Below are 57,671 nucleotides of genomic sequence, written 5' to 3' on the forward strand. Positions count from 1 at the left end.
ACGGGGCCGACGGAGCCCAAGGTCCGCAGGGCGTCCAGGGCCCAGCCGGACCGCAAGGCGACACCGGCGCCCAAGGACCACAAGGGACAGACGGAGCGCAAGGCGCCACTGGGCCCCAGGGCGCAGATGGCGCACAAGGGCCGCAAGGCGGTACCGGACCGCAGGGCGCCGAGGGAGCACAGGGCGGCACTGGCGCACAAGGGCCTCAGGGCACGGATGGCGCGCAGGGTCCGGTGGGGCCGCAAGGGGCCGACGGAGCCCAAGGTCCGCAGGGCGTCCAGGGCCCAGCCGGACCGCAAGGCGACACCGGCGCCCAAGGACCACAAGGGACAGACGGAGCCCAGGGTGCCACTGGAGCGCAGGGCGCGGACGGCACGCAAGGCCCAACTGGCCCGCAAGGGGCCGGCGGAACCGACGGAGCCCAAGGTCCGCAGGGTGTCCAGGGCCCAGCCGGACCGCAAGGCCCCCAGGGTGACACCGGACCACAGGGTGCGAGCGGCGCGCAGGGAGCCACTGGCACCCAGGGACCTCAGGGCACCGATGGTGCTCAAGGCGCCACCGGAGCTCAAGGCGCCACCGGAGCTCAGGGGCCGCAGGGCGCGGACGGGGTCCAAGGATCGCAAGGCGCCGACGGTGAGCCAGGTCCAATAGGACCCCAGGGTGCTCAGGGTGCCGATGGAGCCCAGGGGCCGATCGGTCCCCAGGGCCTCACCGGTCCACAAGGACCGCAAGGACCGGCTGGCCCCCAAGGCCCGCAGGGACTCCAAGGTCCGACCGGTACCCAAGGCGCGACGGGCGCGCAGGGAACGGCCGGCGCGACGGGCGCGCAGGGGGCCACGGGAGCGCAGGGGGCTGCCGGCCCACAGGGTACAGATGGTCCCCAAGGCCCGGCCGGCCCGCAGGGCGCCGTCGGTCCGCAAGGTCCGCAGGGCGCCCAGGGTGCACAAGGCGCAACCGCACCGGCGAACGGTGGCTACTTCTACACCTCGGCGACAACTGGCCAGAACGCCAACACCGTCGTCCCGATGACGACGACCGGCTCGACCTACGGCGCCGGCGTCACGCTCAGCGGTGGCGGGGTGAATCTGGCCGCCGGGACGTACGTGGTGAGCTACTCGTGGTCGGGGGATGCGTCCGGCGACGGCACCAACCCCAACTCCGAGGTGGTCTCCGCCTACCTGGTCCTCGGCGGTACCGAAGTCGCCGGCTCCCGGATCCGGTCCACGACAGCAACCCAGGGTGCCGTCGAGAACGAGGTCAGCAACACGATGACGATCACGACGACCGGCGGCCTGCTACAACTCTTCAACGGCAACCGGGCCGTCACCCACGGCACCACCAACCTGAGCGGGTACACCGGCAGCATCAACGTTCAGCAGGTGGCCCCCTAACCAGCTGTCACCTGACGTGATGGTTCATCGGCAGGACGGCCCGCTGGTCAGCAGAGCAGCGGGCCGCCCTGCCGCGGCCCCTCCTTGACGGCGATCAGGTTCGCCGCGACGTAGGAGATGTCGTTGGCTCGGTCGAACTCGGTCGGGTAGTACGTACGCAGGCCACTGACCTGGAAGCGCATCTGTGGCTGCTCCGGGAAGGCGTGGTCGCGCAGCTTCGCCTGGGTCAGGTACCAGAAGCTGTTCTGGTTCCAGTAGGACACGTGGGTGGGGTCCTGGAACGCGCCGCGACCGTCGGTGCTGGGAGTGAGCGTCAGGACCAGTCCTCCGTGGCCCAAGACCCGGTGGCACTCGGCGAAGAGCGCCGCACGGTCCGGGATGCGCTGGAGCAGCTCGGTGGCCACCACCACCCCCACCTCGCCCTCCCCGTAGGGCAGCAACGGGGCATCGGCGTCGACCTCCAGCTCCGTCGCCCCCGGCACCAGCGCCCGGCCCGGTCGTTGCTTGGTACCGACGTCGATCGCCGCGAGCCCACCGCGCCGTGCCCACGCCACCGCGAGACCGGCGATACCCCGGTGGTAACGCTCGACCGTCTCCTCCTGGATGAGCTTGTTGATCCGGCCGTCACGCTGTGTGTTCCCGTCGTGCATCCGCTGCAGGTACAGGCAGGCGTCCACGTGATGGAAGTCGCCCACCTCGTACAGCCGCATCATCAGGTCCTGGTCGTCGAGCACCTCCAGCGCAGCGTCGTAACCCCCCACCCGCTCGTACGCGGACCGGCGGAAGGCACGGACATGGTTCGGCGCGTACCAGACGTAACCGATGTTGTGCGGGCTCGGAGCCAGTGCACGGCAACGGTTCACGAGCATCCCGTTGACGTTCGCGGGCGCGTACTCCCACCCCATCGCGGGGTTGAACGTGTCGAAGTTGGGCGAACCGTCAGCATTGATCTGGGCGAAGTCGGAGTAGACCAGCACCGCGCCGGGATTCTCCTCGAACGCCGCGACCACCCGCTCCAGGCAGCGCGGGGCCAGCACGTCGTCGTGGTCGAGCTCGACGAGGACCTCGCCGCAGGCCAGCTCGCACGCCTCACGCTTGATGGCACCCACGAAGCCGGTCGACCGCCCCGGGACCACCCTGATCCGGGGGTCCAGAACCGGCGGAGCCCACCTGGCGCCCCCGTTGAGCAGAACGATCCACTCCCAGTCCCGGTGGGTCTGCGCGACGATGCTGCGGCAGCACTCGTCGAGATAAGCCGGCGCGTGGCTCGGCGTGAAGACGGACACCTTCACCGTCGGTGATCCTCCCCGCTGGTGGAGGCCCAGCCGGCCTCCGCTCGACCCGGGCCCGGACAGCCTCATTCAACAAGGTCCGGGACGATCCGGCAGCCCAGGACGGCAGCCGGTCAGGTCCTCTCAGGCGGACGGGCTATGTGTGCCGCCCGGCGGGGTTCGACCGGTCTCTGGCTCGTCAGGACGTGTTCCGGGCTGGTGGCAGGGCTGGGGCGCAAGAGCGGGCGGAGGCTGGCCAAAGGTGCCGGGCAGAACTCCGGATGGGAGGCAGCAGCTGCTGCGCGGGGCACTCGAACGTGGACGGGGGTGCAGGGGCAGTGCCCCGGAACCGCGGGACGCACGGAGAACAGCCAGATCGGGTACGTCCCCGGCTCACGCCTGTGCTGGTGCAGCGCCTGTCGCTTCGTGATTCTCAGCCCAGATGCGCGTGCCCACCGCGGAAGCAGTGGCGTGCAACCACGACCAGTGCGGGCGAGTTGCCCTGACATGCACACTTCACCCTTGACGTAATCAGGTACGCCTCGCCTAAGTTAGGCATACCTAATTCCGTGACGGGCGGTGTCCCGGCGTACAAGGGAGTGTCCGGTGTATCACCTGATCAGAGGCGGCCTTGCCCGCGCCGCGATACCGGCAAGCCGGCGATCCTGGCGCGCCTGGGCCGGGTCGTTGGCCGTCATCGCGCTCCTCATCACGGTCGTGGGTGCGTGCGGGGCGCGGCTTCCCCTCGCGAGGCACGCCGACGACGACCGTGCTGTGGTCGGCACACAGCCGCTGGCCGAGCTCGATCCGATCGCGGATCCCCTCTCCTGGACCGGTGAGATCACCGTCGGCACCGCTGAGCGTGCCGTCGACCCGATCACCGCGAGCCCGGCACCGGACCTGCCCGCCACGGTCACTGACGCTCAGGGCACCGAGGTGACCGTCACGGACACCAGCAGGATCCTCGCGCTGGACCTGTACGGCTCGCTCTCGCGGATCGTGTTCGAGCTCGGCCTGGGCGAGAACGTCGTCGGCCGGGACGTCTCGTCGGGGTTCCCCGAGATCGCCGACCGCCCGGTCGTCACGAGCAACGGTCACGAGCTGACCGGCGAGGCGATCCTCGACCTCGCCCCGACCGTCATCCTCACGGACACCACCCTCGGCCCGTGGGACGTCGTGCTGCAGATGCGCGAGGCAGGCATCCCCGTCGTCGTGCTGGACAGCCAGCGCAGCCTGGAGACGTCCGACGACCTGGCCCGAGCCACCGGGGAGGCCCTGGGCCTGCCCGCCGAGGGCGAGGCACTCGCCGAGCGCACCTCGGCCGCCGTGGAGACCACCCTGGAGCACGTGGCAAGCCTGGCGCCGACCGACCCGGCGCTCCGGCCGCGGGTCGTCTTCCTGTACGTGCGCGGGCAGTCCGGCGTCTACTACCTGTTCGGTGACGAGTCCGGCGCCGACTCCCTCATCGAAGGGCTCGGCGCCGTGGACGCCGCCGGAGAGGTCGGCTGGACAGGTATGCGGCCTCTGAACGACGAGGGCCTGGTCGCCATGCGCCCCGACCTGGTCCTGCTGATGACCGGCGGGCTCGAGAGCGTGGGCGGCGTCGACGGCTTGCTCGAACAGGTGCCGGCGCTGGCACAGACCCCGGCGGGCGAGAACCGCCGCTTCGTGGCCATGGACGACACGGAGATCCTGTCGTTCGGTCCGGCGTCGGCCGACGTGCTCGACGCGCTCGCCCGCGCCTTCTACGCGCCGGAAAGCCTCTCGTGAGTCCGTCCCCGGACGCCCCGCCCACGCTGCCGCGTACCCGACCGGGCCGGGCGACGTGCGGCGAGGCCAGCGACAGGATGAGCGGCGGGCCGAGCACATCCGACGGGCCGGGCATGCCAGCGGACGGACCTCCTGACGCCCCGACGGATCAGGCAGGCCGGGCGGGCTGGGCGGCCGGCCGAGGGATCGTCGTCGCCGTCGGGCTGGTCGCCGTGCTCGGTGTGCTCGCCGTGGTGTCGGCCGGCTCGGGACAGCTCCACGTGCCTCCCGCCGAGGTCGTGGGCTCTGTGCTGCACCATGCGGGGCTCGACCTCGGACCGCTGCCCACGCACCCGAACGGGGACGCAGCGCTGTGGACCATCCGGTTCCCGCGCGTCGCCATGGCGGCTCTCGTGGGCGCGGCCCTCGCGACGGCGGGCGCCGTGATGCAGGGTGTGTTCGGCAACCCGCTCGCCGAGCCCGGCGTGGTCGGCGTCTCCTCCGGTGCCGCCGTCGCGGCGTCCGTGACGATCGTGCTGGGACTCACCGCGCTGGGCCCATGGACCACCGCCGTCGCCGCCTTCACGGGCGGTCTCGCGGCGACGTTCCTCGTCTACGGGCTGGCGCGCTCCGCCGGGCGGACCGAGATCGTGACGCTCGTGCTCACCGGCGTCGCCGTGAACGCCGTGTGCGGCGCCGGCCTGGCCCTGACCACGTTCCTCGGCGACACCCAGGCCCGCGAGCAGATCGTGTTCTGGCAGCTCGGCTCGTTCAACGGGACCCGGTGGGCCCATGTCGGCGTGGTCGCACCGCTCGTGCTCCTGGGCATCACCGGCGCGCTGGCCCTGTCGCGACGGCTGGACCTGCTCGCGCTGGGCGAGCGCTCCGCGCGCCACCTCGGCGTCGACGTCGAACGCCTCCGGGTGCTGAGCATCGTGGTGGTCGCGGTGCTCACCGCCGCGGGCGTCGCGTTCTGCGGGATCATCGCGTTCGTCGGCCTTGTCGTACCGCACCTGATCCGCATGGCGGTGGGTCCCGGGCACCGTGTGCTGGTACCGCTCAGCGCGCTGGGCGGGGCGGTGCTGCTGCTGTCCGCCGACCTGGTGGCGCGCACGGCCGTCGGATACGCCGACCTACCCATCGGGATGCTGACCGCGCTGGTCGGCGGGCCGTTCTTCTTCTGGCTCATCCGTCGCACCCGGCGCAGCGCGGGAGGCTGGGCATGAGCCGCGAGCCGGTCCGGTCCGTGCTCCTGCAGCTGACCGGCGTGCGAGTCAGGGCCGGGCACACGGTCCTGCTGGACGACGTCGACCTCGACGTCCGCCAGGGCGAGGTGCTGGTGGTGGTCGGGCCGAACGGCGCAGGGAAGTCGACGCTGGTCTCGGTGCTGGCCGGCGATCGTGCACCCGACGCCGGCGAGGCTGCCTGGACCGGCACGCCGCTGGGCGCCGTCCGGCACGCGGAGCTGGCCCGGCTGCGGGCCGTGCTGCTGCAGGAGAACCAGGTCAGCTTCCCGTTCCGCGTCATCGACGTGGTCCGCATGGGGCGTGCGCCCTGGCAGAGCAGCGCCGGCGCCCTCAGCGCGGCGGACGACGACGCCGTGGTCGCCCGCGCGCTGGAGGCCGCCGACGTCGCCGGCCTGGCCGAGCGGCGCTACCCGAGCCTGTCGGGCGGCGAGAAGGCCCGCACGTCGTTCGCGCGGCTGCTCGCCCAGGACACGCCGGTGCTCCTGCTCGACGAGCCGACGGCGGCGCTCGACGTCCGGCACACCGAGCACGTGCTGCGTCGGGCGAGGCGGCACGCGGAGGGCGGGGGCGCCGTCGTCGTGGTGCTGCACGACCTGGCGCTGGCAGCCGCCTGGGCCGACCGAGTGCTGGTGCTCCACCGCGGCCGGGTCGCGGCACTCGGGACGCCCACCGACGTGCTCACCGCCGACCTGCTCTCGCGGGTCTACGAGCATCCGGTCGACGTGCTGCCGCATCCGGTGACCGGCGGCCTGCTGGTGCTTCCCCGCTACGCCGGGAGCCGGCTGCCCGGTCCGGGTCCAGCTCCAGGTCCAGGTCCAGCTCCAGGTCCGACGCCAGCCGAGGCCCGAACCCTGCCCCACCTCCAGCCCCAGCCACCGACACCGACACCGACACCGACCGAGGAACTCGCATGACATCCCGCCGCCTCCCCCGCCCGGCGCTCCCGCTGATCGCTCTCGTCGTCGTGGTCGCGGTCGCGTGGCTCGGCCCTGCCCTCGCGGCGCACGCCGCCGCGGGCGTCACGGTGTCGGGACAGCCCGACCCGGGTCGGGCGACGACCGTGCGCGTGTCGGGCAGCGGGTTCCAGTCGGTCCCCAAGGCGTTCGGCGGGATCTACGTGTTCTTCGGATGGGTGTCGGACCCGTCGGGCGGGTCGTGGGCGCCGAGCCATGGCGGCGTGTCCGGCGACGACTACCGCTACGTCCCCGACGCGCAGCAGGCGCAGAACGCCGGCTACCAGCGGTTCGTCGCCTTCCCGGGGTCTAGCACGGAGGGTGAGGCGAACGGCGGAACCATCGCCGCCGACGGCACGTGGTCGACCGACCTTGTGATCCCCGGCGCCCGCTTCGAGGCGGCCGACGGCGGAACCGTGGACTGCACGGCGGTGCAGTGCGGGATCATCACGATCGGGGCCCACGGGGTCCGCAACGCGAACAACGAGTCGTTCACGCCCGTGAACTTCCGCGGGGCCGACGACGGCGGTGCGGCGAACGGCCCGGGCGCGGGTACCGACGCCGACGACGGGGCAGGCCCGGGCGAGAGTGCCGACGGGGGCTCCGGCCAGGGGTCGGGAACTGGCTCGGGCGCCGGCTCGGGAACTGGCTCGGACGGCAGCTCGGACAACGGCTCCGGGGGCAACGCCGACGACGGCGGGTCCACGGGTGAGGCGGCCGACGACGCACGGCGCCCGGGCCGCGCCGGTCTCGGGGTGGACCAGGCCACCGCCGTCGTGGGGCGGGTCATGAGCTTCGGGGCGCAGGGCCTAGAGCCCGGCGAGCAGGTGACCGTGACGCTGGACGACGGCCTGGTCGCCGTCGGGCCGCTGGTCGCCGGGAACCACGGGGAGGTCGCCGGCCTCATCGAGCTGCCCGCCGACCTGCGGACCGGCACGCACGTGCTGCGCCTCACCGGGGCCTCGTCCGGGACCGCCGTCGAGACCGAGGTAACGGTCACCCGCGACCCCGCGGAGGTCACGGCGGCCGAGGACGCCGAGAACACCGCCGGTGCGCAGGGCACCGGGACGGACGCCGCAGGGACCTGGCGACCCGAGGAGATCGCAGTGGGCACCGCGGCCCTGTTGCTGCTCGTCGTGATCCTGTCGTCACTGGTCACCGCGCTGAGGCGGCGTGCGGACCGGCGTCGGGCAGCGGATCAGACGGCGGCGCGAAGTGCACCCGACCAGGCCGAGACCAGGACGGCCGCCGACCTGGAAAGACCAGCTGACCCGGAATCCCCGTCCGCCACTGCGTCCGACACGGCCACTGCGCCCGACACCGCCGCTGTGTCGGACATCATCACCGAGCACGAGGTGCGAGCATGAGCCCGGCATCGCGCCGTCGCGCCCGGCCCGTTGCCGTTGCGCTGGCGGTGCTCCTCTCCATGACCACGGTGACGGCACCCGTGCCTGCGACCGCCGACGAGGACCATGGCCCTCTCCTGCTGACCGTGACCGTGCCCGAGGACCAGGAGGAACCGGGCGGCGGTGCACAGGGCCGGCTGACCGACGCCGAGCTGCGGTGGGCGGTGAGCGTCCAGGCCGGTTCGGAGAGCCACCTCGCGGGCCAGTGCAACTTCCTGATGGCGGGTCGTCCCGGCACGAACGGGAACACGGGCGGCGGGCGGCTGTGGACCGAGGCCGACCGCGACCTGTACCACGGGAGGTCGGGCGAGGTGCGTGTGGTGCGCACCGTGGGCCGGGGCGCCGACGCCGTGCAGCGGACCGCCACGTTCGGCACCCGCTGCACATCGCCCGACGGCCGGCCCGTCTCGTACTCGGCGGGCCGGACCACGGGCGCCGAGGTGGTGCTCACGGGCGGGACCGGGTCGCGCGGAGCGGACGGTTCGGTCCGCATCCGGTGGGACGGGACGTTCACCGTGGTCTTCTACGGCGGCCTGGTCTACTGGTGGGTCGCCGACCCGGAGCTGCGCCTGGACCCGAACGGGGACGGTGCGCTCACCGGCACGCTCGGCGGTTACGGCACCGACCAGCAGGACATGACCCGCTGGGAGCCGCTGCCCTCCAGGCGCGTCCAGCTCGTCACCTTCACCGAGCGCCGCCTCGACCCGGCCTCCCGCGGCGGGCACCTCGTGCCGGACTACTGCGGCGAGCGGGTGGACTCCGGCGACCGCGTGCCGCAGCTCCGCCGGGACCCGGAGAGCGGCTGCTGGGGCGCGTTCCCGCAGTCGTTCGTGAACTACCACCAGCTCGTGGGCGAGCCCGAGTTCTGGTACTCCACCGGGACGCGGGACGAGATCAAGGCGCCCGCGAACGTGAGCGTCAGCTTCGACGCCGCCGAGTCGGTCGGCAGCGCCGGCCCGGGCGGCAGCGGGAACGGCGGGTCGAACGGCGAGACCGGCGGAACGGGCACCGGCGGAACCGGCACGGGCGCGGGCGGCGCCGTCGGGCCCGGCGCTCCGGCCGGCACCGGACCCGACCCCGCCCCACCCAGCCCAGCCGGCGCTCCCGCCTCCGGAGGCACCGGCGACCGCCCCAGCACGGACGGCACCTCCGCCGACTCCTTCCTGCCCGTCGACGCCGCCACCCTCGGCGCGGCCGGCGCCGCCCTGATCCCCGACGGCCTGCTCCCCGACGGGGCGACCGGCCGCCGCCTCGCCCTCCTGACCACCGTCCTGCTGGTGGCCGCCGCCGTGGCGATCCTCGGCTTCCGGCAGGGCTGGCTCGTGCTGCCGTTCCGGCGGCGCGACACCTAGACCCCCAGTCCACCATCCCCTGGGACGCCCCCGAGGCCTCCCCATCCCCAGAGAAAGGCAACAACCATGACACGCAGCAGACCGGCTGGCCGCCCGCGGCTCCGCGCCGGGCTCGCCCTGCTCACCCTCGGGCTCGGCACGACGCTGGCCACCGCGCCCGCCGTCGTACTCAGTGCCACCGCGGCCACGACCGAGGCGTCCGAGGTGACCGCCGACAGCGGCAACCTGGCCTGGGGGTTCCGCGAGAGCTTCCGCAACTACGTGGGGCGCCAGACGGCGGCCCTGCCGCCGGTCGGGCCCGTCCCGGTCGGCGAGCGGATCACGCTCGTGGCGCCCGGCCAGTTCGACGAGGCCGGCACACCCGCCGCTAACCTGGACACCACCCCGCCGAACGAGACCCTGCCGTACCTGCTGCCCGTGGCGGGCGGCACGGTGACCGACGCCGACAACCTGACGGTCGACACCACCGGCGGCGCCGTCTACCACTTCCCCTCGCACGCCTTCACTGTGACCGTCGAGAACGTCAGCGTGGTGGTCGACGGCGGCGTGGGCGCCCTCGTGGGTGACCTCGCCGTGGAGATCCCGGAGAACAACCTCGGTTACGAGCCCGGCACCTACGGTGGCGACGACGTGGTGCTCGGTGAGGTCGCGACGACGACCGTGGACGTCTCCGCGGACGCCGTCACCGTGACCGGGACCGGCGTGACGCTGACGGCGCAGGGCGCCACGGCACTGCAGGACTTCCTCGCCGAGGGCGCCACGCTGGACAGCTTCACGGTCAGCGCGGAGCTCACGGCTCCGGCCCAGGAGCCGGAGCCGTGGAACCCGACGGTGACGCTGTCCGCGGCGTCGGACCTCGACCCTGAGGGCGAGACGGTCACGGTCACTGGGTCGGGCTTCGACCCGGCGGCCAACGTGAACACGTCGGGCCGTCCGCCGGTCGCGGCGAACGCGCCCACCGGCGTCTACGTGGTCTTCGGCGCGTTCGGGGACCCGTGGCGCCCGTCCCAGGGAGCCGCCTCCGCCGCGCGGACGGTGCTCGACCAGAAGTGGGCGCTGCCGGAGCCGTCGTACTCGCAGGTGCTGGCGGACTTCCCGACCGTGGCCGGCCAGCTCGTGCTGCTCGCGCCCGACGGTACGTTCACGGCCGAGCTGGACGCGGCGCCGTCGGACACCGCGACCGGCACCTACGGCGTGTACACGTACGCCGCGGGCGGCGCCCCGGCCAACGCGGCCCAGGAGCTCGGCGTCCCGGTGACGTTCGCGGCCCCGGGCGGCAACCCGGGTGGTTCGGACGACATCGACCTTGAGGTCACCGTGCCCGAGGACGACGGCGGGCCGGGTGGGCCCGGCGACCCGGGCGCGTTCACCTGGACCGTCGTGGGCGGGCCGGGCGCCGTGAGCCTCGGCACCGCCGAGGCGGGCGCGGGGGCACTGACCGCGACCGGCGACCTCAAGCAGGTCACGGTCAGCGACACCCGGACCGGCGGCCCGGCCTGGAGCATCAGCGCGACGGCCACGGACTTCGTCGCGACCGGCGCCTCGTCGGGCAGCTCGGCCGGCAGCACCGCGAGCTCGTTCCCGGGCAGCAGCCTCGGCTGGTCGCCGTCCGTCACAGCGAACACCGGCGGGGCCGCCGCCGGGCCCGTGGTGCACGCCGGCACCGGTTCCGGCCTGACTGCGGGCGCCACCCTGGTGTCCGCGCCGACGGGGCACGCGCCGGGCTCGGTGACGGCGGACGCCGCCCTGGACCTGCGCATCCCGCTGGACACGCCACCAGGCGACTACGCGAGCGTGCTCACGCTCACCGCGGTGGGCTGACGGTTCGTGGCTCACCGCTCTCGTCTGCGGCCGCGGCGTGCCTTCGGGCTCGCCGTGGTTGCGGTACTCCTCTGGGCCGTCGGTCTCTCGCCGGCCGCTGGCTCCGCCGCGGCCGGCGACGGCCTCTCCTGGTCCGTGACCCCGGGCGACAACCGTCAGGGTTCCGACCGCGCGAACTACGCCTACGCTGTCGCGCCTGGGGACCGTGTCTCCGACGCCCTGGTGGTGACGAACCGGTCCGCCGCTCCCCTGCGCCTGGCCGTGTATGGCACCGACGCGTTCACCACGCCGAGCGGGCACCTGGACCTGCTGGCCGCCGACGACCCCGCGACCGGCCTCGGCACGTGGCTCACGTTCCGACGGGGCACACTGGAGCTGGAGCCAGGAGAGTCCGCCGAGGTGTCCTTCACCTTGCGCGTCCCGGACGACGCCACCCCCGGCGACCACTCGGGCGGTGTAGTGACCGCCCTCACCCAACGGGTCGGCGACTCCGCTTTGAGCGTGGACCGGCGCCTGGCACTGCGGGTGCACGCCCGGGTCGGCGGAGCGCTCGCGCCAGGCCTCGGGATCAGCGGCCTCACCGTGACAACCGGCGTCTCCGCGAATCCGTTCGGGACTGTCACCTCGACGGTCCGGTATCGGCTGACGAACACGGGCACCGCGCGTCTCGTCCCGACCGAGACTGTCACGGTCGAGGGCCCCGGTGGTGCGGCCGGGACGACGACGTCCGACGAGCTCGGGGAGATCCTTCCCGGCTCGACGGTCGAGCGGGTCATCAAGGTGCCCGGCGTCCGCCCGCTCGTGCGGGCCGAGGCAACAGTGCGGCTGGACGGCCTGGTGGTCGGCGCCGGCGGGGGCGGCGTGACGTCAGCGCACGACACCGCGAGCGGCTGGGCGATGCCATGGGCGCTGCTGAGCCTGGTGCTCCTGGCTGTGGTGGGCTCCGTGGCTCTGCCGCTGCTGCGGGCAAGGACCATGAACCGTCGCTCACCCACCTGGCCAAAGGGGACCGCGCCGATCAGGAATGACCGGCCAATCGATGCGCACCAACAGCCGACGTGATCGTGCAGGCACGACAGCCTTTCCGTCGCCCGTCTACGTCTGCGTCGCGGGCGAGGCGTCGTTCACGCTGGCGGCGCGAGCGCACTGCCTGAGCGTCGGCGTACCCCAGGCGCGGATCGACTTCCGCGCGTACTGGCGCCCGGGCCGGAACCGCTAAGCCGGGGTGGTCGGCGGCGCGGTCGACCTGCACGTCGTGCTCGAACACCGGACTGCCGGCGACGTCGCCGAAGCCGCCCGCCTGAGCATCCACGTCTGAGGCCTCGGCGCGCCCGGTCCGCGGACACGGCCCCGGCCGTCCCGCCGCGCTCACTCTGGGGCCGCCCTCACGGCTACCGCTCCGCTGCGTCCTGTGGTCCGGACAGGATGATCAACACACGTCGTGCCTGTCTCCCGGTCGACGGGCGTGACCCGAGAATGGCCAGGGCCAGCAAGAGAACCGACCAAACCAGCATCCGGCAGATGACCACCGGCCAGGTGACCAGCCGAAGTCCCGGCGGGCGCGCAAGAAGCTCAAGGGTCTTGATCGCTTCCTGCTCGGTCTGGGGGACGAAGCTCAATACCACCAGCAGCAAGCAGGCAGGAATCCAAGCGCTGGGCAACACGACCCAGATCCAGGCGAGCCAAGAGACAGAAGGCAGGCTCTCCAACACATCGACGACATCCATGAACGCGCTCCATGAGCACTGAACCCGCACAGCGCATCAGGGTCGACGTCCATGACGCATAGCGACTTGTCGCAGCCACACGTCGCGCGACCGCGGAGCATTGGGCGAGGCGCTCGAACAGACCTCATCGACCCGCAGCGGGTTGGTGCGGATGTGCTTGCTCAACCGCAGACCCTACCGCAGGCCGTCTGAGTGGATCAGCGAGCGAAGGCGCCTGTGCTGGTCAACATCGTGACGACAGCAGCTTCTCAGTGGAAGGTGGGTGAATGAGGCCGCCTCGTGCGGCGCGCCACGCGCACGATCCGCGACGAACCGGTTCAATCTCCGCATGCTTCTTGTCGCGCTCTCGCCAACCGAAGCAACGGTCATCGCCTCCGGGCGTATCTACGACCCACGCTATCGACCACGACCCGGGTCCACCCTCGACCAAGCCGAGACCGAGGAGGAGATAGAAGAAGCACTTGCTCAAGTGCGCGCCTCCCGCAGGCTGGATATCAACGCTCGGGGTCGCGACTGGCGAGGCATCAGGGAGCGACCAGGCCTCCTGGTCGCCAATTACAACGACATGCCCGTGTTCATCGGCGTTGCCTGGTGCACCTTATTGTCCAGGAGCGGATACGTAGGACTCGCCCGCGTGCGACTCAAGCCATGGCGACCATTCAAGAACCAAGTAGCCGTGAGCACCATCCTCGATGAACTAAACGACGGCCGGACAAGCGCCAACATCACCCGAATCCTCAAGGATTGGGAGACGCGAGAACTACCTCCCGAGGTCAACCGGAGACTTCAGGACGCACTCTTCGACCACGCGGGCAACTTCGATGAGGCTCTCGCTGATGTGTCCGCGAGCGCACAACCAGCACGGGCGCGACGCGCGGTGGACCAATCTGAGCTCCCGGCACTAGACGCTTCCCAATCCGCGCTTCGATTCTTCTCACGGGACTGGCCGCAGTTGACGCCCGTCGACGACCTTGGGCCGCTACCGAGCATCGCGGAGGAGATCGATGCGGCCTTTCGCATGTCTGAGGACGACCACATCGATGACGACGCCAGCGCCTTCCTTGACTGGCAGCAAACGCCCCGAACGGTAGCCGGCTGGTTCGAGTTTCGGGAGGGCGCCCGTCGCCTCCTCGTCAAGAACATCAATGTCTCCACGGCAGAGGCGAGAACGGGCGCAGATCTCGTCTACGTCCGACGGGACCCAGACGCCGTGGTCCTCGTCCAGTACAAGCTGCTTGATCAGGGCACTGGCGATCCTTACTTTCGCGACTCGGGAGGACGACTTGCCAGCCAGGTCGCGAGAATGCAGAAGTACGCAAACCCAGCGACCACCCAAAGCGCGGACGAACCCGACTATCGACTGGGTCGCGACATCGGCTACGTCAAGTTCATCGTGCCTACGACCGCGAGGGCAACCTCGGCGCTGGATCTTCGACCAGAGGGCCGGTACCACCCTGCCGGAAGCGTCGAGCGGCTCCTGCGGACACCAGACAAGGGCCCCAAGGGCGGCAAGGTGTACTACACGCGAAACTGGCGATACATCAACGGGGAGACCTTCGCCCAGCTCGTTCGCGACCGATGGATCGGCACGTGCGAAGACACGACAGATCAACTGCTCGAGGTGATCGGCCTGATCTCCAGCGGGCGCCGCACCTGCGTCGCTGTGGATGTACCCGTCTGATGAGCTTGTCGATTGCTGGACCAAGGCCCGCAACCTCGACGAGAGGCATCACCGAGACCATCGCCCACAACGGGTACTCGACCGTCCTGGACGCCAGCCTCTTCGACCTCAAGGGCCTCATCCCGTAACGACTTAGCACCTGGGGAGCACGCCCCCGGACCCGCCGCAATGGCAGGATGCGCCTAGCCTCCCTTGAGTAGTGTCGGCCAGAGGATGGCTGTTGTGACTGCCACGAGTCCGGTCAAGCCGAAGAGGGCTAGGCCGATGACCCAGACTCGAAATCCGGGCCACATGGGTATCAGGCGTTCGATCATGCTGGCGTCGATGGACTCGCTATCTCTCCTGGCACGCCAGGATCGTCCGTGCTGCTGGTACTGCTCCGGTAGGTGATTCTCGTAGGCCTCCAGCCAGTGCGCGTCGGGCATCTCGGCCTGGCGGTGCCGGGCCATGAGCGTGACGCAGAGTACCGTGATGATCATCGCGAGGGCGCCCGCGATCACCCTGGCAGTCCAGAGTCAGCTGCCAGTGCGATTGTGAAGAGGAACGCCTGCGCGGTGAGGCTCACCAGGATCGATGTTCGCGCATGTCCAAGCGAGCTCGACCTGACACCCCTATCAAATCTCCCTTGAAGAACAACTGCCATCGTCTCAGGTGGAGCCGAACACCGTGGTCTCGACTTAATTCGAGATCGCGGACACAGGATCGATCTGGTGTAGCACGGCTCCACCAGAATGGTCACGGGTGCGCACCGCGCCGGAGGTCCGGGTTCCCGGAACTCCCGTAGTACCACATCCCATCTCATGGATGTGGACACCCCGCTTGGCACCCTATTTATGTTCCGCGGATCGAGCCGTCGGTCGATCGTTTATGGTGGGTACCGAGCAGTGGGCATGACCATGCCGAGTGAATTTCCGGGTTTACTACCCACAGACGGCTTCTTCCTCTTCAGGAAGCGGCCGTTCGTGCGTACCTGCAACTCACCAGGCGACTCAGGCACGGAGATTCGCAACACTCGCACGGAGCGTGTGTTGGCTGCGCCTGTCGGGTGCCGGAAATCGCACGATGCTGGCGTTAGTAAAACGACTCCCAGGGCGCTCGAACGCAATACGAGTCAGCAGCGCTCCCGCGGTACACAGGGGGCGCGAATGCGATCTCTCGTGCCTCAGCCCCGAATGGGGGGCACACCTTGGTATCGGGTTTGAGGTTACCCGCTGACCGGGCAGGCTGCTCACTGCCTGAGGCCCCCTGTCTCCTGTCCGTGCAGCGGGCCCGTGCACCAACATCAGACGGGTGGGACCGAGATTACTTGGTGCGGCTCGACACCGAAAATGCCCACTCGCGACTAGCTGTTCGAGGGAGACGTTGCCTCGTTGGACTCCGCACCCGCATCCGGGAAGACCTTCGGCAACCGCGCATGCCACGCTCTCTCATCACGTCGAAACCTTGTTGACGAATCAACGGCTGCGGCCAAAGTCTCAGCCTGGACGCCGGCTTCCAAGAGCAAACGTAGCAAGATAGCCCAGCGCAGTGACAGAACTTGGGCATGCATCTTCCGAATTGCATCATCGGTGGACCCGGACTTTCCATCAAGCGCGTGTGCAAGGCCTATGCGGAGGCTTGCGATCTCCTGCTTCCACTTGTTCGGCCTCCCGACACAGCGAGGAGCGACCTCAACCAGCGAATCCGCCAAGCGTCGCATACGGGTTGGGTAACTGTCCTCGTAGAAGTAGATCTTCAATGCGTCAGTCAATGCGTCCGATACCTCAATCGGAACGTCGGAGTTCTTGAGCGCTTGGATACTCTTGGAGACCTGGTCCTCGTCGAACCTACGTGCGTTCGGGTAGAGAACTCGGTCCATGCCTTCGGCAGTCGTCGTCAGCGCAAGCGCTTCTGCTTCGAGCGTCGCGAAGTCGCCGGAAACCGCCGAGCTGATCACCTGAGGTGTTGGCCTGAGCCGGTTCGCCATCTCACACCACGCTGCGACCTTGTCCAACGGCATCGCGTCGCTGTCGAGCAGCAAGTTCTCGCTGTCCGGCCGGGTCGCAGCTGGACGCACCTTGTGGCCGTACACAGCGCACCAACGGCCGTCGATCTCGAGTTCGAGATGGGTCACTGAACACTCCTCACCAGCGAGCAGCGTCAGCAAGACCTGAACCGGCCCGATGAATCTCGTGAGAGCTTCGTCAAGCGTCCAGCCGGAGATCTGATCCAGCTGAAGCCAGTTGTAGGTGCTTATCTGCACTCCCCACGGCCCCGGTGAGCCCATGACCCCGACGCTAGACACGCGGAGGCTCGCGTCTTCGCCGAAAGCGCCGAACGGTGTCTCGACCGCATCGCCGGGCTCAAGAGTCGCCGTGGTTTGGCGAGGGGGCGCTGTCCGGTGCGCGATCTGCAGTGCACCGGTCCTGGCCCAGAGTTCGAGGTGCGTAAACCGCGCCCGGACACCGGTGAATCGTGTCTCCGGCCCATCGATATGTACCCCGGTGATGCACCAGTCCGCCCGCAGTCTATGAAGCTCGGCAGCGTCGCCGCCGAGCGGTGTGAGAAGCCCCGACCGCTTGACGGTCCGCGCACCGAGCAAGGTGACCGGTCCGGGCTGCACTGGAAGCGACCCGTGTACAACCAAGTCAGTCTCTTCGGTTCTTGGAACCAGAACGCTTGGGGTCCCCGCGACCGGCACCATCCACTCGGTCAACGGGGCGACGACCTCGATGTGTATGTCGCCATCTTTGACTCGACATATCCCGTCGGATCCACCCGCATCAGGCTCGGCGCCGGCGAGCCAGAACCGGCCCATGCTCTGGGATTGGTCGATAGGGAATTTTACTACAGGCATCGAGCGAGTATCCGTCGGGCATCGGGATTCGCCCAGACCCCCGCACCGTCCTGGAGACAAAGGGGACACAAGATCACCCCCTAGTTGCTGCCTTCGCTCCGTCGCGAGTAGGGCGGGCAGCGATGCTCCCGGGCGGATCAGCGTGCCCTAGCGCTCCGCGCCCAAGACGCGCGATCGCACGCCTGCGGGGCATCCGGCGCTGCTGAGCAGATCCGCCCAGCACGCAAGCAAGCACCGCTCGTGCGCGCTGCGATATTGATCTGTGAGCGAACCCGACGATGCGATCGACCGAACGCAGCCTTCAGGTGCCTTCTTCTTGCCGCCTTGCCTCTGCCCCGTCTGCGTCGGCCAGGCCGCTCGGCTCGGGACGGACCTCAGCGTCGAGCACTTCTCGGTAGAGCTTGTAAATGTGCTCCACCGTGTGCTTGTCGATGCGGTACTTGTCCAGGACGTCGGCCATAGCCGCGTCAGCAGCATACTCCCCGATCCCTTCCTGTACTGCGCTGATCGGGTCATACTCAACCGCGTAGGCATCCCAGATGAGTTCCTTCTGGGCGAACTCGCCCGACTCACGCACGTGCTTGATTGTAGTGTGAAGCCAAGCAAGGTCGTTCATCAACTGAGTTGTCGACTTCTTGATCTCTTTATATGTCTCAAGAACGGAGTCCTGGGCACTCTTGAGTGCCCAGCCACTCTCGGCGCGCTTCGGCCCAAGGGCCATCTCTTGCACCGATGAGCCGAGTGCTTCGGCGATGGCATAGGCCTCTTCCAGCCGGACCGGGCGCTCGCCGCTCTCGATCTTCGCGATGGTCTGTTGATGGAACGCGTATCCCGCCCGGCGAAGGGTGCCGGCCAGAGCGGTCTGCGAGACGTCTTGCGCGGCCCGCAGCGCAGTCATCGACGCACGGAAGTCTGCTTCTTGGTCAGCCGCCGCCTTGGAGTAGCCCATGCGGCGAGGCTACAACAAATTGCATGGTTGACATGCGCACGTTCTGGTGTAGCGTCACGTACACCGCTCCATGAGGGAGCAGCGCACCATTTTGTTGTAGAGCCCGAGATGACCGGAGGGACTAGTCGAGCTGACCAGCCAGCGAAACAGAGCGGGCCGCTGCCAACGCCGCCCGCCGACCGATGCCCGCAAGCCACGAGCCGGACGTCGAAGCTCCGGATGGGTTCCAGAGTTCTCCCGGCAGCCCTGAAGAGCGGTTTCGTCCGCGCGCGTGAGAAACGAGCTATGTGTCCGAGTCGGCGCGACTGCAGCGGTTCCACGAAGCACCTCGGCGTGCCACCAGCACCATGACGCACCTCACAGCGGTACACAATCTGGTGCACACGGTGGTTGACGGAGCCCCAGGTACCGGTCCGTCGTGGCCCAAGGAACTGAGGTGCCACGAGCGCATCCAGCGTGCCGCGCCGGGCGCGAGCGGTAGACGACCTGGTTCACGAGCGGTACACAGCCGCCAACCTGGCACACAACTGGTCGAGACAAGGCCGATGGATTGTGGCAACGTTCCGTTACCGGCCGCGATCGGCCAACACAGCAAGACGGCAGGCCCCTAATCCCGCCAAGAACCCAGGGCCTGCCGTCTCCGATCCCCCTACACGGGCGCCATTGGCGTACCCAGTTCAGGAGACTCATGGTGACACTCTCACAACATCAGCCTGCCGACCAGTCGCAGCTGGCTGGCCTCTCGTCCCGCCACGTCCCGCAGGCCCCCGCGGCCGTCCAGTTCGATGCGTCGCCGCGGATGCTGAACCGGCGGGTGGTGCTGGCCGGAAAGAACCGGGCCAACCACGCCACGTTCAGGCGGCTCAGGACCATGCTCGAAGGTCTCGATGCCCGTCCAACGCCCCTTCTGATACCGGATGGTGCGGCATGAGCATCGATTGGGACGAGGTTGCGAAGGAAGCGGATCTGCTTCGCGGCGCGATCATCACTGGCACGCTCAAGGCGCAGCATGTCGAGTTCGGGACAGAGAGCTCGCGCATCGGGGACACGGCCGACCAGCAGGCCGCGCACCAGAGGCAGGCCGGCCAGCGGGCACTGATCCGCAGCGATCGCAGCAAGAACACGCGCGCGCTGGACCGCCAGCTCGGAATCGCGTCGCCTTACCCGGACGTCCATGAGACCTACTGCACCGGTGAAATCTGGGCGCATCAACTCACCGAGGCCCAGATCCGTGACGCCGCCAGCGTTCTAGAAGCCCGAGGCTGGCCGAAGGATGTCGTTGCACGGCTCTTGCCCGTCATCGCCCGCACCTGACGTCCCTGGTTTGGGGGTACTCGGAATCCGAGTACCCCCAAACCGCAATACGAAGGAATGCCACGACGACATCGCTCACAGGGGACGCTACGGACTACTGCGGTGACATCCAATGCAGCGCCGGTATCGCTGCGATCTCTCGTGCCTCAGCACCCAATGGAAAGCACACCCTGCTGGATCGCGATTGGTCCTAGCGTCACGCACGCAGAACCGCAGGCCGGAGCGTGCCACAACCAGGTGCACGTCACCATCGCATCGGCGACGCTCGGCCCGACGCGTCGGGTGTCATCTTTCCGTACAGCAGTCCCAAGCAAGAACTGGCGGGCCTCGTGCCGGCGGCCGCTCGAGAACCGCAGTGACAGGCAGACTGGGCGCCGGTGCCGGTGCCCCTAGTGCGTCATCGACCCATCGGTAGCACGCCGCAGACGGGATAGCCTGCGGCGGGCAGCCGACTGCCTGGTGGGAGCCACCGCAGTGATGCGCAACAAGAAACTGACGAGACCTGTCCAGCGGCTAGGACCCACCATGCCATGCGCACCCTGGACAATGATCAAGCGACCACGTCTGCCGGGCTTGTATTCGATGACACAGACACCAACAACGACAGGTTCGCCGTTCGTGCTCGGTGCGGTCAGAAGTTCCAGAGACGAACCTGTCGACCTGCGTGTACGAATGAGCCTGTTCTCATGGGTGCGCACCCAAGTCCGACCCCCAGCATCGTCGAACTCGAACACCCCCAGCGCGTCCCACTCCTCAGCAGAATGGGGCGCCACGACGACTTGTTCATCAGGCCGAGGTCGCGGACGCCACAAGGCGGCACGCTGGACCCGCGCGATTGGCAGATCTGAGTCATTCCGCAATGTTGCAATCAGACCACCCCCGCGCCATTCGGTCACGACATTCACGTGGTCTGCTTGTACCCGCTCTTGCTGTTCTCGCTGGGCACGCTGGTCACGTGCAGCCTGTGCCGCCAGCCCTACGGCTGCGAACGTCGCGACTGTCGTAGCGAACGCGCCAATCCATGTTCCGATAACGTCCCAAACCGCCAACGGGACGCTGGCGATCGAGCCTGGTAGGTCCATATCTACTCGCTACCAAGCCTTCTGGTGCCAGGGAGTGCCACGCTGAACGTGCGATCGGCATGAATCTCCACAACATTTCGCACAGGGGAGGAACACCTCTACACCCTGGGCAAGCCGCGACGGGCGACTCTGCGCCTCGACCCACCCCAGCAATTCGGCGACATCGGCCGAAGCGGACCTCACCTGGCCATGCATTCGTGTCGACCCCCTGCCCGAGACGAACCTCATCCAACTTGCCCAAGGCTCTCACACGCCATCCCACCGCAGACACCCCAATAATCACCTCAAGCGCCCGCGGCCGACATCGGACAGGATCACGGCACCATGCGTGGATCCTCACGTCCAGTGACCTGTGGTTCGTCTTCGACCTTGAGCGGCTGGGACTCTCCCGGGACATGGGACCGGTTCAGGCCCTCGACGTTGCCGACCGGCTGACGCGCGGCACGTACCCGGGTGGAACTCCTGGGCTCCGCTGCGAGTACCGGATCGCACTCTGCATTGGACGGCCGTCGACACCCGCAGCTCAGCAGAAACCATGCACCTGGAGCAGGGTCAAGGTGGGGTCCGTCGCCACCGGCGACGCCGCCCGCAGTGGTCGAGATCGCAAGAGCCCCGTTCGGGAGCGATCGGTTCGGTGCACTGCCGGTCGAAACACAGGTCGGGCTCGGCGCCCATGGTCGGCGGCCTCCGCCCAAGCCCGCTGGTCGGCGCGGCCTGACGGCTTCCTGCCCTGGTCCAATGGGCGTCACCGGACCGGGGCAGGAAGCGGACTTCCGACACGACGTGGTGCCGGGAGTCGCGGCCGCGGTCACCCAGCCGGTCGGGCGTCCCGCGACAGGTCCTGTGTCTTGGCGACGAGTCCCTCCGGGTCGGCCTCACGGCGCTCGCCATGGATCCTCAGGTCGGCCATGGAGAAGATCACGTGCGTCGGCTGGTCGGCCTGCAGCTTCAGGTATCGGAACTCCTGGTCGCGGGCATTCGCCCGGACCGGGATCGTCTCCATCGCGGTGTCGCTGCCCTCTGTCGCGTGCTCGGTCAGCAGGGTCCAGGTGCTCCCGTCGTTCGAGCCGTAGGCGTTCGCCCCGTGGGAGCGGTCGGGAAAGGTGTCGCGGGCGAGCCAGCCGAAGGCATCCGCCCGGAAGCGGTATCCGGCACCGAAGTCGAGCAGCACGCTCGGGCGGGAGAGGTCACCCCAGAACGTCTGGTTGTCCCCGTCGACGATCGCGGCGAGGGCCGTCGAGGACAGGTCCGCGGACGTCACGATCCGCGAGTAGTCGAGTGTCCCGTCCGCCAGGCGCGGGTTGAGGAGCTCCAACCCGGCCACGGCGACCCGCAGGTCTTCCAGCAGTATGCCGAACGCGGCAGAGTCGGTGCCGCCAATGCCTTCCCTGGCCGCGGCCAGGGCCTCGGCAACCGGCTGCCAGGTCGTCGCGGTGTACGCGTCACGCTCCTGGAGGTCGTCGGTCAGCGCGTCGATCGCACCCGTGCGGTCGCGGGCGACGGTGACGGTCACCGGCAGGGTGGTGTCGGCCTCGTCGTCGGACGCCACGACGAGGAACCGGGAGGTCGTGTCTTTCTGGCTCTCGGCGCTCGGGAGCCAGGTCATCGTTCCGTCGTCGGCGAGCCGCACCCCGTCAGGCGCCCCTTGGAGCGAGAGCTCGTAGGCGCCGTCGGGGTCGCTGGCCCCGATCCGGCGGGTGTACGGCTCGCCCGCCACGGCGACGACGTCGAGCGTGGGCGCGTCCTCCAGAACCGGGGGGCTGAGGGTGGCGTTGGCGTCGGCGAGCACCGACGCGACGTCGACGTGCGCGCGTGAACCGGTGGCCGTGAGGTAGACGATGTTGTCGCCGATCCGCGGTACGTGCGCGGTGGAGACGTCCATCCACACGTAGCGCCACGCTCCGTGCGTGTCTGGTACCTCGATGGTGTCGAAGGGGTCGGCGTCCAGGGTGCGTGCCGCGTGCACCGTGGCGGTTCCGTCGGTGCGGATCTTCAGGCCGACGAGCGCGGTCCGCGAGCGGTCGGGCCAGACGGTCCGGCGCACCGCGACCGTGGCGTCGGGCTTGTGGGTCTTGAGCCGGGTGAACGAGGTCCCGTCCTGGTCGGTGAGCTGCTTGGCGCCCTTGCCGAGCGGGTGACCGAACTGGTGGAGGCTCAGCTCGGGAGAGGTGGCGACCGGGACGGCGACGTCCTCCTCGGCCAGCTCGGGCGGGAACGCCACCCAGTACTCCGCGCCGGTGAAGTCCGAGCCGGCCTCGTTCCAGAAGTTGGTCGGCCTGGTCCCCGAGTAGTACAGCGGGCCGTCGCGGTGGGCATACATCTCCGCGACGTACGGGGCCTCGTGCTCGACGTCGACGTCGGCCACGTACTTGTACTGCAGGTAGATCTCGGCCAGCGGCTCGCGCACCCGCCCGCGGTACGCCTGGGAGAGCTTGCCCTGACCACCGGACGTGTCGACCCAGGGCAGGTCTTTCCCCATCATGAACGCGTAGAACGTGTCGCCGCCGGACAGGATGCGGTTGCCGAGGAACTCGTACGGGCTCACCGCGTCCGCACCGGTGGACACCGTCCCGTGGACGGGGTCGAGCCGGGTGCCTTGGTTGTTCACCACGCGGGCGATCGACGTCATCAGGTCGACGTCGCCCTCGGCGTGGGCCTGGTCCCGGCCCATCTCCATCACCTGGACGAAGTCTCGGCCCGTGGTGTTGGCGGGATGGTCGGCGTCGATGACGCGCACCAGGTCGGCGACCGAGCCGCTCACGTCGCCGCCGTTGATGGGGATCTGCGGGGTGTAGGTGGAGTTGACCGTGAACCACTCCACGCGTTCGGCGTAGAGGTCGGCGTCGTCGGTGAAGATGGCGGCGGCGACCATGCCGATCACGCCGTACAGGTGCTGGTTCCACAGGCGGTTCTGCGAGAACAGGAACGTGTCGAGCACGGGGTCGATCAGGTTGTCCGTGATCCGTTGGGTGTCGCGCTCGGTCCACCGCAGGTCGTACCCGTCGAGGGAGTCGTGCACCGGCTCGGTCGAGCGGAGGATCTCGGCCGCGACCAGTGTCTGGTAGAGCGGCACGCCGGTGTGGATGTGGGAGTCGCCGAAGTACCGGTAGCGCGCCGGGTCCAGGCTGCTCCAGGTGCGGATCACGCGCAGGGCGTTGGCGCGGTAGACCTCGTCGCCCGTGACGACGTAGAGGAGCGCCTGGGTCATCGCGCCGATGCTGTCCGTGTGCTGCCGTGAGCGCATGCTGGCGTTGTCGTAGGCGGTGGCGGTGGGTGTCTCGTCGGTGGGCCCCTGGATGGAGGCCCGGAAGTCGGTCGCGGCGTACCGGGTCTGGCTCATCGCCTCGTAGTAGCTCGCCCACGGTTCGACGCCGGCGAGTACCTGGGTGCGCATGTTCTCGAGGTTGTCGGCGGTCAGGCCGACCCCGGGGTGGCTGAAGCCGGCCTCGCTGGTGGTGCGGTGGATCTCGACGTGGTCCGTGGCGGGCGCCGCGGTGATGGTTCCCTCGGCGGTGGCGGACGACGGCGTCGTCAGCCCGCCGAGCAGCACGGCCACGGCGGTCGCGACGGCGAACCCGGTCCTTCTTCTGATCTGGCTCATCACACAGTCCTTCTCTCGACAACGGTGTCGGACGTCCTGTCGTGCTGGGTCACTGGTGCGGTCAGTGCCGCTCGCTGCTGGTCGGTCGGTCACCTCCTGCTGGTCGGTCGTTCACGCGCAGGCGCAGGAGCCGGGCGGACACCGGGGCGGGGAGCTTGACCTCGAGGGTGGTCCCGCCGTCCATGAGGGTCGCCGCCTGACTGTCCCAGGACGGGAAGAGGACCTCGACGGCACCGGTGGCGACCAGGCCCGGGAGGGGGACCCGGAGCGTCTCGGTCCCCGCGTCCGGGGTGCCGGGGCGGCGCCACACGGCGAGGTACAGGTCCACGCCGTCGCGGGCGCCCTGGACGATCCAGGGGTCCCGCCAGCCGGGCAGGCCGGTCGGCCAGACCGGGGTCGCTCGCGCGATGGCCTCCCGCAGCCCCCGGTAGGCCGCGAGCCCCTCGCGGACGACGTCGCGCTGCCCGGCGTCGAGCAGGTCGATCCGGCCCGCGAGGTGGACCCGCGACAGGGCGGCGGTGACCAGCGAGAACGCGATCTCCTCCGCGTTCATCGACCGGTCGACCGAAGCCCACACGCCGGCCTGCTCGGGCGGGATCGCGAGTGGTGCGGCCACCGCGATCGGCGGGGTGAGGCGGTAGTCCTGCTGGTCGGTGAGCGACTGGACGGTGAACACTGCGCCGCCGGCAGCGTCGGTGCGTGAGCCGCCGGCTGCGCATCCCTCCACGACGAGGCCTGGATGTCGGTCCATCACCTGCGCGACCCAGGCGAGCATGGCCCGCCCGTGCCCCAGCAGCCCGTGGCCGGTCGGCTCGCCGCGTCCGGCGTCGGTGCCCGGGCCGATGTCGATGTTGTGGTCGAACTTGAGGTAGCCCAGCCCGTAGTCGTGCACGAGCCGGTCCACGACGGTGTCCAGGTGGGCCCGGGCGGCGGGATGGCGCAGGTCGAGCTGGTGGCGGCCCCACTCGGTCAGGCGGTGGCCTTCGCGTTGGAAGAAGGCTTCGGGGGGCAGCGTGCGGGCGACGGGGCTGCGCACGCCGACGACCTCCGGCTCGAGCCACAGCCCCGGCCGCATCCCGAGCTCGCGGATGCGGTCCATGACGACGCCGAGCCCGCCGGGGAACCGATGGGTGGAGGCCTCCCAGGCGCCCACCGAGTCCCACCAGCCGCCGAGCTCGTCGTCGTACCACCCGGCGTCCATCACGTAGTACTCGGCGCCCAGGTCGGCGGCGGCCTCGACCAGGGGCAGGACGCGCTCGGTGCTCGGGTCGGACATGAGGCCGTTGAGGAAGTCGTTGTAGACCACCGGCAGGCTCTCGTGGTCGGGATGCGGCCTGCGGGTACGACGGCGGTGCGTCGTCAGTGCGGCCGCGAGGTCGCCGAGCGTCGAGTCCGTCCCGGCCGGGTGGCCGGGCACGACCGCGAGGCTGACCGGGACGGTGTCGAACCAGGTGCCGGGAGCGACGTACCCCGCCCACTGGTGCTCGGCGGACGTCGGTCCGGTGGCGACGAGGTACACGTCCCCGTACCGGTCGCCGAGCTCTGCGTGCCAGGCACCGTTGGTCTCGACCTGCCAGGCGAGCATCCGCCCGTCCCGGGTGTCCTCGACGATGCCCATGGGCAGGTGCTCGGAGGTGGACCAGGCGCCCGTGGACGTCCACGCGATCCGGTTCTTGGACCCGACCTGGCCGTAGCGGGTCATCCCGACGTCGACCAGCCCGTGCCGGGCCGGTGTGGCCCGCTGCCAGCGGAACTCGCCGCTCCACGGGTTGGCGGCGTGCCAGACGGCCAGGTCGTCCTCCCACCGGGTGCCATGACCCAGGCCGGCCAGCGCTCCCGTGGTGGCGTGCTCCAGCACGGCCGCGCGGGTGGCCGTGACCCGGGCCCAGGACCGCACGACCGGGACGCCGTCGGCCACCTCGTAGACGACGGTCGCCCGCAGCCCGGCCTGGTCCTCCGCGACGTCGAGCTCCAGGCGCGTGACCGCACCGGTGCGCTCTTCGCGGGAGCCGGTCAGCCGCAGCCGCTGCGCGGCGGCGCCGTCGACATGGCGCTTGCCGGCGGTCCCGGCGCGTCCTTCGCCGCGGAGCGCGACCTCCAGGACGGGCAGAGCCGACGGGCGCAGGCCTGCCACGTCGGGCCGTGCCTCGGCCGCGTGCCACAGCGCTACGAGCCGCGGGGCGGCGTCGGACGCGTGGGACACCGCCAGGCGGACCACGTCGTTGCCCCACTCGAGGTGGCGCTCCTCGGTCCCGGGCAGGCCGGGCAGGGTGACGGTCATGCGATCTCCCCGGTCACCGGGTCGAGCGTCCATCGGTCGCGCCACACCAGCTCCGCCCGGCCGTCCTGGACCTGCACCGGCAGCCACACGGGTGCGGAGTGGTACAGGTCGCGGGAGTCCCACCGGTCCCCGGCGTACACGTAGCTGGTGGTCTCGCTGCCCCGGACCGGCACCACCACGGAGACCTGCGAGTCGTAGGTCGCGGACCCCGGCGGCGCGACGTCGCGCCACTGGCTCCACGGCCCGGACGGTGACGTAGCGGTCGCGTACTGGTTGTCGTTGGTGGACCAGCCGGTCAGGTCGGACCCGAACAGGTAGTAGAGCCCGTCGGCCTTGATCATGGTGGGCGACTCGTAGCCGTGCGGGCCGACGGGATGGTCGCCGGGTCGGGTGAGCGTGGTGGAGACGATCTCCTCGACCGCGAGGTAGTCGGGGGACAGCCGGTAGACGTGCAGGCCGTGGTCGCGGTCCTCGCTGAGCAGGTAGCCCGTGCCGTCGTCGTCGTCGAACACGCCGATGTCCCGGCTGAGGTTGCCCAGCGGCCGCTCGGAGCGCACGTAGGTGTAGGGCCCCTGCGGCCGGTCGGCGACGGCCCAGCCGACGCGCGCGAGCGAGTAGTCCGCGGACTCGACGTGCAGCAGCATCACATAGGTCCCCGCCGGGTTGCGCAGCACCTTGGGCCGCTCCACGACCCGTCCGGGTGCGAGGTCGGGGACCGTCTCGTCGACCGCCAGCGCGTGCCCGTGGGACGTCCACGTCGCCAGGTCCGGTGACGAGTAGCAGGCCACGCCGCCGAACGTCCCGCCGTGGGTCTTGTCCTCGCCCCAGGCCCAGAAGACGCCGTCGTACCGCTGGATGCCGACACCGTGCAGCTGGGCGACGGCGCCGTGCTGGTCGACGAAGAGCCGACCGGGCTCGACGACTCCGCGTGGGGCGTGCGAGGGCAGGGTCAAGGGAGTCCTCCTGGAGATGCGTAGGGGTGACGGACGAGGTGTCACTTGAGGGAGCCGATGGTCACGCCCGAGCGCCAGAACCGCTGCATCGAGATCATGAGGAGCACCATCGGGACGGTGGCGACGAGCGAGCCGGTCAGGACGAGGGCGGTCAGGTCGTACTGGGTGTCGACCCCCCGGCGCAGCCAGGAGTAGAGCCCGAGCATCACGGGCCACTTGTCGACGCCCTTGAGGAACACCAGGGGCCACATGAACGTGTTCCACGTCGCGACGAAGTGCAGCAGGAAGATCGTCGCGCCGGCGGTGGACATCAGCCGTGTGCCCATGGAGAAGAAGATCCGGTACTCCCCCGCCCCGTCGATCCGGGCTGCCTCCATGAGCTCGCTCGGGACAGCGCCCTCGGCGTAGACCTTCGCGAGGTAGACCGAGAAGGAGCCGAACATGCCCGGCAGGATCATCGCCCAGATCGTGTCGTAGAAGCCGATCCGGGTGAACAGGATGAAGGTCGGGACGATCAGGAGGCTGCCGGGGATCAGGAACGAGCCGATGACGAGACCCATCGTGGTCCCGCGTCCGCGGTAGCGGTACTTGGCGAGCCCGTACCCGGCAGCGAGCGCGACGGCGGTCAGCCCGATCGAGCCCAGGCCTGCGTAGACGACGGTGTTCCACAGCCACCGGACGAAGATGCCGTCCTGGTAGGTGAACAGGGCGTACAGGTTGTCGAAGAGGTGGAACTCGGTGAACCACAGGCCGTTGCTGCGATACAGGTCGCTGCGGCTTTTGGTGGCCGACACGAACAGCCACCACAGCGGTGCGACGGAGTAGGCGGCCAGGAGCACCAGGACCCCGAGCACGACCCACCGGGAGGTGCCGCGAGCCTCCGCGGCGGACCTGTCGGCGCGTTCGCGGCGGCGCCTCGTGGGTGTGCCGCCGACGGGCAGGGTGGGCGTGTCGGGCAGGGTCGCGCCGCTCATGCTTGCTCCTTGTTCATCACGCGGTAGATCACGGCCGACGCGGCTCCGACGACCAGGGCGAGGATGACCGACAAGGCGGTGGCGTAGTTGAGGTCGCCGACCTGGAACGCCTGGTTGTAGATCATCATCGCGGGGGTCAGGTCCTTGGTGATCGCCTCCGGCGCGACCGCGCGGAAGAGCAGCGGTTCGTTGAACAGCTGCAGGGTCGCGATGATCGACAGCAGCGAGGTCAGGACGAGCGACCCGCGCACGAAGGGCACCTTGATCGACACGGCGAGCCGGAGCTCGGACGCGCCGTCCAGCCGCGCGGCCTCGAAGATCTCGTGCGGGACGGACTGCAGCGACCCGTAGAGGATCAGCATGTTGAATCCGAGCGCTCCCCACAGGGTGAGGTTGCCGATCGATACCCAGAACAGGTCGGCGGAGTAGAAGTTCGGGTGGACGCCGAACAGCTCGAAGAACTGGGTCAGCGGCCCGACGGCAGGGCTGTACTGGTAGATCCAGACCACGGTCGCGATGATCCCGGGGACCATGTAGGGCAGCAGGAGCACGACACGGAACCGGGCCGCCGTCCGCCTCCGTGCGGCGTCGAGCAGCAGTGCGGCACCCAGGCTGAGCATCTGCGTGACCGGCACGAGGACCAGCGCGTAGACGAACACCCGCAGCATGCCGGTCCAGAACACCGGGTCCTGGAAGCCGGCCACGAAGTTGTCCAGCCCGACGAAGGAGACGGTCTGTCCCCCGAAGCCCAGGCCCGACGACTTGGCGGCGAAGACGCTCTCGCGCAGTGCCATGACCACGGGTACCAGGACGAAGAGTGTGAATCCGGCGAGGAACGGGAACGTCAGCGACGCTCCCTTCCACGCCTGCACGGTGCGCCAGCCCAGGCGCGGCCGACGAGGGGAGGCACCAGGCCCGCCCCCGCCGCGGGTGCCGTTCCCGGGCGCGGTCCGCTCGGTGGTGACGGTCATCAGCATCCTCCCCTCGTTATCGCGGTCAGCCGACCGTGTGGTCGATGCCCTTGGCGTCCAGGTCGGCGGCCACGAAGTCCTGGACCGCCTGGAGCGCCTCCTCGACGGTGATCTCACCGGCCACCGCCTTGCCCCACTGGTCCTGCATCTCGGGGAACCAGGCGTCGTAGTTCGGGCCGAGCTCGAACTTTCCGATCACCCGGGACTGCGCCTCGACGATGACGTCACCCGCCTCCTCGTCATCGACGAAGAAGCCCTCGGGGATGATGTCCTCGACGTACGGCGCGGGGTCCGCGATCTGCGTGGGGAAGTTCACCGCGCCGGTCTGCGGGTTGCGGCCCGCCTCGATCCCGTCGGGCGACGCCGTCCAGGCCATGTAGGCCATCACGGCGTCGGGGTTCTCGCAGCCGACCGGCACGAACCACGGTTCGGTACGGCCGGGCGCGACCGGCTCGTCGGCGCCCTCGAACTGCGGGATCGTGGTCGCCACCCAGTCCCCCGCCGACTCGGTGAGGTTGGTCCTGAGGCCGGTCAGGGACCACCACTGCGTCGGCGTGGAAGCCATGTCGCCGGAGTCGAAGTGCGCGTACAGGGCCGGGCGGTCCTGGTACGTCTGGTTCGACACGAGGTCGTCGTCGATGAGCTGCTGGATGATGTCCGCGGCCTGGAGCGTCTCCTCGCCCAGGAAGTTCACGATCCACCGGTCACCATCGATGGTGAACCACTCCGCGCCCGCCATCTGGGAGAGGTTGATGAGCGTGGTCGGGTCCTCGCCGGCGAGGTTGGTCATGTCGACGCCCTCGGCCCGCAGCTGACGGCCCACCTCGACGAACTCCTCCCACGTCGTGGGCACCGACACACCGGCCGCCTCGAAGGTGCGCTCGTTGTAGATCAGGAACTGGCCGTCCGAACCGGTCGGGACACCGTAGTAGCGGCCGTCGACCGTGGCCGACGCGAGCGCGCCCTCGCTGAAGACGTCCTCCAGCGGCGTGACGGCGTCGGTGATGTCCTGTGCCCAGCCGTTGACGACCGCCGTGGTCAGCGGCCCGAACCCCTCGACGAGACACGGGAGCTCCTCGCCGGCCTCGAAGGCGTTGCGGAAGTTCGTCTGGGTCGCGATGTTGTCGGCCTGCAGCACGTAGGTGGCCTCCACCTCGTCCTGGGCCTCGTTGAACGCCTCGACCGTCTGCTCGCCGGTATCAGGGTCCCAGCCCCAGATCTCGATGGGCACAGGGCCGTCCGCCGCGGGACCAGCGGCCGAGCCGCCGGCGGAACAGGCGGCCAGGCTCAGCGTGGCCGCCGCGGCGACCCCCGTCGTGACCCAGTGGGTGCGGTTCTTCCTCATCAGCTCTCTCCTTCGAGATGTCCGTGCGCGTCCCCGTCACTCCGTCGGACGGGGCCTTGTCCGCACCGGCAAGAAACCTCCGCCGGCACCGCCGACAGGGTCGTTCCGAGACCCGAACACACCGTTCTCCACCGAACGCCGGCCGGGATATCGTTATCCTACACAGGTCGGCCCGAAGGTCAAGAGCCCGTCACCGACCCTCGATCGTCGGGTGGTTCAGCTACTGGTGGACGGCTTTCCTGCAGCGGTTCTGCGGCCGGCCACCCGTGGCACGACACCCCGCAGGGCCTAGGAGAACGATGTGCCCGGCCACCTCCCCTATCCTCGATCCATGAAGACCCAGAAGGGCTACCGGGCGCCGGTGCTCGCCGACGTCGCCCGCGAGGCCGGGGTGTCCGTGCCGACGGTCTCGCGCGTCCTCAACGGATCGAAGTACGTGGCCCCCGAGCTCGCCGAGCGCGTCCACCGCGCGGTGGCGACGCTCGGCTACCGCCCGAACGAGGCCGCCCGCTCGATGCGCTCCGGCCGGCGCACGCTGGTGTCCGTGCTGGCCGGCGCCACGGCCAACTACGGGTACGCACGCACGATCCAGGGCATCGAGATCGCCGCACGGCATGCCGGGATGTCCGTCACGATCACCGTCGTGGAACACGGCGACGACGACCTCAAGCGCTCCGTCGACCTCGCGCTGGCCCAACCCATCGCCGGGGCGATCGTGCTCGAGTTCGACCGGGCCGGCATCAACGCCCGCCACCTGCTGCCCGAAGGCCTCCCTGTCGTGGTGGCCGGCGGCGGGTCGCGCAGGACCGGCGGGGTCCCCGCCGCGCTGATCGACGAACGGACCGCCGCCCGCGAAGCCACTGCCTACCTGCTGCGCCTCGGCCATCGCACCGTCCACCACATCGCCGGCCCGACGTCCGGCAAGCACTCGGGCCGCACCGACGGCTGGCGCGCGGCCCTGACGGCCGCAGGCACCGACGTCCCACCCGTGATGAACGCCGACTGGGACGCGACGTCCGGCTACCGCTGGGGCGAGCGCATCGCGGGACGCGACGACGTGACCGCGGTCCTGTGCGGCAACGACGAGATCGCCATCGGGCTCATGCGAGCCCTGACCGACCGCGGCGTGCGTGTCCCGGAGGACGTCTCCGTCATCGGCTTCGACGACCAGCCGCTGGTCACCATGTGGCAGCCGTCGCTCACCACGGTCGACCAGGACTTCGAGGACCTCGGCCAGCGGGCGTTCGGCCTGCTGGCCGGGCTCATCGACGGCGACAACGAGGTGACGTCCAGCGTCGTCGTACCCCAGCTCGTCGTCCGCGAGTCGACCGCCTCGCCCCGGGCCTGACCCACCGGGCGGACCGACCGGACGACACCACCCTCCCTCGACACCGTAGGATAACGTTATCTCCTGATGATTCCCAGGAACTTGGAGCTTCCAATGACGGACCGGCTGCACGTGTCGCTGGCGATGCGCCCCGCCTCGCTCGCCGACCACCTCTTCGACGACACCCTGCGCCGCCGGATGCAGACCGTGGCGAACGTCCGGCCGGAGGTCCTCGAGGACTTCGAGAACCCGGCATCGCGGGAGGCGCTCGCCGCGACCGACGTGCTCGTCGCCGGCTGGGGCGCACCGCCCCTGCCCGAGGACGAGCGCGCGGCACCCCGGCTGCGGGCCGTGCTCTCGGCGTCGGGCAACGCCGGCGGCATGCTGGGCCCGCTGGCCCGGACACGGGGGCTGCGGCTGACCAACGCGCGGACGGCCAACTCCCGCCCGGTCGCCGAGTTCGCCGTGGCAGCGATCCTGCTCGCCGGCAAGCGTGCCCTGCCCGCCGCGCGCCTCTACGGCCGGCTGCGGGGCGCCGTCGACCGCGAGACGCACCTGGCTACGGCGGGCAACCACGGCGCCCGGATCGGCATCGTCGGCGCCTCGACGACGGGACGGCTGACCATCGAGCTGCTGCGCCCCTTCGACCTGCACGTCGTGGTCCACGACCCGTACCTGGACGAAGCAGGAGCCCGGTCCCTCGGGGTCGAGCTCGCGAGCCTGGACGAGCTGGTGCGGACCTGTTCGGTCGTGTCCGTCCAGGCGCCCGAGCTGCCGGAGACCCGCGGCATGATTGGTGCCGCACAGCTCTCTGCCATGCCCGACGGCGCGACCTTGATCAACACCGCGCGCGGGTCGCTGATCGACACCCACGCCCTTGTCGCCGAGCTGCGCACCGGTCGCATCGACGCGGTCCTCGACGTCACCGACCCCGAGCCGCTGCCGCCCGACCACCCCCTGTGGGACCTGCCCAACGTGCTGCTCACCCCCCACGTCGCCGGCTCGCTCGGCAACGAGCTCCTGCGGCTCGGCGAACGCGTCGTCGAGGAGCTGGAACAGCTGGCCCAAGGCCTCCCGGCCCTCGACCCAGAGAGCTGACCGACCAGCTACGGGACCGAACGGTGCGGGGCACGGTTCTTGGCCGGCGAAGCCGAGGCGGAGCGTCTTGTACAGCGATGACTTGCGTTCGCCCACCCCTCGGCTCCTGTGTCTGACCACCCGCGACGTGCAGCCGAGTTGCCGGGCTGTGCGCACTCGAGCGCCAGCAGTGCGGCCTGAAGGCACTGATGTGCGCGCGAGAGCACGGAACCGGCGAACACTGGCCGATGCCGTCGCGCACGGTCAGACTGCCGGTGCCTACCGGCTCGCTACTGAGTCAGACGTCGCACGGACCCCGGTGGCCATGACCGGTCACAGTCCGTGCAGCAGTCCCGTCCAGTAACGCGTCCGGTATCACCTCTCGTGAAGCATTCCCTAGAACTTCTGGCCGCCGCCGGGCACTTGCCGCGCCCGCAGGTGCGCCACGGCATCAGCGGTGGTGAGCGCCATCGCGAGGGCTCCGTCCACGACTGCGTGATCGGCGGCAGGGCCGATCGCATCGCCGGTGAACTCGGGGGTGTGCGGTGCCGAGCTGCACCCCTGGACTGCGATGAGCGGATGGATTGAGGGAACGGCCCGGGAGACGTTGCCCATGTCCGTCGAGCCGCCTGGTGGTCCCGTATGGGGTTGTGGTGAACGCCCGAGGGCGGAGAGGTTGCGGTCCCACGCATGGGCGAGCACGGGGTTCTGCACGACGTCGGCATACGTGGGCTCGGCCTGTTCCCAGCTCCACGAGCAACCGGTCGAGATCGCACCGCCCTCGAAGCAGGCGAGGACGCGGCGCCGCGCGTGGTCCACGGCTTCGAGCGTGTCGGCGCGCACCTCGACACGTACCCGGGTCGAGGACGGGATGATGTTCGTCGCCTCGCCTCCCTCGGCGACGAAGGCGTTGGCCCGGACGCCGTCGGGGAGGTGCTGGCGCAGGAGCCCCAGCGCGACGAGCCCGACCGTCGCCGCGTTCGCCGCGTTGAGTGCCTCCGGGCTGGGACCGCCCGCATGACCGGGGAGCCCGTGGAAGGACACGTCGAACCGCGCCACGGCCTGCGTGCGCACGTCCGCGCAGCGAAGGTCCGGGCCGGGCCCGCCGTGCACCATGAGGGAGAAGTCGACGTCGTCCCAGGCCCCCGCTTCGAGCATGAGGATCTTGCCACCGCCATGCTCCTCCGCCGGAGTTCCCAGCAGTTTCACCCGGATGCCCAGCGTCTCGGCGACGCCAGCCAGTGCGATCACCGCACCGACGCCGGCCGCTGCGATGATGTTGTGTCCGCATGCGTGGCCGATACCGGGGAGCGCGTCGTACTCGGCACAGATCGCGACGGTGATGTCCCCCTTCCCGAAGGTGGCGTCGACCGCGGTGTCGAGCCCGAAGGCTCCCACGCGCACCGTGAATCCTGCGTCGTGCAGCACCGCGGCCACGCGGGCGGCCGCACGGTGCTCGGTGAACGCAAGTTCGGGATCGCGGTGAATCTCGCCGCTCAGGGCGACGACCTGATCTCTCCAACCCGCAGGCGAAGCGAGCAGGACGTCGCGGACCTCGTCTGTCGCAGTGTGGGAAGGCTGGGGTGAGGCAAGGGTCATCGTTCCTCGATCGATTCGGTGGCGGGTCGGTCAGGAGACCTCGTGCAACGGTGCAGCTGGTGCGCAGCCCCATGCTCACGCAGCACGGCGACCCCACCACCTAGAATGAAGGTTCATGACCACTGACGATGCCTCGACGCAGATTGCGAGCCTCGACGAAACCGACAAGCGACTGATCCAGGCGCTCCAGATCAACCCGCGAGCCCGCTGGGCTGCTCTCGCGCCGATCATCGGCGTCGATTCGGTCACCCTCGCCCGCCGCTGGGAGCGACTGTCAGGGAACGGCCTGGCATGGGTGGCAGGCCACCCCGGCCCCGAGGCGCGCGGCCCGTCAGCCATCCTCGAGATCGAGGCCGAACCCGGCACCACGCTGGAGATCGCCAACGCGCTCGCCGCCGACCCCGAGGCGTTCACGATCGATCACACCGCCGGAGGCCGCGATCTGCTGGTGATCGTCGGCGCGACCGACCTAGAGGCACTGAGCGAGTACGTCATGGGCAGGATGCGCCGGCTCGATGGCGTGCGGGCGACGCGCACGCTCCTGCTCAGCTCTCCGTTCACCGACGCCGGCCAGTGGCGCCTGCGTTCACTGTCGGCGGACGAGGTGGCATCGGTCGAGCGCACGATCACCACACCGTCGGCTGGGCGCGGACAGGTCGAGCGGCAGCTGGCGCACGACCTGCTGCAGATCCTCGGCCACGACGGGCGCGCCACCGTGACCACCATCGCCAGAGAGCTGGGCACGGGGCCGCGCCGGATCCGAGAGGCGTTCGCGACACTCAGCACCCAGGGACGCCTGGTCGTGCGCACCGAGGTCGCACGCGCCCACTCGGGGTGGCCGGTGCACGCCTGGTACTTCCTGCGAGTGCCGGCAGCCATGGCCGAACGAGTCGGCGCCGCCATCACCCGGCTCAACGAGGTGCGCATGGCCGCGTCGACGATCGGCCCGTACAACCTCGTGCTGTCGGTGTGGATGAGAACGCTCGCCGACGTACAGCGGCTCGAAGCGGCTATCGACGAGCGCATCCCCGGTGTCTCCATCGCCGATCGATCAGTGGTGTTGCGCAGCCTGAAGAAGGAGGGGCGCTACCTGAACGCGGGAGGACTGGCAACCGGCGTCACCGTCCCGCTCCAGGACTCATTACTGCATCGTGCGTAGTCTTGCGGCGTTGAACCGGCGAACAGCCGATCTATGCGGCCTCGGGGCCTATCGTGACGCCGCATGGGACATGTGCAGCCGACCGTCGGGGTCTTCGATCTGTTCACGGTCGGGATCGGCCCCTCCAGCTCTCACACCGTCGGACCGATGAAGGCCGCAGCCGCGTTTGCCGCCTCGCTCGACGAGCACGGCGTCATCAACCGTGTGGCGAAGGTGCGCGTCGAGATCTTCGGGTCCCTCGCCGCGACGGGTGCGGGGCACGGCACTTTCACAGCCGTGCTGCTCGGACTGACCGGAGCACGCTCGGACGAGATCACCCCTGACGAGTACACGGCGCGGCTCGACGAGATCACCCGCACGGGGGCTGTCGAGCTCGACGGACGGCACCCCGTCCCATGCCGGATCGAAGACTTCGTCCTGCGCCCGCTGACCGTGCACCCGCGACACCCCAACGCCCTCTCGTTCACCGCCGTCGATGCCGCCGGCGACGACCTCTCGACACAGACGTACTTCTCGGTCGGGGGCGGGTTCATCGTGCGCGAGGGTGAGGACCCCTCCCCTGCGTCCGCGAGGCCACAGACCTCACCTCTTCCGTTCCGTTCAGGTGCAGAGCTCCTCGCCGTGTGCGACGAGACCGGACTCACGGTGAGCGAGGTGATGCGAGAGAACGAGCGCGCCTTCCGCCCGGACGACGAGATCCGGGCTGGCCTGCACCGCATCTGGGACGTGATGGAGTCGAGCGTGCGCTCCTCCGTCGAACGGGCGGGCGTGCTGCCCGGCGGGCTGGGCGTACGACGTCGCGCCGGCGAGTGGGCGACGCGACTGGATGTCGAGGACCCCGACCACGACGGTGAGCACTGGCAGCAGCGGGTGAACCTCATCGCCCTCGCCGTCAACGAGGAGAACGCGAGCGGCGGGCGCGTCGTGACGGCCCCGACGAACGGAGCAGCCGGCATCGTCCCCGCGGTGCTGTACTACGCGCTGCACTACACGCCCGCGGCTCGATCGGGCGGCAAAGGCGTGCGCGAGGACATCGTCGAGAGGTTCCTCCTGGCCGCGGCAGCGATCGGCACCCTCTACAAGGCAAACGCCTCGATCTCGGGCGCCGAGGTGGGATGCCAGGGCGAGGTCGGATCGGCGTCGTCCATGGCCGCAGCAGGGCTCGCCGAGATCCTCGGGGGCAGCCCGCGCCAGGTCGAGAACGCCGCCGAGATCGCGATGGAGCACAACCTGGGTCTCACCTGCGACCCGATCGGCGGGCTGGTGCAGGTTCCGTGCATCGAGCGCAATGCGATCGCGGCGGCGAAGGCCATCAACGCCGCGCAGATGGCGCTCTGGGGTAACGGCGAGCACCGTGTCTCGCTCGATCAGGTGATCGCGACGATGCGCGATACCGGCGCCGACATGAGCAACAAGTACAAGGAGACGGCGCTGGGCGGGCTCGCCGTCAACGTGGTGGAGTGTTGAGGCGATGACGAGGCCCGATGACGAGGCCCAAGGCGGGGCGACGCCCACACGGCGCCGCCCCGTCTTCAGCACGCTTCGAGGAACGTGACGATCGCCGCCGCCGCACGGGCCGGCCGCTCGTTCTCCCACGTGTGACCGCTCCCGGCGAGCACCAGCACATCGGCACGCGGGATCTCGCCCGCCATCGACAGTGCGTCCGTCACAGGCACCATGGTGTCGTCGCGCCCGTGCATGACGAGCGTTGGGGCGGCGATCGCGCCGAGGAGCCCGCGCGTGTCGAACGAGCGCGTGGCGGCAAAACGCCGCATGAGCGCGTCGTTGCGGTCGAGCGGCGCCACCATGCCGGTCGCCGTCAGGGCGGATGCCGTGGACGGTGCCATCCGCGCGAGGAGAGCCCTGGCGCGCTCCTCGTCACCGTTCTCGAGCGCACCCAGGAGCTCTGCCACAGCGACCGGCATCCGCTCGGCACGGAACGGGGCCTGGGATGTCGCACCAAGCACCAGGCCGTCCAGGAGGTCGGCGTGGCGCAAAGCGAAAGCCTGTGCCACCATCCCCCCGAACGACGTGCCGAGCACATGCGCACGGGAAAAGCCGAGCGCCTCGACCAGCGCGGCGAGGTCGTCCGCTAGATCGTCCGTCGTGTACGCCGATGGGTCGAACAAGGTCGCCCCGCGATCGCGCTGGTCGTAGGTGATCACGGTGAACGTTGCCTGGAGGTACCTGCGGAGCTCGTCGAAGAGCTCCTGCCCGACCTGCAGCCCGTGGACGAGGACGAGGGGAGGCCCGGCGCCCTCGGCGCGGAACGAGGTGAGGCCCGCGCCGGTGGGAACGAGCGACGCCGCGCTTCCCGTCATCCGCGTCACCAGACCTTGCGCCCGCGAGCGTCGGCGACCAGCTCGGGGTCGGGAATGAGCGCCTTCGAGGCCACGGTCGCCAGCGACTGCTGCGAGAAGTGGAAGCCGAAGTCCTCCGTGACGAGCTTGCGCCAGGGGCGGTTGAGGATGCTGTGCGTCGCCCACCGGGCGAACCTCGGTCGCTTCATGATGGTGCGAGCGAGGTCCCAGGCCTTCGGCACGAGCTCCTCGCGAGGCAGCACGTCACTGACGAGGCCGTACTCGAGGGCCTTCCGGGCGGGGATGCTGGTCCCGCCGTAGATGGCGTATGCGGCGCGCTTGGTGCCCATCAGATGCTGCAAGGCGAGCGAGAGACCGTCACCGGGCGCCGTGCCCACCATGAAGTGCGGGTCCATGAAGTCGGCGTCCTCCGCGGCGAGGGTCACGTCGCACATCAGCGCGAACTCCGTGTGGATCCCCGGACCGTTCACCGCCGCGATGGTGGGGACGTCGATGTTGTTCACGAAGTTCTCGATCAGCTTCCAGGCGTCGATCGTCTGCTGGAAGATGTAGTCCGGCGACTCCTCGACGAGCGGCTTCGGCCAGGTCTGACGCGGGTCGCCGCGGAACCAGGTGTCCCCGGTTCCCGTGATGATCAGCACGTGGTTCTCGGGGTCGTTGCCGACGTCCTGCCACACGCGGTTCCACGCGTTGTGCGCGGCCCAGTTGTGCACGTACGGGCCGCCGTCCGTGTGCAGGCGCAGTTCGAGGATGCCGCCCTCCCGGCGCATCTCGAAGAAGTCGGCGTAGCGCTTCGAATACTCCTCCAGCGGCGTGGGCGCAACGTGGCCGTCCCATCCGAAGCTCGACGTGTCCACCATGGTGAGTCCCTTCATCGGAGCGAGCCGTTCCCGCCCACTAATGAGACACGCTATCTCGTTAAGAATGGAGATGGTCGCCCTGGTGAGGGACCGCAGGAAACACGCATCCGTCAGCCTGCCGACGAAGTTTCCGAGATCTAGTCGGTGCGATTCCGCCACAGTCCAGCGACTACGAGCTCCACGATCTCGCGCGCATCGCTCAGGGCAAGGGGCCGCTCCCGACGCAGGACGAACCACTGCACCGGGCCTGCCAGCATCATGTTGACGAAGGACGCGTCCACCGGAGGCAGCTGTCCTGCCTCGGCAGCCTGGTCGAGGCGGCACTGCAGATCGCCGGTGCGGCGATCCAGCAGGTCCAGCGCCGTGCGGTGCAGCCCATCCGCGCCGTCATCGCGACGCAGGAGGATCTGCAGCACCGCACGACCGGTCGGGGTGGCGGACGCCGCGCCGAACGAGTGCAGGAATGCCGTGAGATCGCGGACGACGTCGCCGGTGTCGTCGATCGGCACCGACGTCTCGGCAAATCGCGCGAGCACGTCACGAAGGAGGTCGTCGCGACTCGGCCACCGTCGGTAGACCGTGGCGCGACCGACCTGCGCGCGGGAGGCGAGCTCCTCGTACTGCAGGCCGTCAACACCCTTCTCGGAGAGGATCTCGAGCGCCGCCGTCCACAGCCGCTCCGTGACCTGGCGCGTGCGCCCACCAGGGCGACGTGCGCGCGATGCAGGGTTCACCGTCATGCGCCCTGGCCTCCCATCAGTGTCGCCCGACCTCTGCCATTGCACGACGGCGGCGAGCCGAGGCCACTGACCTTGGCCGTTTCGCTCGCTCACCCCGGAACGAGTGACGTTTGCTGCATCAAGAGTGTTCTCCACGCGCGTTTCCGGCATCTTCGAGGGGCTGCAACGTCGTCCCCCAAGAATGCCCGGAATCTTCGACGCAGAAGGCGTCGTCCTGGACTTCCGGAAGTGAATCATGACCCAGAGCCCTGTGAGCCCTCACCGACCTGCGGCACGAGAATACGACGGTTGGCGCGCTCAACTCGTCTGGTGGGTCGCGATCCTTATCGTCGCGAACACCCTCGTCGACACCGTCGTCGTCGCTCCCCTGCTCGTGCTGCCGCAGATGGCCGAGTTCTTCGGCACAGACCAGAGTGCATGGCTCAACGCCAGCGCCATCCTTTCCGGCGCGATGTGGGCGCCGTTGCTGGGCAAGAGCGCGGACGTCTGCGGCAAGCGCCGCATCCTCGTGCTCGCACTGCTCGTGGGCGGCACCGGCGCGCTCATCTGCCTCATCGCCCCCAACATCGGCGTCTTCCTGCTCGGCCGGGTCATCCAGGGTGCCGCCGTGGGCTCAGTCTTCATCACCGTGGTCTACATCCGGCAGGTGTTTCCCGCCGGCGTGGGGATGACCGCCGTCGGCATCGTCACCTCGGGCTCCGCGATCCTCGGCATCGTGTCGCCGTTCCTCTTCGAAGCGGTCATCGACGCGTTCGGTTTCCGCGCCGTCTTCGTGGTGTCTGCCGCACTCGCTCTTGCTGCCGCGACCGCGGTACGCATGTTCCTGCCCGAATCGCCCGTACTTGCACACGGCCGCGTCGACGTCGCCGGCGCTCTTCTTCTCGGGCTCGGGCTCGCCGGCGCGCTCTCCTACATCAGCCTTGCGCCCACCGCGGGCTGGACGGACTTCGGGCTGCTCGGCCTTCTCCTGATTGGCTTCGTGCTGCTGGCGGCGTGGGTGGTCACGGCATTACGGACAGCCGAGCCCGTGGTCGATCTGAGCATTTTGACGCGCCCTGTGATCGCGACCCTGCTGGTGGTCGTCCTCGGCGTCGGTGCCTATCAGGCTCTCCTGCAGCTGATCGGCATCATTGGGCAGACCGCTCCGGAGGAGGGACTGGGATACGGGCTCGCGGGAGGTTCCGGCTCGCTCGGACTCATGTTCGCACTGTCGGCGCTCGGCGCCGCTACGGGCGGGGTCCTCGCGGGATGGCTCGGCGGTCGCGTCGACCCCGCGCGCACGCTTGCGGGTGGCGTACTCATCGGCACCGTCTCGGCAATCGGCCTCATGGTGTCGACCGCGTCGTTCCTCCCTGCCGTGATCTGCGTGGGCTTCCTCGGGCTGACCGCGGGCGCGGTGGTCACCTCGGGCTTCAACCTTTCGACGACACTGGTGACCGAGGAGAAGCAGGGTGTGGTCGCCGCGCTCGTACAGGTGATGCTCGGCGTCGGCGCCGTGGTGCTGAACATCGTGGGAGGAAGTGTCTTGAGTGCGACGACGGCCCCCGGCAGCTCGACGCCCTCCGCACAGGGCGTCGACCTCTACATCGTCGTGATGCTGACCGCGTTCGCCTCCGCCACCGTCATCGCCGCATGGATCCCGCGCCGCGCTCATCGCGCGCCCGCGGCATGAGACCGGCGCTGATGAGCTCGCTCAGTACCGCGGATCGGACAGACCAATCACGCATCGACGTCCGGGATCCTCCGACGGTGAGCTCAGTCAACTAGCCGCCTGGCCGCCGTCCGCGACCAGAACGGTACGAGGCTGTGGTCTCGTCGCGGCACCGCCCAGGCATCGACCCACCATCGGCGTGGTTTCGGTACCCACGGCGCCCCCGGCTTGAACTCGTTTCCTTACATGTGTAAGGTATTTACATGCGTAAAGGACGAGAGCCTTCTGTCCGGGGCAGCCGCTCTCGAGACGCCCTGCGGAACGCAGCGACAGCTCTCCTCGACCAAAGGGACGCATCAAACATCTCGATCACTGACGTGGTCAGAGCGGCAAACGTGACCCGCCCTACCTTCTACCAGGCGTTCGATGGCCTGTCGGACATCTTCACGGCTGCGGCCTTGAGCCGCCTGCAGACCGCCTTCGAACGGATCAACCTCGATGAGGTGTACCCGGCGGACGATCTGCGCGGGGCCATGGGTGATGCATTCACGATTGTCGTGCGAGCCCTTGCCGAGCACGAACGCTTCTACCTGAGAGTGCTTGAGGGGCCCGGCGGCAGCGCGGTGGTCGCCGCGGTCACAGATGCGGTGAGCACCCGATTGAAGATGGCGTCGCCGGTTGCCGTGCTACTGGAGGGCGGTGTGATGCCGGCCGACTCGGCACGTTCTGCTCTTGCCGCTGGTGCGGTGTCGCTGATCATCGACTGGCTTGGCACGCCTGCGGACCGGCGCCCGTCGATCGAGACGATAGCTACGCTCGCCCGTGACTTCGTCTACGGGAGCGTTATTGGTGGACTCGCCGCTACGTCCGCGCCCTCGGAACTGGCTGCTACCAGTGGGACCGGCGCCGGACGTAGCCCTTCCTAGCACTGGAAACATGGAGAAACACTGTGTCGAATCCTGGACGGCAGCACCGCCACCGGCCCGATCTGAGCGGGATCGGCGCCGCCGGGCGAATCCTCTCGGGCATGGGCCTTGCCCTCGTCGTCGGTTCCGTCGTCGTGGGTGCCATCTCCACGAGCTCGGTGACACTCACCCTTGCGCTGACCGTCGTTGTGCTCCTGGTCTGGGGGGCCGCGAGCGACGCTGCGCGTCGCCGGCGAACCGGGGCTCTCGGTCTTGTCGCTGTCCCGGCTGCCGCTGTTGCTCTGGCGTCGTCCACAGCGGGGGTTCCGGCGTGGTCGGGTGTCGTGGCTGCCTCCTTGGGTGCGGGTGCAGGTGCCCTCGCCGTACCGGCGTTGACTGCGCTCGTGACCAGCGGTGCAGAGGTTCGCGCCCCCGCTACGCCGAGAATGAGGTTCGTCCTCGGGGTCGGCAGCCCGTGGCCCGCATCCGCGCGGCGAGCGGGGCGGGTGCTGATCCCGCTCTCGGCCGGCCTCGCCTCGGTGACGATGGCGATCGCGAGCTCTCCTGGCGAGAGGATGGCCGCGGTGTCGATACCCGCTCTGGTCGTCACGGCCGTTCTTCTCGCGGTAACGGTGGCAAGGCTCAGCAGGGCGGCGGGCCCGGACCGGGCCGCTGAGGCGGCAGCCCGTGGCCTCATGGCGACGGCGATCGGTGCGCTCTTGGGCGCGGTGCTCGCCTCGGCCCTGCCGGGCGCAGCCACCGTACTGACGCTCGCTCTCCTTACTTGCGTTCTGGTGGCAGCCATCGCATGGCGCCCCAGGAGAAAGACAGGCCGCCGCCTTCGTCCGGGTACGGCGGCCTACCGGCGTGCGATCCGCACCTTCGAGCGGTCTGCGCGTCCACGCCCGGATGTCGCCTACACAGCCGCAAGCCTCGGCGACGTTCAGTCGGCCATCGCCGATGCCGCCTCGGCCGGTCGGGGCGTGATCGCCATCTCAACCGGCCATGCGGCGGCATCCCTGCCTGATCTCTCCGGCCTCGCTGTGATCCGGATGCGGCTTGACGAGCCGGTCACAGTCGACACTGCCGCACGTACCGTCCGCATCCCGGCAGGAACCGCCTGGGGTGAGGTCGTCCAGGCGCTCGCACCGACGGGACTCATGGCTCCTCACGGGTCCTCACCGCTTGTCGGGGCCATGGGTTACCTGCTCCGTGGCGGGCTGAGCTTCTACGGTCGCACATCCGGAGTAGCCGCCAACTCCATCGAGTCGATCGAGATCGTCACCGCTGACGGTGCCCAGCGCATCGTGGACCGCGCTCATGACTCGCAACTGTTCTGGGCGCTGCGTGGTGGAGGGGGAGGTTTCGGCGTCGTCACGGCGATCACAGTGCGCCTCTTCCCGGTCACCGCTCTCATCACGGGCACGGCCTTCTGGAAGGTCGAGCACGCGCCAGATCTCCTCGCAGCCTGGTCGGCCTGGCATCGCGAAGCCCCCCGCGAAGCCGCCACGGCATTTCGGATCATGCGGCTTCCTCGATTGCCGGGCATCCCGTCGGCCATCGCCGGACGCACGGTCGTGAACGTCGACGGCGTCATCCACGCGCGAGGCCTCGATGACCCGGACAGTCGTGTCGCGGACGTCGCCGAGGACCTGCTTGCTCCGCTGCGGACGGTAGGGGCCCCTCTGATCGACACCTGGCGCCCCGGCAGCGTGCTCGATGTGCCGTGGACCCATATGGATCCAGCGCTACCCCTGCCCACGACCGCGGACCACCAGCTCATCGATCACCTCGACGACGCCGGACAACGAGCATTCCTGAACATAGCCGTCCGGCCCCGCTCTCCGCTCGCGACCGTCGAGCTCCGCCAGCTGGGCGGCGCGTTTGGCGAAGCACCACCCGACGGCGGTGCTCTCGATCATCTCCGCGGGGCTACGTCACTGTTCGCCACCGGGATAGCACCCACGCCGGCTCGGGCGGAGCGGGCGGAACGCGAGCTCGACGAGCTGCGCGTGTCCATGGCGCCGTGGGCGGCCGGCTACACCTCGCCCAACTACGCCGAGGACCGCCGCCGCCCGCAACGGTCGTTCCCAACCTCGATCGCCCAGGACGTCGATGCGGTGCGCAGGAGAGTCGACCCGGGAGGACTGTTCGCTCAGGACGTCTCGATCGGCGCCCTTCAACATCGGCGTGAGTCGCCGGTGGAATAGGGTGGTGGCCGTGCGCCCAGTGAGTCAGACCTCGAGCAGGCGAGGGCGGGGCCGCCCTCGAGTTCCGCTGGAACGGATAGCGCGCACGGCGTTGGAGCTGGTGGACGAGGGTGGGCCCCAGGCGTTGACGATGCGGGCGCTGGCTGCCCGGCTCAACAGCGGAGTCGCGGTGTTGTACCGGGCGGTGGCGGGGCGCTCGGACCTCATCGCTGTGGTGACTGACCAGGTGCTGGGTGATGCTGACTTCTCGGCCTTGGGAGCTGGAGACGGAGATGCCTCCCGGCCGGCCGACTGGGAGGCGGTGTGCCGAGCGACGGCCGTCACGCTGTTCGAAACCCTTGCCGCGCACCCAGGTGTGGCCTCGCTGCTGGTCGAGCACGTCCCGACCGGTCCGAACGCTCTGGCCCTGCGGGAGCGGGTGCTGTCCCTGCTCATGGCGAACGGGTTCTCCGCTCATGATGCGGCCCGTACCTACGCGACCTTGTCCCGGTTGGTGATCGGGTTCGCGGCGCAGCTGCAGGCGGAGTCGGAGACCGACCATGAGCAGATCAGAGCGGTGTTCAGCAACCTGGACGCGGAGGCCTTTCCCGCCACGGTTGCCGCCGCGGATGTCCTGCCCTATCAGCACCTGGTCGACGAATTCCGCACAGCGCTGGACTGGTTGATCATCGGGCTGAGCGTGGAGCGGGGCAGAGCGGCCTGATCGGACTGCGGCTCGGACTCGCTCTATCTCCGGCGGTGCGATGTGCGGCTGACGGGTGTGCCGAGCTGTTTGCGCATCCGGTGGCCCGCGATGCGGTCCACGGCCTGCTGCCGTGCCCGGGCGAGCAGGTCAGGGCTCTCGAACTTCTCGATGATGCGGTTGCCCGACTCCGTGAGCGCGTCCAGTACGTGGGGTAGATCGGTCCGGATCAGGGCGTGGTCCTGCTTGCGCCATCGGCCGGCGACCATCACCGCCTCGATAGCCCCGGGGTGCGCGTTCAGGGCCGCGGCGATGCAGTCGTGGGCGGGCCACATGGTGATCGTACGAGGGTCAAGGACGACGAGGTCGGCCTGCATCCCGGGTTCGATCCGGCCGACGCGGTCGGCAAGACCCAGTGTGCGGGCGCCCTCGATGGTCGCCCATTCCAGGGCCTGGCGACTCGTAACCGGAGTCGTGGGAGAGAAGATCCCGACTTCCTGGCGGTGCTTGTTGTGACCGGTCCCTCGTTGGTACGCCAGCGCGATCCGTGCAGAGGTATGTAGATCACCGTTGGTGACGCAGTCCGTGTCGGTACCCAGGGATGGTGCGGCGCCAAGGGGTAGCAGCTGGGCGGTGACCGGGTCGGAGTGACCTTGACCGAGCTCGTTCTCCGGCGTGCTGGTGAATGTGACGCCCGCGTCGACGAGGATCTCCACCCACTCGTCGCTGAGGCCGGCACCGTGGGCGATGTTCACGTTCGGGCCGAACAGGCCCCGTTCGTACACCTGCGCCCAGGCAGGTTTCATCACGCCACCGGTCTGGTGCATCGATGCGATGATGCCGCGCTCCCGTGCAGTGCGGAGGTCGTCGATGGCGCGTCCTGCGGAGGAGAGCTGGGGGCCGCGGATCGCCATGCCGATAGTGAGCAGGTCGTGTCGTCGGCCGGGTCCGTTCAGCAGTCGGTCGATCTCGCGGGCGGAGTCGGCGGCGATCCTCGTGTAGGGGGCGCCGTGCAGAAAGACAGCACGGACGCCGGATTCCACCAGGCCCTCGATGGCGGCATCGGAATGGGCGGGGGAAGGGTTGTTGTGGCACCAGTCGCCGATGGTCGTGATGCCGCAGTCGATCTGCCCCAGACCGCCGGCGAGAGCGGCGATGCGCATATCCTCGGGCCGGTAGTAGTGGGCGATCGTGCCGTGCGTGTTGGCGAGGTACTGGGCCAGGGTCCAATCCGTGCCGATCGTCCGCAGCCCGGTCTGCCAGGTATGCAGGTGCGCGTTGACCAGGCCCGGATGAATGATCCGACCGTCAAGGTCGATGATGTCCGCACCCGTGCTGTCGAGGCTGGGACCAACCTCGAGGATCGTGTCTGACTCGATGAGGATGTCCGCGTGCTCCCAGTCGGGGCGGTGTTGACCCAGGGTGATGATCCGCGCTCCACGCAGGAGGGTGCGCGTCATGGGCAGGCCCGCTTCGCGGAAGGGACCCGCACGGGGCTGTAGTGGTTGTCGCTCATCTACGTGGCAGCCGCCCTATTCGTGGGTCTGCAGAGAGGGGTGCAGGGGCGCGGTCGCCGCGGTGAGGGCAGCCGCAGTGGTGCGATCGATGATCGCGGCGAGGTATCCGTCTGGTCGGACCAACAGGAGCGTCCCGGGGTCCGGCCGGTACACGTCGGCGAACTCTCCGAGGGTGTCGACGAGGTGGAGAACCGCGGGATCCCCGAGATGGGTGGAAGCCTCGGCGGTGATGACGATCCGCGTCAGGCCGGCACCAGCATCAGGCCATACCACGTCAGAGACATCGGTGCTGGTGGCCGCGCCGAAGCCGATGAGTGTGAACTGCGGCCCGTGAAAGACGTCGAACAGGCGTCGTGGTGTGCCGGAAGCCGTGGTCAGGCGCGCGTCGGGCGCCCGGTCGCCGACCTGCAGCCGGCCTGTCTGACCGGCCGGACCGGTCAGCGGGCTGTGGCGGTAGTTGACTCCGAGCTGTTGCTCGGCGTCACCGCGGGTGATGCTGGACAGATCCAGGGTGCCGAGCCCCTCGTACTTCTTGGTGGACAGCCCCAGGACCGCTGCGGCGATCGGCCTGCGTTCGGCTTCGTAGGAGTCCAGGAGCGCGTCGGGCGCTCCTGCCATGACCTGGGAGAGCTTCCACCCGAGGTTGTAGCTGTCCTGGATCCCCGTGTTCAGACCCTGGGCGCCCGCGGGCGTATGCACATGAGCAGCGTCTCCCGTGATGAACACACGTCCTTGCCGGTAGGAGCCAGCGAGCCTGATGTTCGGACGGAACACCGATGTCCAGGAGATCTCGCCCAGCGAGACCCTTGAGCCGATCCGGTCCGCGATGCGCCGACGGATCGCATCGTGACCAAGGTCGGGGGTCTCCTCCGGGCTGATCCGGATCATCCACTGGAACGCCTCGGAGTGGGGCAGCGGGCAGGCACCGACGAACGTCCTCCCCAGGCCTGGCCAGACGTGCCAGCGGTTGCGGGAGAGTCCCGAGGTCTCCGCATCAGCGATGATGACCCGGTCAGCGTCGTCGGTGCTGCCGGCGAACTCGATGCCCAGGGCCTTGCGCACGCGACTGGACGCCCCGTCGGCCCCGACCAGATACCGGGCTGCGACCTGCTCGGGCTCGCCGGCGGGTCCGTCGGACTGCTGGATCGTCGCCGTGACGACTTCATCGTCCTGGGTGAGTGCTGTCAGGGTCTTTCCGAACTCTGCAACAAGCCCGAGGCGACCAAGGCTCGCGTGCAGGGCGGCGTTGGTGCGGTCCTGCGGGATGAGCCACGTGTTCGGGTAGGGGACCCCGGGCCGAGGTCGGCGGGTCTTGTTCATCGACCACGGGGCGGTCAGCGGGCCGAAGTGGATTCCCATCAGCGGGTAGGTGCTGCCTCCGGCGAGCACGTCGTTGATCGTGTCCAGGTCCTCGAGCACTTCCAGAGTGCGGGGCTGGACGCCCTTGGCGCGTGATCCGTCGAACGCGCCCCTCGATGCGTCGATGATCCGCACGGTGTGACCGCGACGGCGCAGATCGATCGCCAGGGTGGCTCCTGCCGGGCCTGCGCCTACGACCAGCACGTCGATCGGGTGGTTGCTCATGGTTGTGCTCCCTGATGGGTGGTGGCGAATTCGGTGAAGAGCTGTGCCGTCAGATCCGGACGCTCGAACGAGACCATGTGCCCCGTCTGCCTGACGAGCTCGGCCTGGGTCGGGGCCAGCAGCTCCATCGCTTCGTCCCAGCGGGCTGCCGGGGTCACCTGGTCCTCGTCGCCCCACAGCAACATGGTCGGCAGCCCGGAGTTCCGCACGGCGCGGTAGAGGTCCTGGCGGCCCGCCAGTGCGAAGTCGGCGAGGGTGGCGCACAACGCGTAGATCGAGCCTTCGACCTGGTAGCACGGTCGGACCAGCGCAGCGAGCCGTTCGACCTGGGCGGGGTCGCGCAGGTTGTGGCTGAGATGCCCCTCCAGCAGCGTGTGACCCAGCGCGGAGCCGAGCAGCCGATTCACGACCGGGATCCGCAGCAGCGCGGCGATCGGGGGCTTGCGGGCGAGCAGGCCGGCCGGCCCTACGATCATCAGGCAGGACACCGTCGACCGAGCCTGGAGGACGTACAGCATGCCGATGACCGCGCCCATGGAGCTGCCGATGACGTGCCGTGGCGCCACTCCCAACCCGTGGACGAGGTCCTGGATCTGGCGCACGAACAGCGACTCGTCGTACGACGCGGTGACCCGGTCGGAATAGCCGCGCCCGTATCCGCTGTAGGTGAGGGTGCGGTAGCCGCGCTCGTGCAGCTCGGTGACCACTGGGTCCCAGTAGTCCAGCGGGATGGTCAGACCCGGGACCAGCAGCACCAGCTGTCCCTCTGCGGGCCCGGTCAGCTCGTACTGGGTGAGTCCGTCCCTGCACCGCATGAAGTCACCGCGGACCTGGGCGCGCAGGGCGTCGTCCAGTGCGACGGTCTCACCGCGGGCGGTGAAGTACGGCAATGTCATCGCGATCCGTCCTTGAGGTCGAGGGAATCGAGGAAGCGCTCGATCGCCGAGGCGACCCAGTCGGGATCCTCGTCGGGCAGCAGGTGGCCGCCGGTGGGATGGACCAGCTCGCTAGCCTGCGGCAGGTCACGGGCGAAGTACTGCCCGTCCATGCCATGGCTGCTGATCACGAGTGTCGGCGCTGTGATCCTGGGGATCAGTGCGGAGCGGTCCTGCTGAGTGGTCCTGGCAAAATCAATGAACGCCTCCTGGTTTCCCGGCCGGTTCAGCATCGCGTGTACCCGGTCGACCAGAGCGGGCGTCACGGAATCACGCGAGCCAGGCCCGACGCTGGTGCGCAGATTGCGTTCCACTGCGGCGCGACCGCTGCTCAGTCGGATGACCGCTCGACCCACCGGGCTGCGGGCCAACCGCATCGCCAGGGGTGGCTTCTTGCCGGGGTAGCCGGTTGCATTGATCAGCACCAAGGCGTCGACCAGGGTGGGCGCGTCCAGGGCCAGGTTCCAGGCGATGTTGCCGCCCAGTGAGTTCCCGGCAACGACCGCACGGGAGATGCCCAGTTCTTCCAGGGTGCGTCGCACCGTGCCTGCGGTGGTGCTGATGCGGTAGTCGCGATCGGGTCGGGGACCCGTGAGTCCGAACCCGGGCAGGTCCAGCCGCAGCACGTCTGCTCGCGGTGCCAGGCGCTCCGCTATGGGATCGAAGGTGTCCAGTGACGACCCTGAGCCGTGCAGGAGCAGGAGGGTCGGACCACCTCCGACACGCTTGTAGTGCACCCGCAGTCCGTCGGTCTCAACGAAGCGCGAGCACGAGCCGTCCGTCGCAGCGTCCATACATTTAACGGTAACAGTGTCGCCGAAATTCGTCCATCGCGTCCTCGTCGACCCCGAGACGGCGCCAGAAGCAGCCTGAAGTGCGCTGCGGTGCCCGACGACGCCCCGGACGCCCCCGAATCACGGCAGCGGGCCCGTGCACGCACCAGCACGTGGAACGATGAGCGGCCGCCACAGGCCGAAGGAGCGCTCCGAGCGTCGTCCGGCGTCTGATGCCTGGTTGCCTTGCCACCTCGCTGCTCGGTGAGGCGGGGGCGGCCGGCCACGTGGGCTTCCCCTTGATCGTGGACCTGGCAGTTGTCGGGTGGCGGCGGAGTCCTGGGTCGTGAAACCGCAACGACGCTCAGACCGCCTTGGCAGAATCTCTCTGTCGCGCCCCGGGTTTGATGGAGACATCGAAGACCCGGAGGGTTGGGAGTTATGTCGGCACCACGGAAGTACCCCGACGAGTTGCCCGGCCCCGGTGGTGAGCTCGCTCCGCCGCGTGCGCCGTTGGCCGGGATCTTGTGGGCGCGGACCGGACCGCAGGTGCAGTTGTCGAGCTGATGGGGCAACCGGTGGCTGGGTGTGCATCCACAAAGCGACGGACGAAGACGTCCAGATCGGCCGGGGCGGGGAAGGGCGTGTCCCGCCCTTCCCCGCCCTGGCACATCGTGTCAGCGGCCGTGCCGCACCCCGAAGGCCCGGTCCACCGTCTGGTCGACCGTGTGCCCGTTCGTATCCGTCGCGACCGTACGGAGGCTGACGTATCGTGCCTTGGTTCCGCGCGGCAGCGGCAACCGCGCGGTCCTCACGCTCGGCTCGCCGGTCACGGTCAGCCGTAGCTCCCGCCAGGTCCTGCCGTCGTCGAACGACGCCCAGGTCCGCACCTCGGTGACCTCCGGGCCGCCGTCCCGCCACGGCGTCGCCGTCACGGTCAGCGTCTGCGGGCGATCCGCCGCGACCTGGTTGTCGAGCCCGACGCCGGCGTCGTAGGAGACCTGCGGCATCGAGATCGGGTGCGCTCCCCACGCGGCCTCGCCGCCCGCGCGGAAGGTCCACCGTGTGATCGTGTGCGGGGCATACTCCCAGCCGGCCACGTCACGCCGCGCGTCCATGACGGCTTCGTACCCGGCTACGCCGTCGGTGATCGGGAAGGTTCCGGTTGCGAACCCGGACCGCCCCACCTGCACACCGTCCTTGAACAGCGTCACAGACACCGCGTCCGCCAAGGCGGCGAGGGAGGTCCCGTGCGCCGGGTCGCCGTCGGGGAAGGCGGTCGCACCCAGGGAGAGCTGCGGCGTGGTGTAGCGCAGCTCGGCGAACGCCGAGGAGATGCGCGGGTTGATCCGGGAGTTGTTGACCGCCGCGAACCACTCGCCGGTCTCTCGGGCACCGGGTTCGTAAGAGTGCCAGGCCGGCTCGAAGTAGGCCAGACCAGTAGCACCGAGCGCGACGCCGTTCTGGTACTGGGTGCGCGGGTCGGCGCTCAGCACCCACTCCTGGACCGTACCGAGGCGGACGGGAACCTCCGTCGGGACGTAGGAGCTGTTCCCGGTCCGGCGGCTGCTCACCAGCGCGGACCCGTCGGTCGTACCTCGGGCGTAGGTTCGCGACGTGACGACGGCGGCTCCGTCCAGCGGCAGGTGGCTCACGTCGGCCGGGACCGCACCGCGGAACGGCGTGACGAGGCCGTAGACATACGGGCTGTAGGGCGTCCCGCTGAGCGTGACCCGAACCCGCTCGTCCCGTGCGGCCAGGTCCCTCAGGAGCTGCCCGTCGGCGCCGCGCAGGGCGAACGCAGGCACGGCCGTCGAGCCTGCCTCGGCGACCAGGCGCCCCGGGGTGTCGTTGCTCAGCGCAACGGCGGCCGCTCCCCGTGCCGCGGCGGTCTCGATGACCTGGGCCGGGCTCACACCGTCAGCCACCGTGGCGAGCACGAGCCGGTCGCGAGCATCCTTGCCGCGGTACCCCGCCGCAGTTCCGTCGCCCACCTCGAGCAGTCGCAACGCATCCTTGCCTTCGTACGGCCTGGCACCGTCCAGCGGAGTCGGGTCCAGGGCCGTTCGCCCGACCGCGACCGTCAGGTCCGGAGCCGTCAGCGTCGAGTGGACCGTTACGTCCCGGGTGCCCACGGACGGTGCCGACGCGGGGAAGATACCGAACCGCTTGAAGTCCGCCGGCACGAGCAGCGTCGTGTCGTGGTAGCTGCCGGGGGTGGTCTCGCGACGGAACGACACGGCGCCGCCCTGGAGCTCGGTGGCGCGCTCACCGGTGTCGAAGCCGAGACCGCTCGCCTCACGAGCGTCCAGCGTCCACGCGACGTCCCTCGTGGTCGCGTCGACCTCGGACCGGACGTCGACGGCGAGGTCCTGCGCCCACTCGCCGCCGGCGTCCGCCGTGACCAGGACGGACTCCACCGAGTAGGTACCGGGCTTGACGCGCACACTGGCGACGCCGTCGTAGAAGATCGCCTGGTAGCGCGCACCGCTGTTCTCGTCGTACACGTACGCGAAGCTCGACCCGGCGACCGGCATACCGTCGGTGCCGAGCGCGGTCACCGTGATCTCGTACAGCAGGGGCTCGACATAGACCGACAGGGGCACGCGGACGACGGCCGAGGAGTCCGTGGCCACGGCGACCAGGACGCCGCTGTAGAGCGTCGCGCGCGTCAGGAGGTTCGGGTCGACAGTGACGGGGATCGGCACGCTGCCCCCGGCAGGAACCGTGACCTCGGAGACCTCCAGCTGCACCGCGCCCTCGGGCACGGCGGCGCCGGACGCCGAGGACACGGCCGCGGTCACCGTGAACGTCCGCTCGTGCTCGGCGTCGTTGTGCAGCACGGTCTCGCCCGCGACAGGCTCGTAGGAGCCGGCCTGCGCGTAGCGCACGTTGCCGAGACTCAGCGTCGCGGGCTGCGCGTACGCGTCCTGGTCCACGGCGTGCTCGATGTCGAGCCTGCCTGAGCCGCCCTTCTCCACGCGATAGGAGCCTTCCGTGGCCGAGCCCACGAGCCCGGCCTTGAGCTGCTCGTCCGTCCAGTCCGGGTTGGCCTGCTGGAGCAGGGCCGCCGCACCGGCGACGTGCGGGGTGGCCATGGAGGTACCGCTCGCCGTGGTGTACAGGTCGTCCGCCGGGGTACCCATGGTGGTACCTGCCGCGCGCGCCGCCAGGACGTCGACGCCAGGGGCCGAGATCTCGGGCTTGACGGCGCTGTCGCCGACCCGCGGGCCGGTGCTGGAGAAGCCCGCCAGCGTGTCCGCCTTGTCGACGGCTCCGACCGTGAGCGCCAGGCTCGCCGAGGCCGGGGTGCCGATGGTGTTGGGCCCGGAGTTCCCCGCGGCGACCACGAACAGCGATCCGTACTGCTCGGTGAGGGTGTCCACGGCAGCGCTCAGCGGTCCGCGCCCGTCGTCGGGCACCTTGGTGCCGAGGCTCATGTTGATGACGTCGGCCCCGCTGGACGCCGCCCACTCCATGCCCTCGAGGATGGAGGTGATGGTTCCGTTGCCGTCGTCGTCCAGCACCTTGCCGCTGACGAGGGTCGTGCCCGGGGCGACGCCCGGGGCGCCGTTGCCCGTGCCGCTGCCACCGATGGTGGCCGCGACGTGGGTGCCATGCCCGAAGTGGTCGGTGGCGTCGACCTCGTCGGTGAAGTTCCGCTCCTCGGAGATGCGCCCGGCCAGGTCGGGGTGGGAGGCGTCGACGCCCGTGTCGAGTACTGCGACGGTGACCCCCTGCCCGTCGAAGCCCATGTCCCACACCTGCGGCGCGCGGACCTGCGGCACCGAGTCGGCCAGGTCGACGCTCACGGGGGCGTCGAGCCAGATCTTGCCGGTACGGGCCCTGGCGCGCTCGGCTGTGGTGTCGTGGCCGGTCCAGAACATCTCGGCGTGGGCCTTGTCGAGCGCGACGCCGAGCGCGTCGATGCTCTCGTGCCGGGACTCGACGGCCGCCTGCGTCGTGGCCGGAGTCTTCGGGAACGACCCCGCCTCGTGGTTCTCCAGGACAAGCGGGAGCTCGTCGGTCGCGGCGTCGTCGTAGCCTGCCTCGATCAGGGTGTCGATGTCGAACAGGGCCGGGTCGACGGCGTCGTGGGCGAGGGCCTCCTGGGCTGCCTGAGGGACGACGGACGTGCCGTCCTGCGTGTGCTCGATCATGGCCAGGCCGTGCGAGGGCCCGCTCGGGTCGATGCTGATGGCGGGGTGGTCCGCGTCGCCCGGCAGAGTGCGGACGGTGACGACGTCGCCGGTGACGAGCGTGAGGGTGCGCGTCTCGGCTGCCTGGACGACCGCCTCACCCTCGACCGTAGCGCGTGCTCCGGCCGCAGCCGCGGCCGCGCCTGGCGTCGTCCCGACGGCGAGCACCGCTACCGCGGCGATCAGCACCGGACCGGTGCGGGGTCTCCTGTGGGTTGTCATGGTGATCTCCTCGTGCGGGTGGCTCAGGGCCCTGGGGTGGTCGAGCCCTGAGACTTCCTGAACACCGGGTAACGAGTACAGGAGAATGGGGTTCACTTTGCGGACATCGTCCGGTTCAGGACCGGACGAGGAAGGAGGCCGCATGTCGTCTCAGGAGCCCCTGGCACGAGGGCTGGGGATGCCGGACGGGGCGGCCGATGTCTATGCCGTACTGCTCGACGGTGCCGCAACGACCATCCCGGAGATCGCGGAGGCAACCGGCCTGGACTCGAGATGTGTCGTCCCGCTGGTGGAGTGGCTGCGGGACCACGGCCTGGCGCTGCGGGCAAAGGGTCTGGAGATGACCGATCCCTCACCACGCTGGGCAGCGGCGGAACCCGATCACGCCGTGCGGGAGCTGGTCGCCGAGCGGGAGCGTGCCCTGCACGAGGTCCGTGCGGCCCTGCCGGACCTGCAGTACCGGTTCCGCACGGCGCAGCAGGGCGACGGCGGCACGGCGATCGAGCACATCGAGGGCTGGCAGAACATCGGCAACCGGTATCACCAGATCCTGCGGGAGGCCTCGACCGAGGTCGCCGTCTGGGAGCACGAGCCGTACATGCCCGGCCACGCACCCGTCGAGGAGTCGATCCTGGAGCGCGGCGTCCGGTTCCGCGTGCTGTGCGACCCTGTCGACTTCCCCGACCAGCTTGCCCAGGAGTTCCTCGCCCTGCGCGGGCTAGAAGCCCGGCTCGGGGCAGGCGTCGCCTTCCGCGGGGTGCTGGTGGACCGGCGGACGGCCTTGGTGACCATGGACCGGGAGGCTCAGAACCATGCGGCGGTGGTGGTTCACCCGTCACCGCTCCTGGATGGCCTGGCCTTCCTCTTCGACGCCGCGTGGAGCCAGGCGGTCCCGCTCGGCAACGAGGGCATCTCCCTGCCTGCCTCCGAGCGCCAGGTGCTCACGCTCCTGGCAGCGGGTCTCAAGGACGAGGCGATCGCACGCCAGCAGAGCACGACGACGCGCACGGTGCGCCGCCGCGTGCAGGCGGTGCTGACCGCGCTCGGGGCGCGGAGCCGGTTCCATGCCGGAGTCGAGGCGAACCGACGAGGGTGGGTCTAGGGTGCGGCGTGGCACGGCCAGGCCGTCAGGCCCGACCGGGGCCGGCCCTCCTGGTCTTGCCCGCGTCGTCACGCACCGGCCGGTCCGTGACCCGCACGCGGGCCGGCCTACGGGCACGGTCCAACCGCTCCGCGGCGAACCGACGCAGCTGCTCGCCGTCTACCGGAGCGTCGGCAACGTCGGCGACCGCCTCGACACGCTGGCCCAGCTCCGCGTCGGGGACGCCGAACGCGACGGCGCTCCGCACTGCCGGGTGCTCCTCCAGGACCCGCTCGATCTCGACGGGGTAGATCTTCTCGCCGCCGCGCACGATGACGTCGTCGGCCCGGTCGGTGACCCAGAGCCACCCGTCGGCGTCGAGATGGCCCAGGTCGCCGAGCGTGTCCCACCCGTCGGCCCGACGGCGACCGGGTGCGCCCAAGTACCGGTACGCCGGGTCTGGGCCGCGGTGCAGCCACACCTGGCCGGTCTCGCCCGGCGCGGCGTCGGAGCCGTCGTCGCGCAGCACCCGCACCCGGGTGCCGCCCACCGGGCGGCCCACGCTCCCGGGCCGCCGGAGCCACTCGTCGCCGCGGATCATCGTCAGCCCGTTGGACTCGCTCCCGGCGTAGACCTCCACGACCCGCTCCGGGCCCAGCCAGTCCAGCACCGCCCGCTTGAGCGCGGGCGCGCACGGCGACCCCAGGTGCAGCACGGTCTCGAGCGTCCGCAGCCGGGCAGGGTCACGCTCGGCGGCGGGCAGCCGCAGCAGGCGGTGCAGCATCGTAGGAACCAGCAGCGCCCAGGTGACGCCGTGCCGCTCGATCGCGTCGAGCACGGCCCGCTCCTCGAACCGCGGCAGGATCACCAGCCGGTGGCCGGTGAGCAGCCCGCGAAAGGCGTACGTGAACGTCGCCGAGTGCGTGAGCGGGCCGGCGACGAGCTGCGTCGCACGCAGCGGGAGGAACTCCGCCACAGGCCGCTCCGGGTCCATGCGGGCGGGCGCGGTGGACAGCACCACCTTGGGTCGGCCGGTGCTGCCCGACGACGTCGGCGCCTTCCAGGACCGCGCCCAGGTGTCGGGCAGCGCAGGCTCGTCGGCGCGGCGCCGCCCGGGGCCGGACCACGCCGGACCGGACCCGCCCGGGACGCCGGGCCCCTCCGGCGGGCCGAGGCCCTCCGGCAGACCGAAGCCCTCGGGCAGGCCGGGGACGCCGTCGGCGTCGAACCCGATCACCAGCGCGGGCCGGGCCGCGGCCACCACGGCGGCTCGCTCCCCCGGCGTCAGCCCGCGGGAGACGGGCTGCGGCGTCGCGCCCGCCCGCCAGATCCCGGCGCACGCCACGAGCATCTCCAGCCCGTTGGGCAGCGCGACCGTGACCAGGTCGTCGCGACGCACGCCGCGGCGGAGCAGCTCCCGCGCGTAGCGGTCGGCGGCGGCATCGAGCCCGGCGGTGGTGAGCCGCAGGTCACCGTCCGCGCCAGAAGTTCCGTCCGCTCGGGGTGCGTCGTCCGTACCCGGCGCGCCGACGGCGACCGCCACGACCCGGTCGGGGTCAGCCTCGGCGAGCCGGCTGATGATCCGCGAGATCGAGCTCGTGGCCACCGTCGCCCCCTTCGCGCACCACCCGCTCGTAGAAGCGCTCGTGGGCCGCCGCGGCCCCGGCCCAGCTGTGCCGGGCCGCCAGCGCCCGCCCCGCCGCGGCGTCCACGGGCAGCGTCCCGTCCGCCGCCGCCGCGAGCGTCGCGGCGATCCCGGGCACGTCGGTGGCGTAGGCGACGGCGGGCCCGAACACCTCGCGGGTGACGGGCAGGTCGCGGGCCACGACGGGGACTCCGGCCGCGAGGGCCTCCATGGCGGCCAGCCCGAAGCCCTCCTTGGTGGAGACGAAGCCGAGGGCGGTAGCGGCGGCCACGAGGGTGGG

Annotated in this window: 42 protein-coding genes (1 of these 42 only partly in view); 20 read left to right on the forward strand and 22 right to left on the reverse strand. The window is 69.8% G+C overall.

All coding sequences use genetic code 11. The features are described 5' to 3' along the window. The first annotated feature begins 1,025 nt into the window (after positions 1-1,025). A complete protein-coding gene (locus tag ACIG47_RS19115; RefSeq protein WP_397432628.1) occupies positions 1,026-1,391 on the forward strand; it encodes a hypothetical protein in 366 nt (121 codons plus the stop codon). A 47-nt stretch (positions 1,392-1,438) separates the two neighbouring features. Here ACIG47_RS19115 and ACIG47_RS19120 read toward each other — a convergent pair whose 3' ends face one another. Further along, entirely contained in the window at positions 1,439-2,683 is a 1,245-nt protein-coding gene (locus ACIG47_RS19120) for a glycosyltransferase (RefSeq protein ID WP_397432630.1), read from the reverse strand. A gap of 753 nt (positions 2,684-3,436) precedes the next feature. Here ACIG47_RS19120 and ACIG47_RS19125 point away from each other — a divergent pair. The 7 genes from ACIG47_RS19125 to ACIG47_RS19155 all read left to right on the forward strand — a co-directional run bounded on the left by ACIG47_RS19125 (position 3,437) and on the right by ACIG47_RS19155 (position 12,252). Beyond that, entirely contained in the window at positions 3,437-4,432 is a 996-nt protein-coding gene (locus ACIG47_RS19125; RefSeq protein WP_397432631.1) for a hemin ABC transporter substrate-binding protein, read from the forward strand. 113 nt (positions 4,433-4,545) lie between these two features. Continuing rightward, positions 4,546-5,637, forward strand: coding sequence for a FecCD family ABC transporter permease (locus ACIG47_RS19130; protein ID WP_397432632.1), 1,092 nt, complete (start codon positions 4,546-4,548; stop codon positions 5,635-5,637). Further along, the gene (locus tag ACIG47_RS19135) at positions 5,634-6,572 is read left to right on the forward strand and encodes a heme ABC transporter ATP-binding protein (RefSeq protein WP_397432634.1); all 939 of its coding nucleotides are present in this window, start codon (positions 5,634-5,636) and stop codon (positions 6,570-6,572) included. Before ACIG47_RS19130 ends, ACIG47_RS19135 begins: the two co-directional genes overlap by 4 nt. After that, complete coding sequence (locus ACIG47_RS19140; RefSeq protein WP_397432636.1) at positions 6,569-7,978, forward strand: hypothetical protein; 1,410 nt, start codon at positions 6,569-6,571, stop codon at positions 7,976-7,978. Before ACIG47_RS19135 ends, ACIG47_RS19140 begins: the two co-directional genes overlap by 4 nt. Beyond that, complete coding sequence (locus tag ACIG47_RS19145; protein WP_397432637.1) at positions 7,975-9,369, forward strand: hypothetical protein; 1,395 nt, start codon at positions 7,975-7,977, stop codon at positions 9,367-9,369. The genes ACIG47_RS19140 and ACIG47_RS19145 overlap by 4 nt, the downstream gene beginning before the upstream one ends. A 66-nt stretch (positions 9,370-9,435) precedes the next feature. Then, a complete protein-coding gene (locus tag ACIG47_RS19150) occupies positions 9,436-11,190 on the forward strand; it encodes an HtaA domain-containing protein (protein WP_397432639.1) in 1,755 nt (584 codons plus the stop codon). A gap of 54 nt (positions 11,191-11,244) precedes the next feature. Beyond that, positions 11,245-12,252, forward strand: a complete 1,008-nt coding sequence (locus tag ACIG47_RS19155; protein ID WP_397432640.1) for a WxL protein peptidoglycan domain-containing protein — start codon at positions 11,245-11,247, stop codon at positions 12,250-12,252. A gap of 329 nt (positions 12,253-12,581) precedes the next feature. On the opposite strand, the gene ACIG47_RS19160 is transcribed toward ACIG47_RS19155, so the two are convergent. Next, positions 12,582-12,917, reverse strand: a complete 336-nt coding sequence (locus tag ACIG47_RS19160) for a hypothetical protein (RefSeq protein WP_397432642.1) — start codon at positions 12,915-12,917, stop codon at positions 12,582-12,584. 328 nt (positions 12,918-13,245) lie between these two features. Here ACIG47_RS19160 and ACIG47_RS19165 point away from each other — a divergent pair, with 328 nt between their 5' ends. Continuing rightward, on the forward strand, positions 13,246-14,598 hold the full coding sequence (locus ACIG47_RS19165) for a hypothetical protein (protein ID WP_397432643.1): 1,353 nt from the start codon (positions 13,246-13,248) through the stop codon (positions 14,596-14,598). A 182-nt stretch (positions 14,599-14,780) separates the two neighbouring features. On the opposite strand, the gene ACIG47_RS19170 is transcribed toward ACIG47_RS19165, so the two are convergent. The 3 genes from ACIG47_RS19170 to ACIG47_RS19180 form a co-directional block, all read right to left on the reverse strand. Beyond that, positions 14,781-15,098, reverse strand: a complete 318-nt coding sequence (locus tag ACIG47_RS19170; RefSeq protein WP_397432645.1) for a hypothetical protein — start codon at positions 15,096-15,098, stop codon at positions 14,781-14,783. A gap of 842 nt (positions 15,099-15,940) precedes the next feature. After that, positions 15,941-17,395, reverse strand: a complete 1,455-nt coding sequence (locus tag ACIG47_RS19175; RefSeq protein ID WP_397432646.1) for a hypothetical protein — start codon at positions 17,393-17,395, stop codon at positions 15,941-15,943. Between the two features lie 340 nt (positions 17,396-17,735). Beyond that, on the reverse strand, positions 17,736-18,383 hold the full coding sequence (locus tag ACIG47_RS19180) for a helix-turn-helix transcriptional regulator (protein ID WP_397432647.1): 648 nt from the start codon (positions 18,381-18,383) through the stop codon (positions 17,736-17,738). Between the two features lie 688 nt (positions 18,384-19,071). Here ACIG47_RS19180 and ACIG47_RS19185 point away from each other — a divergent pair. Then, a complete protein-coding gene (locus tag ACIG47_RS19185) occupies positions 19,072-19,314 on the forward strand; it encodes a hypothetical protein (protein WP_397432649.1) in 243 nt (80 codons plus the stop codon). Further along, the gene (locus ACIG47_RS19190) at positions 19,311-19,697 is read left to right on the forward strand and encodes a hypothetical protein (protein WP_397432651.1); all 387 of its coding nucleotides are present in this window, start codon (positions 19,311-19,313) and stop codon (positions 19,695-19,697) included. The genes ACIG47_RS19185 and ACIG47_RS19190 overlap by 4 nt, the downstream gene beginning before the upstream one ends. A 1,890-nt stretch (positions 19,698-21,587) precedes the next feature. Here ACIG47_RS19190 and ACIG47_RS19195 read toward each other — a convergent pair. The 6 genes from ACIG47_RS19195 to ACIG47_RS19220 all read right to left on the reverse strand — a co-directional run bounded on the left by ACIG47_RS19195 (position 21,588) and on the right by ACIG47_RS19220 (position 30,904). Next, positions 21,588-24,380, reverse strand: a complete 2,793-nt coding sequence (locus ACIG47_RS19195) for a hypothetical protein (RefSeq protein ID WP_397432652.1) — start codon at positions 24,378-24,380, stop codon at positions 21,588-21,590. A gap of 61 nt (positions 24,381-24,441) precedes the next feature. Further along, the gene (locus ACIG47_RS19200; RefSeq protein WP_397432654.1) at positions 24,442-26,661 is read right to left on the reverse strand and encodes an alpha-galactosidase; all 2,220 of its coding nucleotides are present in this window, start codon (positions 26,659-26,661) and stop codon (positions 24,442-24,444) included. Further along, positions 26,658-27,614, reverse strand: coding sequence for a family 43 glycosylhydrolase (locus ACIG47_RS19205; RefSeq protein ID WP_397432656.1), 957 nt, complete (start codon positions 27,612-27,614; stop codon positions 26,658-26,660). Before ACIG47_RS19205 ends, ACIG47_RS19200 begins: the two co-directional genes overlap by 4 nt. A 41-nt stretch (positions 27,615-27,655) precedes the next feature. After that, positions 27,656-28,588, reverse strand: coding sequence for a carbohydrate ABC transporter permease (locus tag ACIG47_RS19210; RefSeq protein WP_397432657.1), 933 nt, complete (start codon positions 28,586-28,588; stop codon positions 27,656-27,658). Further along, on the reverse strand, positions 28,585-29,559 hold the full coding sequence (locus ACIG47_RS19215) for a carbohydrate ABC transporter permease (protein WP_397432659.1): 975 nt from the start codon (positions 29,557-29,559) through the stop codon (positions 28,585-28,587). Before ACIG47_RS19215 ends, ACIG47_RS19210 begins: the two co-directional genes overlap by 4 nt. A 25-nt stretch (positions 29,560-29,584) precedes the next feature. Then, a complete protein-coding gene (locus ACIG47_RS19220; protein ID WP_397432660.1) occupies positions 29,585-30,904 on the reverse strand; it encodes an ABC transporter substrate-binding protein in 1,320 nt (439 codons plus the stop codon). Positions 30,905-31,235: 331 nt separating this feature from the next. Here ACIG47_RS19220 and ACIG47_RS19225 point away from each other — a divergent pair, with 331 nt between their 5' ends. Beyond that, the gene (locus tag ACIG47_RS19225) at positions 31,236-32,252 is read left to right on the forward strand and encodes a LacI family DNA-binding transcriptional regulator (RefSeq protein ID WP_397432662.1); all 1,017 of its coding nucleotides are present in this window, start codon (positions 31,236-31,238) and stop codon (positions 32,250-32,252) included. A gap of 93 nt (positions 32,253-32,345) precedes the next feature. After that, the gene (locus ACIG47_RS19230; RefSeq protein ID WP_397432664.1) at positions 32,346-33,329 is read left to right on the forward strand and encodes a hydroxyacid dehydrogenase; all 984 of its coding nucleotides are present in this window, start codon (positions 32,346-32,348) and stop codon (positions 33,327-33,329) included. A 375-nt stretch (positions 33,330-33,704) separates the two neighbouring features. Here the strand turns inward: ACIG47_RS19230 and ACIG47_RS19235 are convergent, their stop codons facing one another. Beyond that, positions 33,705-34,907 (reverse strand): amidohydrolase, encoded by a 1,203-nt coding sequence (locus ACIG47_RS19235; protein WP_397432665.1) that lies wholly within the window; start codon positions 34,905-34,907, stop codon positions 33,705-33,707. 115 nt (positions 34,908-35,022) lie between these two features. Here ACIG47_RS19235 and ACIG47_RS19240 point away from each other — a divergent pair, with 115 nt between their 5' ends. Both ACIG47_RS19240 and ACIG47_RS19245 read left to right on the forward strand, forming a co-directional pair. Beyond that, the gene (locus ACIG47_RS19240; RefSeq protein WP_397432667.1) at positions 35,023-36,066 is read left to right on the forward strand and encodes an Lrp/AsnC family transcriptional regulator; all 1,044 of its coding nucleotides are present in this window, start codon (positions 35,023-35,025) and stop codon (positions 36,064-36,066) included. A gap of 63 nt (positions 36,067-36,129) precedes the next feature. Next, the gene (locus ACIG47_RS19245) at positions 36,130-37,533 is read left to right on the forward strand and encodes an L-serine ammonia-lyase (RefSeq protein WP_397432669.1); all 1,404 of its coding nucleotides are present in this window, start codon (positions 36,130-36,132) and stop codon (positions 37,531-37,533) included. Positions 37,534-37,598: 65 nt separating this feature from the next. On the opposite strand, the gene ACIG47_RS19250 is transcribed toward ACIG47_RS19245, so the two are convergent. From ACIG47_RS19250 to ACIG47_RS19260, 3 genes are all read right to left on the reverse strand, one after another. Further along, positions 37,599-38,387, reverse strand: a complete 789-nt coding sequence (locus tag ACIG47_RS19250; RefSeq protein ID WP_397432671.1) for an alpha/beta fold hydrolase — start codon at positions 38,385-38,387, stop codon at positions 37,599-37,601. Between the two features lie 5 nt (positions 38,388-38,392). Beyond that, positions 38,393-39,262, reverse strand: coding sequence for an enoyl-CoA hydratase/isomerase family protein (locus ACIG47_RS19255; protein WP_397432672.1), 870 nt, complete (start codon positions 39,260-39,262; stop codon positions 38,393-38,395). 122 nt (positions 39,263-39,384) lie between these two features. After that, positions 39,385-39,987, reverse strand: coding sequence for a TetR/AcrR family transcriptional regulator (locus ACIG47_RS19260; protein WP_397432674.1), 603 nt, complete (start codon positions 39,985-39,987; stop codon positions 39,385-39,387). A gap of 235 nt (positions 39,988-40,222) precedes the next feature. Here ACIG47_RS19260 and ACIG47_RS19265 point away from each other — a divergent pair, with 235 nt between their 5' ends. The 4 genes from ACIG47_RS19265 to ACIG47_RS19280 all read left to right on the forward strand — a co-directional run bounded on the left by ACIG47_RS19265 (position 40,223) and on the right by ACIG47_RS19280 (position 45,456). Continuing rightward, entirely contained in the window at positions 40,223-41,659 is a 1,437-nt protein-coding gene (locus tag ACIG47_RS19265) for an MFS transporter (protein ID WP_397432675.1), read from the forward strand. A gap of 242 nt (positions 41,660-41,901) precedes the next feature. Then, complete coding sequence (locus ACIG47_RS19270; protein WP_397432676.1) at positions 41,902-42,564, forward strand: TetR/AcrR family transcriptional regulator; 663 nt, start codon at positions 41,902-41,904, stop codon at positions 42,562-42,564. Between the two features lie 485 nt (positions 42,565-43,049). Beyond that, the gene (locus ACIG47_RS19275) at positions 43,050-44,753 is read left to right on the forward strand and encodes an FAD-binding protein (RefSeq protein WP_397432678.1); all 1,704 of its coding nucleotides are present in this window, start codon (positions 43,050-43,052) and stop codon (positions 44,751-44,753) included. A gap of 130 nt (positions 44,754-44,883) precedes the next feature. Beyond that, entirely contained in the window at positions 44,884-45,456 is a 573-nt protein-coding gene (locus ACIG47_RS19280; protein ID WP_397432679.1) for a TetR/AcrR family transcriptional regulator C-terminal domain-containing protein, read from the forward strand. Positions 45,457-45,479: 23 nt separating this feature from the next. Here ACIG47_RS19280 and ACIG47_RS19285 read toward each other — a convergent pair whose 3' ends face one another. The 5 genes from ACIG47_RS19285 to ACIG47_RS19305 form a co-directional block, all read right to left on the reverse strand. Next, positions 45,480-46,895: an amidohydrolase family protein gene (locus tag ACIG47_RS19285; RefSeq protein WP_397432680.1), complete on the reverse strand. Its 1,416-nt coding sequence runs from the start codon at positions 46,893-46,895 to the stop codon at positions 45,480-45,482. A gap of 72 nt (positions 46,896-46,967) precedes the next feature. Next, positions 46,968-48,536: an FAD-dependent monooxygenase gene (locus tag ACIG47_RS19290; RefSeq protein WP_397432681.1), complete on the reverse strand. Its 1,569-nt coding sequence runs from the start codon at positions 48,534-48,536 to the stop codon at positions 46,968-46,970. Then, positions 48,533-49,432 (reverse strand): alpha/beta fold hydrolase, encoded by a 900-nt coding sequence (locus ACIG47_RS19295; RefSeq protein WP_397432682.1) that lies wholly within the window; start codon positions 49,430-49,432, stop codon positions 48,533-48,535. The genes ACIG47_RS19290 and ACIG47_RS19295 overlap by 4 nt, the downstream gene beginning before the upstream one ends. Further along, complete coding sequence (locus tag ACIG47_RS19300; protein ID WP_397432683.1) at positions 49,429-50,265, reverse strand: alpha/beta fold hydrolase; 837 nt, start codon at positions 50,263-50,265, stop codon at positions 49,429-49,431. The genes ACIG47_RS19295 and ACIG47_RS19300 overlap by 4 nt, the downstream gene beginning before the upstream one ends. 656 nt (positions 50,266-50,921) lie before the next feature. Further along, the gene (locus ACIG47_RS19305) at positions 50,922-54,665 is read right to left on the reverse strand and encodes a S8 family serine peptidase (protein WP_397432684.1); all 3,744 of its coding nucleotides are present in this window, start codon (positions 54,663-54,665) and stop codon (positions 50,922-50,924) included. Between the two features lie 142 nt (positions 54,666-54,807). Between ACIG47_RS19305 and ACIG47_RS19310 the strand changes: the two genes are divergently transcribed. After that, positions 54,808-55,767: a LuxR C-terminal-related transcriptional regulator gene (locus ACIG47_RS19310; protein ID WP_397432685.1), complete on the forward strand. Its 960-nt coding sequence runs from the start codon at positions 54,808-54,810 to the stop codon at positions 55,765-55,767. Positions 55,768-55,792: 25 nt separating this feature from the next. On the opposite strand, the gene ACIG47_RS19315 is transcribed toward ACIG47_RS19310, so the two are convergent. Together ACIG47_RS19315 and ACIG47_RS19320 are read right to left on the reverse strand one after the other, a co-directional pair. Further along, positions 55,793-57,352 (reverse strand): AMP-binding protein, encoded by a 1,560-nt coding sequence (locus ACIG47_RS19315; protein ID WP_397432687.1) that lies wholly within the window; start codon positions 57,350-57,352, stop codon positions 55,793-55,795. Further along, on the reverse strand, positions 57,303-57,671 hold the final stretch of the coding sequence (locus ACIG47_RS19320; RefSeq protein WP_397432689.1) for an MSMEG_0565 family glycosyltransferase. Its footprint extends 810 nt past the window's final position; 369 of the gene's 1,179 nt are visible here — the last part of the coding sequence; its start codon lies off the right edge, out of view; it ends in the stop codon at positions 57,303-57,305. Before ACIG47_RS19320 ends, ACIG47_RS19315 begins: the two co-directional genes overlap by 50 nt.

Origin of the sequence: Promicromonospora sp. NPDC052451, from assembly GCF_044547525.1 — a bacterium.
GTDB lineage: Bacteria > Actinomycetota > Actinomycetes > Actinomycetales > Cellulomonadaceae > Promicromonospora.

Bases quoted from the DNA above. Each gene is read 5' to 3' on its own strand.
- ACIG47_RS19115 (WP_397432628.1), top strand. From the start codon at position 1,026: ATGACGACGACCGGCTCGACCTACGGCGCCGGCGTCACGCTCAGCGGT.
- ACIG47_RS19130 (WP_397432632.1), top strand. From the start codon at position 4,546: ATGCCAGCGGACGGACCTCCTGACGCCCCGACGGATCAGGCAGGCCGG.
- ACIG47_RS19135 (WP_397432634.1), top strand. From the start codon at position 5,634: ATGAGCCGCGAGCCGGTCCGGTCCGTGCTCCTGCAGCTGACCGGCGTG.
- ACIG47_RS19140 (WP_397432636.1), top strand. From the start codon at position 6,569: ATGACATCCCGCCGCCTCCCCCGCCCGGCGCTCCCGCTGATCGCTCTC.
- ACIG47_RS19145 (WP_397432637.1), top strand. From the start codon at position 7,975: ATGAGCCCGGCATCGCGCCGTCGCGCCCGGCCCGTTGCCGTTGCGCTG.
- ACIG47_RS19150 (WP_397432639.1), top strand. From the start codon at position 9,436: ATGACACGCAGCAGACCGGCTGGCCGCCCGCGGCTCCGCGCCGGGCTC.
- ACIG47_RS19160 (WP_397432642.1), bottom strand. From the start codon at position 12,917: ATGGATGTCGTCGATGTGTTGGAGAGCCTGCCTTCTGTCTCTTGGCTC.
- ACIG47_RS19165 (WP_397432643.1), top strand. From the start codon at position 13,246: ATGCTTCTTGTCGCGCTCTCGCCAACCGAAGCAACGGTCATCGCCTCC.
- ACIG47_RS19175 (WP_397432646.1), bottom strand. From the start codon at position 17,395: ATGGGCCGGTTCTGGCTCGCCGGCGCCGAGCCTGATGCGGGTGGATCC.
- ACIG47_RS19180 (WP_397432647.1), bottom strand. From the start codon at position 18,383: ATGGGCTACTCCAAGGCGGCGGCTGACCAAGAAGCAGACTTCCGTGCG.
- ACIG47_RS19185 (WP_397432649.1), top strand. From the start codon at position 19,072: ATGGTGACACTCTCACAACATCAGCCTGCCGACCAGTCGCAGCTGGCT.
- ACIG47_RS19190 (WP_397432651.1), top strand. From the start codon at position 19,311: ATGAGCATCGATTGGGACGAGGTTGCGAAGGAAGCGGATCTGCTTCGC.
- ACIG47_RS19195 (WP_397432652.1), bottom strand. From the start codon at position 24,380: ATGAGCCAGATCAGAAGAAGGACCGGGTTCGCCGTCGCGACCGCCGTG.
- ACIG47_RS19200 (WP_397432654.1), bottom strand. From the start codon at position 26,661: ATGACCGTCACCCTGCCCGGCCTGCCCGGGACCGAGGAGCGCCACCTC.
- ACIG47_RS19210 (WP_397432657.1), bottom strand. From the start codon at position 28,588: ATGAGCGGCGCGACCCTGCCCGACACGCCCACCCTGCCCGTCGGCGGC.
- ACIG47_RS19215 (WP_397432659.1), bottom strand. From the start codon at position 29,559: ATGACCGTCACCACCGAGCGGACCGCGCCCGGGAACGGCACCCGCGGC.
- ACIG47_RS19220 (WP_397432660.1), bottom strand. From the start codon at position 30,904: ATGAGGAAGAACCGCACCCACTGGGTCACGACGGGGGTCGCCGCGGCG.
- ACIG47_RS19225 (WP_397432662.1), top strand. From the start codon at position 31,236: ATGAAGACCCAGAAGGGCTACCGGGCGCCGGTGCTCGCCGACGTCGCC.
- ACIG47_RS19230 (WP_397432664.1), top strand. From the start codon at position 32,346: ATGACGGACCGGCTGCACGTGTCGCTGGCGATGCGCCCCGCCTCGCTC.
- ACIG47_RS19235 (WP_397432665.1), bottom strand. From the start codon at position 34,907: ATGACCCTTGCCTCACCCCAGCCTTCCCACACTGCGACAGACGAGGTC.
- ACIG47_RS19240 (WP_397432667.1), top strand. From the start codon at position 35,023: ATGACCACTGACGATGCCTCGACGCAGATTGCGAGCCTCGACGAAACC.
- ACIG47_RS19245 (WP_397432669.1), top strand. From the start codon at position 36,130: ATGGGACATGTGCAGCCGACCGTCGGGGTCTTCGATCTGTTCACGGTC.
- ACIG47_RS19250 (WP_397432671.1), bottom strand. From the start codon at position 38,387: ATGACGGGAAGCGCGGCGTCGCTCGTTCCCACCGGCGCGGGCCTCACC.
- ACIG47_RS19255 (WP_397432672.1), bottom strand. From the start codon at position 39,262: ATGAAGGGACTCACCATGGTGGACACGTCGAGCTTCGGATGGGACGGC.
- ACIG47_RS19260 (WP_397432674.1), bottom strand. From the start codon at position 39,987: ATGACGGTGAACCCTGCATCGCGCGCACGTCGCCCTGGTGGGCGCACG.
- ACIG47_RS19265 (WP_397432675.1), top strand. From the start codon at position 40,223: ATGACCCAGAGCCCTGTGAGCCCTCACCGACCTGCGGCACGAGAATAC.
- ACIG47_RS19270 (WP_397432676.1), top strand. From the start codon at position 41,902: ATGCGTAAAGGACGAGAGCCTTCTGTCCGGGGCAGCCGCTCTCGAGAC.
- ACIG47_RS19280 (WP_397432679.1), top strand. From the start codon at position 44,884: ATGCGGGCGCTGGCTGCCCGGCTCAACAGCGGAGTCGCGGTGTTGTAC.
- ACIG47_RS19285 (WP_397432680.1), bottom strand. From the start codon at position 46,895: ATGACGCGCACCCTCCTGCGTGGAGCGCGGATCATCACCCTGGGTCAA.
- ACIG47_RS19290 (WP_397432681.1), bottom strand. From the start codon at position 48,536: ATGAGCAACCACCCGATCGACGTGCTGGTCGTAGGCGCAGGCCCGGCA.
- ACIG47_RS19295 (WP_397432682.1), bottom strand. From the start codon at position 49,432: ATGACATTGCCGTACTTCACCGCCCGCGGTGAGACCGTCGCACTGGAC.
- ACIG47_RS19300 (WP_397432683.1), bottom strand. From the start codon at position 50,265: ATGGACGCTGCGACGGACGGCTCGTGCTCGCGCTTCGTTGAGACCGAC.
- ACIG47_RS19305 (WP_397432684.1), bottom strand. From the start codon at position 54,665: ATGACAACCCACAGGAGACCCCGCACCGGTCCGGTGCTGATCGCCGCG.
- ACIG47_RS19310 (WP_397432685.1), top strand. From the start codon at position 54,808: ATGTCGTCTCAGGAGCCCCTGGCACGAGGGCTGGGGATGCCGGACGGG.